A 56029-nucleotide genomic window follows, 5' to 3' on the forward strand; every position below is an offset into this window, starting at 1 on the left:
TGACCGGTGCCGGCCGCGACCGTCACCATCCGGGCGAGCCGCGGCGGCAGCGGCAGCGCCCGCAGGCGCGCGCCGACCGGCGTCAGGCGGCCGTCGGCGTCGAGGGCGCCCAGCTCGCTCAGCAGGGCGTGGGCCTCGGCCAGGGCCGGCGCGGGCGGCGGGTCGAGGAAGGCGAGCGTGCCCGGGTCGGTCACGCCCCAGGCGGCGCAGTCGAGGAGCAGCCCGGCGAGGTCGGCCGACAGGATCTCGGGCCGCGTGAACGGCTCCAGGGCATTGGTGCCGGCCTCGGACCAGAGCCGCCAGCACAGGCCGGGCTCGGTGCGGCCGGCGCGGCCCCGGCGCTGGTCGACCGAGGCGCGGGAGGCGCGGGCCGTGACCAGGCGGGTCAGACCGAGGCCCGGCTCGTAGACCGGGACCCGCGCCAGCCCCGAATCGACTACGATTCGGACGCCCTCGATGGTGAGGGAGGTCTCGGCGATGCTGGTCGCGAGGACGACCTTCCGGGTTCCGGCGGAGGCCGGCGCGACGGCGCGGTCCTGCTCGGCGGGCGTCAGCGCGCCGTAGAGGGGCGCGACCTGCACGTCGGGGCCGACCTTCTCGGCCAGCAGGTCGGCGGTCCGGCGGATCTCAGCCTGCCCGGGCAGGAACACCAGGATCGAGCCCGGATCCGCCCGCAGGGCGCGCAGGGTGACCTCGGCGACCGAGTCCTCGATCCGCCGGTTCGGATCGCGCTCCGCGTAGCGGGTCTCCACCGGGAAGGCGCGGCCCTCGGAGGCCACGACCGGGGCGTCGCCCATCAGCCGCGCGACCCGGGCCCCGTCGAGGGTCGCCGACATGACGAGGATCCGCAGGTCTTCCCGGAGGCCGCCCTGCGCGTCGAGCGCCAGCGCGAGGCCGAGATCGGCGTCGAGGGAGCGCTCGTGGAACTCGTCGAACAGGACGGCGCCGATCCCGGACAGCTCCGGATCGTCCAGGATCATCCGGGTGAAGACACCCTCGGTGACGACCTCGATCCGCGTGCGGCCCGAGATCTTCGAGCCGAGGCGGACCCGCAGGCCGACCGTGCCGCCGACCGGCTCGCCCAGCGTCTGGGCCATCCGCGCGGCGGCGGCCCGGGCCGCGAGGCGGCGCGGCTCCAGCAGGACGATCTTGCGCCCGTCGAGCCAGGGCGCCGCGAGCAGGTCGAGGGGCACGCGGGTCGTCTTGCCGGCGCCGGGGGGCGCCACCAGGACGGCGGCGTTCCGCGCGGCGAGCGCGCGGCGCAGATCGGGGAGCGCCGCCTCGATCGGCAGCACGGGTGCGGGACCGGCCATCGCGGCCGCTGATGGCGCGGTGCGGCGCCGAGCGCAACCGGTCCGGACCCGGGTCCGCGACGCGGCCGGCCTTCCCGTGACGCCGCGCGCGATTCGACACGGGCTTCCCGCCCCGGGCCCTGGTGGCCGCGCGGCGCCGCCGCGATCGTGCGGCGCGACTGCACAGATCCAACGGGAGCGAAACGATGACCCTCCGCCGCCGCGCGCTGACCCTGGCCGCCCTCTCCCTGGCCCTGCCGCTGGCGACCGGCGCGGTGCGGGCGCAGGACCGGCTGCCGACCATCCCGCCCCAGGACTACACGCCCGAGCAGAAGCAGGCGGCCGAGGCCTTCGCGCAGGCGCGCGGCAAGCCGCCCTTCGGGCCGTTCGAGCCGCTCATGTACTCGCCGGAGGTGATGACGCTCGCCCGGTCGATGGGCGACTACCTCCGCTTCAAGCCGAAGATCGGCACCACGCTCTCGGAGCTGGTGATCCTGATGACCGCCCGCCGCTGGACGCAGGACTACGAGTGGTACGTCCACGCGCCCATCGCCGAGAAGGCCGGCATCTCCGCCGACATCATCGCGGCGATCCGCGACGGCCGCCGGCCGGCGAAGATGAGCGACGACGAGACCCTCGTGTACGATTTCACCGCCGAGCTCCAGGACACGAGGCGCGTCTCCGACGCGACCTTCGCGCGCGCCGAGGCCCGGTTCGGCAAGCCCGGCGTCGTCGATCTGGCGGCGATCTCGGGCTACTACACGTTCCTGGCGATGGAGCTGAACGCGGCCCGCTACCCGATTCCCGCCGACGGCAAGCCGCTGCCGCGCATGCCCGAGTGAGCCGGCTTATCCACAGCCGCCCGGCACCGGAAACGGCGTTGTCCACAGGGTTTGGCCGGTCGCGCGCGGCCGGCCCGGCCGCCGTTGACGGAACGTTAACCCTTATGGCTTGTTCTCTTTTCGTTCCCGGACGCGACGAAGGAGAACCCGATGCTGCCCCAGGTCCTGGCCCAGCGCGACGATCACGTATGCCCCGTCGAGGCGATCAGCACCGCGTATCTCGGCTTCGCGGGCGGCGATGCCGGGATTGCCCTGCGCTGCGCGATCGCCGACGCCCTGTCCGACCTGATGGAGGCCGAGCGGCGCACGCGCGAGCGCAGTCGCCTGATCTCCCGCGGCTACATCCGGACCGCCCCCGACACGGAGGCCGGACCGGCAAGCTGAACCGTGGCTGCAGGCCGGCTTCAGCATCGGTGCAGCGCGGGCGCGGCATTGTCCCTCGTGTGATCCGGGGCGCCGCAGGCGCTCCCCGCACCCACCGGAGACAGGTCATGACACGCATCGCTCTGCTCTCGGCCGCCGCGCTGATCGGCGTGGGCACCCTGGCCTCCACCGCCGCCGAGGCCCGCGGCGGCGGCGCCATCGCGGCCGGCATCATCGGCGGCCTCGCGGCCGGCGCCCTCATCGGCGCCGCGACCCAGGCCCACGCGGCGCCCGGCTACGGATACGGATACGGATACGCGGATTACGGCTACGCCCCGGCTCCCGTGGTCGTGCGGCCGGCCCCGGTCTACCGCGTCTACGAGGAGGACGCGCCGGTCTACGCCACCCGCCGGACCGTGACCTACGAGCGGGTCCCGGTCGGCTACGGCCACGCCCGCCACTGGGGCGGGGATTACGAGGGCGGCTACGGCTATCGCGGCTGGTGAGCCGGGGGTTGCGCCCGGCGCCGTGACGGCGCCCGGGCGCGTGGCTTAAGACGGTGGCGGCGCCGACCGAATCCGGTTCTCGGCGCCCCACCGACGGGTCATCGACGGGTCCATGCTGGTCCACGAAGGCGAGACGCGCACCCCGGAGGCCGACAGGGCGCTCGCCCTCTCCCTCGCCGGAGTGGCCGGCGCGCTGAACACCGCCGGCTTCTACGCGGTGGGCCTCTACGCCTCGAACATGACCGGGAACGTCTCGGCCATCTCCGACCGGACCGGCACGGGCGACCTGCTGCTCGCCCTTCAGGCCGGGCTGCTCGTCGTCCTGTTCGTGCTCGGCGCCGCCACCGCGACGCTGCTGATCCGCCGCCGCCGCCGCGGGCACCGTCCGGGCGCCTACGCCTACGGGGTCTGCGCGGAGGCGATCCTCCTCGTCGGCGTCGGCCTGCTCGTGCTGCCGCTCCAAGAGCCGGCGCGGAGCCACGCCCTGGTGCTCGGCCTGAGCTTCGTCCTGGGCCTCCAGAACGCGGCCGTGACCAAGATCTCCGAATCGCGGGTCCGGACCACGCACGTCACCGGCATGATCACCGACATCGGCATCGAGCTCGCGCGCTGGCTGGACCGCGGCCCGTCCGGCGCGGATCCGCTCAAGCCCCACGATCCGGAGCGGCTGCGGCTGTACCTGCTGACCGTCGGCGCCTTCCTGGCGGGCGGTGTGGTGGGGGTCGTGGCCTACCGCCTCGTCGGCGTGGCCCTGCTCTTCGCGGCGGCCGCGATCCTGGCCGGCCTCGCCCTGCCCGCCCTCAGGCGGTGACGTCGAGGAGCTGGCCCATCATGCGGTCGGCGGAGCGCGCCACCGCGGCGTTCAGCGCGAAGGCCGATCGCGACCCGATCAGGTCCAGCGCGGCCCCCGACAGGTCCACCTGCGCGGCCGGCGGCAGGGCCGCGTCGCCGACGGGCGCGCCGCTCGCCGCGACGGTCTCGGCGGCCTTCCCGAGCCGGTCGGTGGCCCGGGTCATGCCGGTCGCGGCGGTCTGAAGGGCGTCGATCATGCCGGAAGCTCCCCGCGGCTGTTCTCGCAGGGACGCGACAAGGGCCGGTTTCGGCGATCGCTCAAATGCGATCCATCCCGCGCGACGGCCGCCGCGACCGCCTCACCCCTTCGGCGCGCACACGGTCACCGGCGAGGCGCCGCCGTAGGGCCGTTCGGCCTCCGCGATCTGCTTCGCGGCGGCCTCGCAGGCCTGCTTGGTGTTGAACTCGACGGATCCGATCGCCGAGCCCGAGCCGGCGAGCATGATGATGAGCACGTAGACCACGCCATATCCTCCGGCATCCCGGTCCGGCGTCGCGATGCGTGCTGGTGCGGACGGCGGGACTCGAACCCGCACGGCCTCGCGGCCGCAAGATTTTAAGTCTCGTGCGTCTACCGGTTCCGCCACGTCCGCATGCGCCCTCGGTAGCGGGGGCGGCGGGTCCGATCAAGCGGGGGGCGTCCAGCCGTACAGCCAGGCGTAGCGGTCGCGCATGCCGTCGGGTCCGAGACGGGCCATCACGGCGTCGCGCACGAACGCCACCACGCCGCCGGCGTGGTAGGTCCGGCCGTTGCTCCGCGCGGCCTTCTGGACCCGTCGCACCCGCGCGGTCCGCGCGCCCGAATACGCCGCGAGCGCGGCCGGCACGTCGGCGTGGTCCGCGAGGGCGCGCGCGAGGACCGCGGCGTCCTCGATCGCCAGGGCGGCCCCTTGGGCGAGGTAGGGCAGCACCGGATGGCCGGCATCGCCGATCAGCGCGAGCCGGTCGCGGGCGAGCGGGCGCGCCACGGCCCGATCGGCGAGCGACCAGACCAGCCAGGAATCCGGCAGGCTCAGGAGGTCGCGCAGCGGCGCGGCGCTGCCGCGCAGGTGCCCGCGCAGCACGGCCGGCTCCCCCAGTCGGCCCCAGCCCTCGTCGCCCACCGCCTCGGGCACCACCGCCACCACGTTCAGGAACTGGCCGTCCCGCACCGGGTAATGCACCACGTGCCGGCCGCGGCCGAGCCACAGGCCGGTAGCGCCGCCGCGCAGGTCCTGCGGGACCGCCTCCATCGGGATGAGCGCGCGCCACGCCGCGGCCTGAGCCGGCCGGAGCGGAGCCGAGTCGAGATCCGCGCGCAGCCGGGACCTCAGCCCGTCCGCGCCGATCGCGACGTCGAAGGCGACCGGCTGGGTCCCGCTCGCGCCCTCGACGGTGAGGACGGCCTCGGAAACGGTCTGGGACACGGCGGTGACGGTGCGCCCCATCAACAGGCGGATCGTCGAGCGGCTCCGGAGCGCGTCGAGCAGCAGTGTCTGCAGGTCGGCGCGGTGGATCACGTAGTAGGGCGCGCCGAAGCGGCTCTGCGCCTGCGCGCCGAGCGCCACGCCGCCGATGCGGCGGCCGCTGTCGAGGGCGCGCACCTCGACGGCGGGGGGCTCGCTCGCCGCCCGTCGCAGCGCCGCCGAGAGCCCGAGGCCGGCCAGAACCCGGCTCGCGTTGGGCGAGATCTGAATCCCCGCCCCGACCTCGCTGAAGCCGGTCCGGCGCTCGATCACCGTGACGGCGTGGCCGGCATCCGACAGCGCCAGCGCCGCCGTCAGGCCGCCGATCCCGGCCCCGACGATCCCGATCCGCAGAGATGGACTGCCAGAAGGCACGGTGGGCGGCGCCTACTCCGCCGCGAGCTTGGCGTCGTCCCGCCACACGCAGGCCTGCGGCTCCGCCTCGTCGGCCTTCAGCCCGGCCCGGTAGCGGTAGAGCGTCGAGCAGTACTGGCAGATGATCTCGCTGTCGGCGCCCATGTCGAGGAACACGTGCGGGTGGTCGAACGGCGGCAGCGCGCCGATGCACATGAACTCCTTCACGCCCACGGTGATGACCGGCACGCCCGGCTCGTTGTGGAAGTGCGGTACCGCCTTGCCTGCCATCCGGCCCTCGCCTGCCCCGCGACTGACCGCGCGGCGAATCTGCCAGCGCGCTCCCGGGCGTCTCGCGGCAGCTTATGCCGCCAGCCCCGCGACCGGCGCAAGCCTCGCCCGACCTACGACCGATGCGGCTTGGACTCCCGGCCCCCGCGCCGTACATAGAGCGAAGCCCGATTGACGCCGCCGCGAAAAAAGTCCCGATCATGCAGCAGGAACAGGCCAGTGCGCAGGGTGCGCGCCGCGCCCCGGAACCGCCGATCCACGGTCCCGAGGGTTTCGAGGGCATGCGCCGGGCGGGTCGGCTCACCGCCGAGGCCCTCGACCTGCTGATGGAGGCGACGCAGCCCGGCGTCACCACCGAGGAACTCGACCGGCTCGCCTACACCTTCGCCATGGACCACGGCGCCTATCCGGCCTCGCTGCTCTATCGCGGCTACCCGAAGTCGATCTGCACCTCGATCAACCACGTGGTCTGCCACGGCATCCCCAACGACAAGCCGCTGCGCGAGGGCGACATCGTCAACCTCGACATCTGCCTGATCCTCGACGGCTGGCACGGTGATTCGAGCCGGATGGCCTATGTCGGCGAGGTGCCGCGCAAGGCCCAGCGCCTGTGCGAGATCACCTACGAGGCGCTGATGCGCGGCGTCGCCGCCGTGAAGCCCGGCGGATCGACCAACGATATCGGCCGGGCGATCCAGTCCTACGCCGAGGGCGAGCGCTGCTCGGTGGTGCGCGACTTCTGCGGCCACGGCCTCGGGCGCACCTATCACGACGCGCCCACGATCCTGCACTACGTCGAGGCCAGCTACGACGTGCCGTTCAAGCCCGGCCAGTTCTTCACGATCGAGCCGATGATCAATCTGGGCCGGCCCGCCGTGAAGGTCCTGGGTGACGGCTGGACCGCCGTGACCCGCGACCGCTCGCTCTCCGCCCAGTTCGAGCACACGGTCGGTGTCACCGAGACCGGCGTCGAGATCTTCACGATCTCGCCGAAGGGGCTGCACCAGCCCGTCAACCCGGCCGCCTGACCGGCCGTGCCCGAGCGGCAGGACGACGGTGAGGCGGGGCTGTTCGCCGACAGCGCCGCCCCGTCGCCGGTCGAGAAGGAGACTCCGCACTACCACGGCCATCGCGACCGCCTGCGGGAGAAGTTCTCCACCGCGGGGCCCGACGCGCTGCCCGATTACGAGCTGCTGGAGCTCGTCCTGTTCCGGGCGATTCCCCGGCGCGACGTGAAGCCCCTCGCCAAGGCGCTGGTCGCCCGGTTCGGCAGCTTCGCCGAGGTGGTCAGCGCCGAGCCGGCGCGGCTCATGGAAGTGGAGGGTGTGAGCGCCGGCGTCGCGTCCGACCTCAAGGTGATCGAGGCCGCGGCTCGGCGGCTGGCCCGGGGCGCGATCCGGGAGCGCGCACTCCTGGGCTCGTGGAGCGCGCTGCACGAGTACCTGCGCGCCACCATGGCGTTCGCGCCGCGGGAGGAGTTCCGCGTCCTGTTCCTGGACAAGCGCAACCATCTCATCGCCGACGAGGTGCAGGGACGCGGCACCGTCGACCACACGCCGGTCTACCCGCGCGAGGTCGCCCGACGGGCGCTCGAACTCTCGGCGACGGCCATCATCCTGGCCCACAACCACCCGTCCGGCGACCCGGCCCCGTCGGCGGCCGACGTGGCGATGACCCGCGAGATCGTGGCCGTCCTGGCGCCGCTCAAGATCGTGGTCCACGACCACGTGATCCTCGGCCGAAACGGTCACGCCAGCCTGAAAGGCCTGAAGTTGATCTGATCCTCCGGCCGCCTTGAGCGTTATCGCCCGCGGATATAGCCATGATCGGGTGGCGCGCCTCTTGCCTCAAGAGCGGGAGCGTACGGGAGGAGCGAGATGGCGGTGACGGCCTTCGACGAGATGAACGGGATCGGCGCGGCCGATCCGGCGGCCGTCCGCGACGCCTACGGCCAGCTCAAGGCCTGGCTCGACTCCACGCCGCCCGAGCATTTCAACACCCGCCGCAGCCAGGCCGAGCTGCTGTTCCGCCGGATCGGCATCACCTTCGCGGTCTACGGCGACAACGAGTCGACCGAGCGGCTGATCCCGTTCGACATCATCCCCCGGGTGATCACCAAGCCGGAATGGGCCTTCCTGGAGCGCGGGCTGACGCAGCGGGTCACCGCCATCAACCTGTTCCTGAAGGACATCTACGGCGCCCAGGAATGCATCAAGGCCGGCATCATCCCGGCCGACCTCGTCTACCGCAACGCCCATTACCGCATGGAGATGCGGTCCTTCCGCGTGCCGCACGACCTTTACGTGCACATCGCCGGCATCGACATCGTCCGGACCGGCGAGAACGACTTCTTCGTGCTGGAGGACAACGCCCGGATCCCGTCGGGCGTCTCCTACATGCTGGAGAACCGGGAGGTGATGCTGCGCCTGTTCCCGGACCTGTTCTCGAAGCACCGGGTCGCGCCGGTGGAGAACTACCCGGACGCCCTGCTCGCCACCCTACGCAGCCTCGCGCCGGGCTCAGCGACCCGGGACCCGACCGTCGTGCTGCTGACCCCCGGGCGCTACAACTCGGCCTTCTACGAGCACTCGTTCCTGGCCGACAAGCTCGGCGTCGAGCTGGTGGAGGCGTCCGACCTCTTCACCAAGGACGACGTCGTCTACATGCGCACCACCGAGGGGCCGCGGAAGGTCGACGTCATCTACCGCCGCCTCGACGACGACTTCCTCGACCCGCTGGTCTTCCGCCCGGACTCGGTTCTCGGCGTGCCCGGCCTGATGAACGCCTACGAGCGCGGCTCGGTCACCCTCGCCAACGCGGTCGGGACCGGCATCTCGGACGACAAGGCGGTCTACAGCTACATGCCGGAGATCGTGAAGTTCTTCACCGGCGAGGAGCCGATCCTGCACAACGTGCCGACCTATCGGTGCCGCGAGAAGGACGCGTTCGCGTACGTGATGGACAACCTGTCCGACCTGGTGGTGAAGGAGGTCAACGGCTCGGGCGGCTACGGGATGCTGGTCGGGCCGCATGCCAGCAAGCGCGAGCTCGACGATTTCGCCAAGAAGCTCAAGCACGCCCCGGACGGGTTCATCGCCCAGCCGACCCTGTCGCTCTCCACCTGCCCGACCTTCGTGGCCTCGGGCGTCGCGCCCCGCCACGTCGACCTGCGGCCCTTCGTGCTGTGCGGGGCCGACAAGATCCGCATCGTTCCGGGCGGCCTGACCCGGGTGGCGCTGAAGGAAGGCTCCCTGGTGGTCAATTCCAGCCAGGGCGGTGGCACCAAGGATACCTGGGTGCTCGACGCCTGAGCTCCGCGATATCCGGACGTTCCGAGGCGCGGACACCGTGGTCCGCACGACTTGGCTGAAGACCGATGCTCTCCAGGACTGCCGACAACCTCTTCTGGCTCTCCCGCTACGTCGAGCGCGCCGACTTCGTCGCCCGCATCCTCGACGCGGCGCACCGATTCGCGTCGCTGCCGACGAGCTACGGCGGCGGCGGGAGCAACGAGTGGGAATCGGCCCTCGCCTCGGCCGGCGACCCCGACGCGTTCAAGACCCATTACAGTGCGATCAACGCCGACACCGTCTGCGACTTCCTGGCGTTCAGCCCGCACAACCCGTCCTCGATCCGCTCCTGCATCGAGGCGGCCCGCGAGAATGCCCGCTCGGTGCGCACGGCGCTCACCACCGAGATGTGGGACGCGATCAACGGCGCGTGGCTGGAGTTGCGCAACTACGCCGGCAAGGACCTCAACCGCGACGAGTTCGGCCGCTTCCTCGACTGGGTGAAGACCGTCTCGCTGACCTTCGACGGCTCGGCCTTCCGGACGATGCTGCGCAACGACGCCTTCTGGTTCACCCGGCTCGGCACGGCGATCGAGCGGGCGGACAATACCGCCCGCATCCTCGACGTGAAGTACCAGATCCTGCTGCCGCACGACGAGACGGTGGGCGGCAGCCTCGACTACTTCCAGTGGACCACGATCCTGCGCGAAGTGTCGGCGTTCAACGCCTACCACTGGGTCTACCGGGAGAGCATCAAGCCGCTGCTGGTGGCCGACCTGCTGATGCTCAACAAGCAGATGCCGCGCTCCTTCGCGAACTGCTACGGCGTGATCGTCGAGTATCTCGACCTGATCGCCGACGCCTACGGCCGCCGGGGGCCGAGCCAGCGCCTCGCCGGAAACATGTTGGCGAAGCTGGAGGGCGAGGATATCGACCGGGTCTTCGCCACCGGGCTGCACGAGTTCGTCGAGGCGTTCATCGCCGAGAACAACAAGGTGGGCGAGGCGATCGCGAAGCAGTATCTGGTCGGCTGAACAGGACGGACAGGACGGCGCATGCGCATCCGCGTGGTTCACGAGACCATCTACACGTACGAGCAGCCGGCCCGCGGGCTCGTGCAGGTCCTGCGGCTGACGCCGCGGGACCATGACGGGCAGTACGTCCGCGGATGGCGGATCGACACCACCGTCGACGGGCGGCTGACCGCCCGCGAGGACGGGTTCGGCAACGTCGTCCACTGGTTCACCCCGGACGAGCCGGCCGACGCCCTGACCATCCGGGTCACCGGCGAGGTCGACACCGACGACACGCACGGCGTCGTCCGCGGCACTGTGGAGCGCCTGCCGGACGAGTTCTACCTGCGCGACACGGACCTGTGCGCCGCGAGCCCGGAGCTGCACGCCTTCGCGGAGGGCGTCGCCGCCGAGGGCGACGGTGCGACCCTGGCCCGACTCCACCGGCTGATGGGGACGGTCCACGAGACTGTGGCCCACGAGCCGGGTCCCGCGAGCGGCGCGGTGCCGGCCGGCAAGGCGTTCGCGGCGGGCCGCGGAATCTGCCAGGATCTCGCCCACGTGCTCATCGCCGCCGCCCGCCACATCGGCATCCCGGCGCGCTACGTCGCCGGCTACCGGGCCCGGGAGGACGGGCAGGCGGATGTCGAGGCGCCCCACGGCTGGGTCGAGGCCCTGGTGCCGGATCTCGGCTGGGTGGCGTTCGACCCGTGCTACGACGTCAGCCCGTCGGACAACTACATCCGCGTCGCCACCGGCCTGGACTATCTCGGGGCGGCGCCGATCCGCGGCAGCCGGACCGGCGGTGGCACCGAGACACTGGACGTGAAGCTCCGGGTCGAGCAAGGCAGGGCCGCCGCTCAATCCTGATCGTTCCGACCCCGGTCCGCCGACCGCACGAGAGCCCGAAGACGATGACCTACTGCGTCGGTGTCCTGGTGGAGGAAGGGCTGGTCATGGTCGCCGATACCCGCACCAATGCGGGGCTCGACGACATCTCGACCTACCGCAAGCTCCACCATTTCAACGTGCCGGGCGAGCGGGTGATGATGCTCGCCTCGGCGGGCAACCTCTCGATCACCCAGTCGGTGCTCAGCCTGCTCCAGGAGGGCGTGCCCGGCGAGGAGGAGGGCGAGCCGCCGCAGAAGCTCGTCGAGGCGCCGACCATGTTCCAGGCGGCGCAACTGATCGGCCGGGCCATCCGGCGGGTCCGCGCCATCGAGAAGGACGGGTTCGAGGCGGCCAATATCCGGTTCTCGCTCTCGCTGCTGTTCGGCGGCCAGATCGGCACCGGCGAGATGCGGCTGTACCTGATCTACTCCGCCGGCAACTTCATCGAGTGCAGCACCGACGCGCCGTTCCTCCAGATCGGCGAGCACAAGTACGGGAAGCCGATCCTCGACCGGGCGGTGAAGTACACGACCGACCTCTACGACGCGCTCAAGGTGAGCCTGGTCTCGATGGATTCGACCATGCGGTCGAATCTGGGCGTCGGCCTGCCGATCGACATCGCGGTCGCCCGCCGGAACGCGCTGACGCTCGAGGTGAACCACCGGATCGAGGCCGGCGAGGGCTACTTCCACGATCTACGCGAGCGCTGGTCGGCGGCGCTGCGCGCGGCGCACCGGGCGATCCCGCGCCCGCCCTACGGACCGCCCAACGCCTAGGGCAGCCGCACCGTCGGCCGTCTTGCTCCGCCGCGCTCGCCGGGACGGGGGCAGATCTCTACGTGGCGGCCGGAGCCGCTGAAGACTCCGCTGCGCCCCAGGCCTCCAGGAGCGCCCGGGTCGCGTCGGCCGGATCCATCGCCCGCATCGGGCCGCCCATGACGGCGAAGCCCGCCGCCCCCGCCGCGCGACAGGCGCCGATCACCTCCGGACAGACACCGCCCAGGGCCACGATCGGCAGGCCTGCCGCGCGTGCGGCGGCGAGGCCCCCCGGTCCGAGAGTTGGTCCGTAACCGGGCTTGCTCATGGTCGGGAAGATGGGGCTGAGGGTCACGTAGTCGGCCCCGGCCCGCGCGGCGGCCGCGGCCTCGCGCGGCGCGTGCGCGGAAACGCCGATCAGCGCGGCCGCGCCCAGGGTGGCCCGCGCCGCCGCGATCGCCTCCGGTCCTGAGCCGCCGCCGAGATGCACGCCGTCGGCACCGAGGGCGCGCGCGAGCGCGACGTCGCCTCCGACCGTGAGGACGCCGTTCTCGGCCCGCACGCGCGCGGCGACGCCCGCGCCGAGGCGCAGGCGGGCATCCGACTCCAGGTCCCTGTCGCGGAACCAGATCCAGCGCCCGCCGCCGTCGAGGACCGCCTGGACGGTCTCGGCGAGGGGCCGCGGATGCCCGTGCCGGTCCGTCACCGCGAGCAGCGGCGACGGCAGCGCCCTCACGAGCCGACGAGGCCGAGTTGCGGGCTCGACGGCTCGGCCCGGCCGCGGCGGGGGATCCGCCCGGCGCGGTGCGCGTCGCGCCCGGCCTCGACGGCCCGGCCCATGGCGCGGGCCATCCGCACCGGATCGTCGGCCTTGGCGACCGCCGTGTTGATCAGGCAGGCGGAGGCGCCGAGTTCCATGGCGATCACCGCGTCCGAGGCGGTGCCGATCCCGGCATCCACGACCACCGGCACCGTCGCCCGGCGGCAGATCAGCTCCAGGTTGGCCGGGTTGGCCACCCCCATCCCGGAGCCGATCAGGGAGCCCATGGGCATCACGGCGGCGCAGCCGAGATCCTCCAGGCGCTGGCACACGATCGGGTCGTCGTTGCAGTAGGGCAGCACCACGAAGCCGTCGTCCACGAGATGGCGACAGGCCTCGATCAACTCCATCACGTCCGGGTAGAGCGTCTCGCGGTCGCCGATCACCTCGACCTTGATCCAGTTGGTGTCGAGCGCCTCGCGGGCGAGCTCGGCGGTCATGATCGCGTCGCGGGCCGTCTCGCAGCCGGCGGTGTTCGGCAGGAAGCGCTTGCCCTTCAGGATCTTGACCGTGTCCGAGCCGTGGCCCTGGAGCGAGACCCGGCGGATCGAGGCCGTGACCACGTCGGCACCGCTCGCCGCGACGGCGTCGCGCATGATCGCCTGCGTCGGGTAGCCGGCCGTGCCGATGAACAGCCGGGACGACAGCGTCACCCCGGCGATGGTCAGGCTGTCGTCCCCACCCTCGGGGCGCGGCGGCGTGTGATTCTGGTCCATGCTCAACCTCCCTGCATGGCGCGGACGATCTCGACCCGGTCGCCCTCCGCGACCGGTGTCTCGCCCCAGTCCCGGCGGCGCAGAACGCGGCCGTTCAGCGCGATGGCGACGCCCTGCGGACTCTCGATACCGCTCTCCTCCGCCTCGAGGCGGAACAGGGCGTCCACCGTCTCGACCGCGCACTCGCGGGGCTCACCGTTGACGAGGAGTTTCATGCCGAGGCCCTCAGCGCTTCCGGATGGCCGAAGCGCGCGCGGGTGAAGGGGCGGGCCACCTCCGGCAGCGCGCCGCGCAGCACCAGCGCGGCGACCGCGTCGGCGGTCACCGGGGCGAGCAGGTAGCCGTTGCGGTGATGCCCGGTGGCGGCGACGAGGCCCGGGGCGATCGCGTCGAGGATTGGGGCGTCGTCGTCCGAGGTCGGACGGTACCCGCTCCACACCGCCTCCACCTCCATCTCCTCGATGCCGGGCAGCACCCGGCGGGCGCCCTCCAGCAGGGCGTAGAGCCCGCCCGCGGTGACGCCGGGCCGGAAGCCGCAATCCTCGACGGTCGCGCCGACGATGAGCTGGCCGTCGCTCTTCGGCGCCATGTGGACCTGCTCGGTCCAGACCATCCGCGCCAGGGTACCGGTCCGGGCGGTGGTGCGCAGGGCCAGGGACTGGCCCTTGAGTGGGCGGACCGGAAGGGCGAGCGCGTCGGGCAGCAGGCCGCCCTCCCCGCTCCAGGCGCCGGAGGCGAGGATGACGGTCTCCGCCGCCACGACGCGGTCGCCGGCGCGGATCCCGGTCACGCGGCCGCCCGACCAGTCGAGGGCGGTGACGGGGGTCCGCTCCGCCAGGATCGCGCCGGCGCGGCGGCAGGCCTCGGTGAGGGCGTCCATGACCAGACGGGGGTCGACCTGATGGTCGCGCGGACAGTGGATCCCGGCGGTGACGGAGGGGCGCAGGCCCGGCTCCAGGCGCCGCACCTCGCTGCCCGGCAGCCATGTGGCCTCGAGCCCCGAGCGGCGCTGCAGGTCGTAGCGGAAGCGCAGGCGCTCGACCTCGTCGCGGCCGACCGCCAGCACCAGGGTGCCGTCGGCGCGGTAGTCGATCGCGCGGCCGGACTCGGCCTCCAGGGCGTCGCGGAACGCGGGCCAGAGCCGCAGCGAGTCCAGGGCGAGCGGCAGCAGCGGGTCGGAGCCCGGCTCGTGCTCGGCGGCCGGGGCCAGCATGCCGGTGGCCGCGAGGCTCGCGCCCGCCCCGATCGTGTCCCGCTCCAGCACAGTCACGGCGCGGCCGGCCCGGGCGAGGCGCCACGCGATCGACAGCCCGATCAGCCCGCCGCCGACCACGGCGACGTCCGTCCGCGCCGGAAGGGTCGCCGGCGCGGCGCTGCCGTCCGGGTTGCGGCGGCGGCCGATCGGTGAGGCGGGTCGGTCGAGGGGCACAATCATCTCCGCGGATTGCCGTCGCGGAGATCGGGCCGTGCGCTTCGGTGAGAAGCTGTGGCCTGCCTTTCGGGCGGCCGCGGTCCAATCCCTACGCCGGTATGAGCCGGATCAGGTTCGAAGGATTTCCGCGCCGCAGGTCCTGACGGACGTGCCAGCGGTTTCTCAGCCCCTTGCCGGGGATCTCCCTGGAACAGACGCAGATGTGGCTCCACGGCCGCTGCCGGTCAACCCCGCGCCGCGACCGTCCGGTCGTTCCCGCGACAATCCGATGATCCCGGTGACGATCTGGACACCAAGCGGAGCGGAATCGGCGCGCGCGCCGCGGCGGCGACCGCGATCGCGCACCATCCCTTCACCGGTCTGGCATCTCATCGCCGGGATTCCGGAACGTCTCCGGTCGCCGGCACTCCACGTCACGGGCGGACTCGCGTGCGCGCAATCCTATTGATCTGCCTGCTCGGCTTCCTCGGCGTCACGGCCGCCCTGAAACTGCGCGACGGCATGCGGCCGGCGCCGGTGGCCCTCGCCGTCACGCCGCCGCCGGAGCCGGTTCCCGCACTCGATGCCGCCGGCGTGGCTCTCCAGGCCGGGCGCAACGGCCACTTCTACGTCAACGCGCTGCTGGACGGCCGCTCGCTGCCGATGATGGTGGATACCGGGGCGAGTGCCTGTGCGTTCTCCGAGGAGGACGCCGCGCGGATCGGGATCCGGGTCGCTCCGGCCGATTTCACCCGCGTCTGGAACACCGCGAACGGCACGGTCCGCGTCGCGCCGATCCGGATCGCCATCGTGCAGATCGGATCGATCACGGTGCGGGACGTCGATGCGGTCGTGATCCCGCGCGGACTCCTGTCGACCAGCCTGCTGGGCATGTCGTTCCTCAGGCGACTGCGCGATTTCGGCATCTCCGGCAGCACGATGACGCTCAGGGGCTGAAGCGGCCGGAGATCGAGGCTGATCTGCCTAGCCGCGGTGCGCCCGTGGGGATCCCCCGGACTTGCACCAAGAAATCGGCTGCGGGGCCAACTCCCGCGCGATGACCTACGGCGTTGGAGCCCCGTGCCAGCCCGATGGCGGGCGGCTCCTGACCCGCTGGATCAGTCTATCGGTCCCACGTATTTGCAGTTATATGACCATGGAAGCGGGTTATTTATATTGAAAGCGCCGATTATCTGGCGCCACGGATATTTAATCCAGATTCTGGCTAAGCATATGTTTGTTTTGTCAGCGCAATCCGGCAATGCTAGGAGCGTTCATGACTGCGCATCCGACACGTGAGCGCACGATGGGACGGCTCCGGCATGAAGAATCGCGGATCGACGATCTGTTTGTCCATGATCGTGAAGGATGAGGCCCAAGTTATCCGGCGTTGCCTCGATTCTGTTCGTCCGGTCATCGATCATTGGATCGTCGTCGATACCGGCTCGACGGACGGAACCCAGGATGTCGTCCGTGCCGCGCTCGCGGATATCCCGGGAGCCCTGGTCGAGCGCCCCTGGGTCGATTTCGCCTTCAATCGGAACGAGGCCCTGAAACTCGCGCGGCGTCACGCGCAGTACGCGTTGATCATCGACGCCGACGATGAGCTGATCATCCCGGCGGACTTCACGATGCCGAAGCTGCGTGCGCCCGGCTATCGGTTCGAGATCATCGACGCGCACACGCGGTACTGGCGCAACCAGCTGGTCAGCACCCGGGAGAACTGGCGCTACCGGGGTGTCCTGCACGAATTCCTCAGCTGCCCCGGCGTGACAGAGACACCGATCCTCCCCCTCGCGATGCGTCGGGGCGACGACGGTGCCCGCCACTGCGACGCGACGGCGGACGCGCGGGATATCGCCGTTCTCGAGAAGGCGCTGGCGGTCGAGACGGACCCCTTCATGATCGCCCGGTACACGATGTATCTCGGCACCACCTTCGACGCCGCCGGCGAGTACCGGAAAGCGCTCGCCTGCTTCCTGAAGCGGTCCGATCTCGGCGGGTGGGACGAGGAGATCTATTTCAACCTGCTGATGGCCGCGGTGAACGCGGAGCGCCTCGACGAGCCGGAGGACAGGGTGCTGCAGCTCTACGAGCGCGCCACCGCAATCCGCCCGGCGCGGGCGGAGGCCCGCCACGGGGCCAGTCGGTTCTGCAGGCTGAGGAAGCGGTTCGCGGAAGGGTATCGCTACGCCGAGGCGGGCTTGGCTCTCGAGCTTCCGAGCGAGGGCATCTCCCTGAACCCGTGGGTCTACGATTACGGTTTGCTCGACGAGTTCGCCCTCAACGCGTACCACAGCGGCCAGTTCAGCGCCTGCGGACATGCCTGCCTGAAGATCCTCGAGCGGCCGCATGTCCCGCGGGAGGTCGCCATACGCGCCGGCGCCCTGGCCCGAGACGTGATGGCGCAGATGATCGATCCGGTCTGGGGTTGCCGGCACACACCCTACGCTCTGCCGTTCGCGCCGACGTGGTGACGCGCAGCGCGCGGATCGGCTGCGGGCCTCAGGTCGCGGCTTATCTCCGCGAGCGCCGCGTGACGTCGGGACCGATCGGAGGGCCGCTCAGCTGGACTTGCGCGGACGCAGGAATTTCGGCCGGAACACCGCCATGGGCTCGTCGAAGCCGTTGAGCCGGTGCTCGCCCAGCGGGATCGGGTCGCCCCAGAGGAAGTCCACGAAGGGCTTCGACATCAGCAGCGGCTCGCCGAGGGCGCGGTTCAGCTGCGCGATGCGGCTCGCGAGGTTGACGTCGCGGCCGATCACCGTGAAGTCGAGGCGTGAGCCGGACCCGACATTGCCGTAGGCTGCCTCACCGTGGTGGAGCGCGATGCCGGCGGCCACCGGCACCGGGAACTGGTGCAGGGCGTTCGCCTCGTCGAGGGCCGCCAGGGCGTGCTGGGCCGCCGTGAGCGCGCCCTTGGCCGCGCCGCCCAGATCGTCGCCGGTTTCCCGGAAGATCGCCAGCAGGCCGTCGCCGAGATACTTCAGGACCTCGCCGCCCTCACGCTCGATCGGCGGCACGAGGCAGTCGAAGAACACGTTGAGCAGGCCCACCGCCTCCTCCGGCGTCATGTCGGCGGTGGTGCGGGTGTAGTCGCGCATGTCGGCGAACAGGATCGCCGAGCGGATCCGGGTCACCTGCCCGCGCCGGATGTCGCCGGCCAGGATCGCCCGGTGCGGCTCGTCGCCGACGTACAGCCGGAGCACGTGGTCGAGCTGCTTGTTGAGGACGCGCATCTCCATCACGGCCGCCAGCGCCGGCATGACGAAGCGGAGGATCGCGATGTCGTCGTCCCGGAACCCCTCGGGGGCCCGCGTGGCGAAGGTGATGCCGTTCTGCGTGCCGTTCGTGAAGAACAGGGGCGCGACGACGTAGTGGGTGTAGCCTCCGGCCTTCAGGTCGGGAACGATCGCGTAGGCGTCGTCCGGGGTCTTCGAGAGGTCGAGGATCAGCCACTCGCCGGTCTCGTGGACCGTGTGGAACGGGCTGTTGAGGTACGCGTCCGTCGAGCGGGCCCCGTGGGGGAACAGCCGCACGGTGGTGCCGCCGTCCCGCGTCCAGATTCGGCCGACGCCGGCATATTCCGAGTGCAGGGTGTCGATCGCCGTGGAGGCCCTGTCCACCGGCACGCCGATCGCGATCAGGCGCTCGGCGAGCCCGGCCAGCATCTCCTCGGCGTTGGGCATCCGCGCGCCCTCGCCGAGCAGCCAGTCGCGGATGCCCACGGAGGGCTGGAGCGCGCCGAAGGGCACGTCGTCGGCCTCCGAGCCGTCCGCGAAGGCCGTCGGGGATCCGGGCGTTGGCGGGCGGCGTTCGAGCATGGCGCCAGACTGGATGCCGCGCGGCGCCGAGGCAACGCGGGCGACGGGGAAGCGCCGCGCGGTCCGCGGCGCGGGCTCAGTTGTCCAAGAAGCTCCTGAGCTTCCGGCTGCGCGAGGGATGTTTCAGCTTCCGCAGCGCCTTCGCCTCGATCTGGCGGATGCGCTCGCGGGTCACCGAGAACTGCTGGCCGACTTCCTCCAGGGTGTGGTCGGTGTTCATGCCGATGCCGAAGCGCATGCGCAGCACGCGCTCCTCGCGGGGCGTGAGCGAGGCGAGCACCCGCGTCGTGGTCTCGCGCAGGTTCGACTGGATCGCCGCGTCGATCGGCAGGACGACGTTCTTGTCCTCGATGAAGTCGCCGAGGTGGCTGTCCTCCTCGTCGCCGATGGGCGTCTCGAGGGAGATCGGCTCCTTGGCGATCTTCAGGACCTTGCGGACCTTCTCCAGCGGCATGGCCAGCTTCTCGGCCAGCTCCTCCGGGGTCGGCTCGCGGCCGATCTCGTGCAACATCTGGCGCGACGTGCGGACGATCTTGTTGATCGTCTCGATCATGTGCACCGGGATGCGGATGGTCCGGGCCTGGTCGGCGATCGAGCGGGTGATCGCCTGCCGGATCCACCACGTGGCGTAGGTCGAGAACTTGTAGCCGCGGCGGTACTCGAACTTATCGACCGCCTTCATCAGGCCGATGTTGCCCTCCTGGATCAGGTCCAGGAACTGCAGGCCGCGGTTCGTGTACTTCTTGGCGATCGAGATCACGAGGCGCAGGTTCGCCTCGATCATCTCCTTCTTCGCCTGACGGGCCTCGCGCTCGCCCTTCTGGACCATGTTGACGATGCGGCGGTACTCGCCAATCTCCAGGCCCGTCTCCGAGGCGAGGTCGAGGATCTGCGCGCGCAGCTCCCCCACCTGCCTCGAGCCGCGCTCGACCAGGTTCTTCCAGCCCTTGCCGCCGAGCGTCCCGACGCGCTCCATCCAGTTCGGGTCGAGCTCGTAGCCCTGGTAGTGGCGCAGGAACTCGTCGCGGGCCACGCCGTGGCTCTCGGCGAAGCGCATCAGCCGGCCCTCGTGGCCGATCAGCTGCTTGTTGATCGAGTAGAGCTGGCCGACCAGCGCCTCGATGCGGTTGTTGTTCAGGGAGAGGGACTTCACGTCGGCGACGACGATGTCCTTCAGCTCGATCTGCTTCTGGTTCTGGGCCGGGGTGTTCTGCTCGCCGGCGGCCTTGCGCTCGGTGCCCTCGATCTGGAACTTGCGCAGCTTGCGGTAGTTCGCGGCGATTGCGTCGAAGGTCTCGAGGACCCGCGGCTTGATCTCCGCCTCCATGGCGGCGAGCGAGACGTTGTTCTCGAGGTCGTCCTCGTCGTCGCCGCCCTCCGGCGGGGCGGGCGGCTCCGCGTCGTCCCCGCCATCCTCGCCCTCGGCGATCTGCGGCGCGTTCTTGCCGTCCGGGCCCGCGTAGGTCGCCTCGAGGTCGATGATGTCGCGCAGGAGGACCTTGCCCTCCACGAGCTCGTCCCGCCAGATGATGATCGCCTGGAAGGTCAGCGGGCTCTCGCAGAGGCCCGCGATCATCGCCTCGCGGCCGGCCTCGATGCGCTTGGCGATGGCGATCTCGCCCTCGCGGGACAGGAGCTCCACCGAGCCCATCTCGCGCAGGTACATGCGCACCGGATCGTCGGTGCGGTCGGTCGGCTCCTTGGTGGTCGTGGCGACCGCGACGGCGCGCGTCGGCGCGACCTCGGCGACCTCGCCGCCCTCGGCCTCCTCCTCCTCGCCGTCCGCGGCCTTCTCGCCCGCGGCCTCGTCGGTCTCCTCGGCCTCGACGACGTTGATGCCCATCTCGGAGAGCTGCGAGAGCACGTCCTCGAGCTGGTCCGGATCGGACTGCCCCTCGGGCAGCACCTCGTTGACCTCCTCGTAGGTCACGTAGCCGCGCTTCTTGGCGAGCTTGACCATCCGCTTGACCGAAGCATCCGTCAGGTCGAGGAGCGGCCCGTCGGTCTGCTGCTCGGGGGCAGCGTCCGTCTCGTCCCGTTCCGTTGCCTTCGTCGCCATGATCAGCCTATTGTTTCGCACGCGGCGCGTAGCGGAGGCCCCGATGAGGCCGGTCCACGCCGTCGGCGCCGCTGTATGAGATCGGCGCCGGATCGCTCCGGTCGCCGTGAGTCGTCGGTTTCCGTATGCAAGCCCGAGGCTTGACCGATTGTTAACTATGGCGGGACACGTCACCCCGCCACCGCCATGACACAGGCATCACACGGCCGTCGAGTCGCTCGACACCGGTGCATCGGCCTCCGCCTCGGCGGCGATGACGGTTTCCAGCCTCGCCTTCACTTCGCAGAGCCATGCCCACCCGGCATCGGTCGGATCGTCCTCAAACGCCTGCCGTGCTTCGCGAAGTTCGCTATGTAGCGCTCCTGCCTGCCGGTGCAAGATCATCGCCTGTCGGAGCGCGTCTGCGCGGTGGGCAGGATCGGCGTGCGGGGCCAGGGTCGTGCGGTCCCGCGAGCGGGCCAGAGCGAGGATCCGGTCGGCCGCCCCTGTGAGTCCGGCGCGATTGGTGCGGTTCTGCAACACCTCGGGCGCCGTGTGCTCGTCCTCGGCCGCGCAGGCCAGCAGGACCGACAGCAGCGCCCGGGCGTCGGGATCGGCGAAGTCGAGCTCGGCCGCCTCCTCGCCGAACTCCGCCATCATCTCGGGATGGGCCAGCAGGGTGCCGACGATCACCGCCTCGCGCACTGGGGCGGCGCCCGTGAAGCCCGCCGAGGCCGTCACCGAGGGACTCGGGCTCCCGGTGATGCGCGGCGAGACCGGCTCGCCGGGCCGGGCGAAGCGCTGGCGCCCGCGCGGGGTCCCGCCGGCGGCGCGGTTGCCGCGGGGCGAGAGGCCGCGCAGGCGCTCCTCGATATCGTCGCGGTAGTAGCGCCGCACGGTCTCGTCGCGGATCGTCGCGACGGTGGTGCGCAGGGTCTGGGTCAGGCCGGCACGGCGCTCCGGCGTGTCGACCGGTCCCGCCTCGAGGGCGCGCCGCCACAGCAACTCCGACAGGGGAAGCGCGGCCGCGAGCACTTGGTCGATCGCCGTCGGGCCGCCGGAGCGCAGCAGGTCATCCGGGTCCTGGCCGCCCGGCAGCAGCGCGATCCGCAGAGAGCGGCCGGGCTCGAGGAGCGGCAGCGCGATGTCGAGGGCCCGGAAGGCCGCCCTCTGGCCGGCCTTGTCGCCGTCGAAGCACAGGATCGGCTCGTCGGCGTGGCGCCAGAGCAGCCCGAGCTGGTCCTCGGTGAGGGCTGTGCCCAGCGGCGCCACGGTCTCGGGATGGCCCGCGAGCGTCATGGCGATGACGTCGACGTAGCCCTCGACCGCGATGATCGAGCCGCGATCGTGGGCGGCCTTGCGGGCGCCGTGCAGGTTGTAGAGCGTCCGGCCCTTGTGGAAGAGCGGCGTCTCCGGCGAGTTGAGGTACTTGGCGCGCACCTCCTTGGCGAGCGCCCGGCCGCCGAAAGCCACGACCCGGCCGCGGGTGTCGGTGATCGGGAACATCACCCGGTCGCGGAAATAGTCGTAGGGGACGGAGACCCCCTCCCCCGCCGCGAGCAGGCCGAGTTCGACCATCAGCGCCTTCTCGACCCCCTGCCCGGCGAGGTGGTCGCGCAGGGCGTAGCGCTCGCCCGGCGCGTAGCCGAGGCGGAAGGCCCGCTGCGTCTCGTCCCGCAACCCGCGCCGCTCGAGATAGGCGCGGGCCTCGCTGCCCTGGCCCGACCGCAGGCGCTCCTCGAACCAGCGCGCGGCCATCTCCATGACCTCGATCGCCCCGGCCCGCTTCTGCTCGCTGGCGCGGTTGTCCTCGGTGGGCGCCGGCAGGCTGACGCCGGCCTCGCCCGCCAGCCGCTCGACCGCCTCGGGGAAGCTGAGGCCCTCCGTCTCCATCAGGAAGGTGAAGATGTCGCCGTGCTTGGAGGACGAGAAGCAGTGGTAGAACTGCTTCTGGTCGTTCACGTAGAAGGACGGCGTCTTCTCGGTGTTGAACGGCGACAGGCCGCGCCACTCGCGTCCGGCCTTCTTCAACTGCACGCGGCGGCCGACCACCGACGAGGCCGGCAGCCGGGAACGGATCTCTTCCAGGATGTGGGGCGGATAGCGCACGGGGCCTGGGACGGGTTGCGTGAACCCGCTCCTATAGCGCGAGAGGCGTGACCGAGTCCCTCACAGCCCCGGAATCCGGTGGAGGATTGCGGGGAGAGGTTCAGCCCTTCGCCGCCAGCGCCGCCTTCACCAGGCCGCTCGCCTTGCCGAAATCCATCCGGCCCGCGAAGGTGCCCTTCAGGGCAGCGATCACCTTGCCCATGTCCTTCGGGCCGGCCGCGCCGGTCTCGAGGATCGCCGCCTCGACCGCCGCCTTCATCTCGGTCTCGTCCATCTGCTTCGGCAGGAAGCTCTCGATGATGGCGATCTCGGCGCGCTCGTTGGCGGCGAGCTCCGGACGCCCGCCCTGCTCATAGACGGCAGCCGATTCGGTGCGCTGCTTGGTCATCTTCTGGAGGAGCGACAGGATCTCCTCGTCGGAGATCGGCTCCTTGCCGTTGCCGCGGGCCTCGATGTCCCGGTCCTTGAGGGCGGCCTGGATCATCCGGACGGTCGCCAGCCGCTCCTTGTCGCCGGCCTTCATGGCCTCCTTCATCTCGGTGGTGAAGCGCGCGCGCAGCATCTCGATGAACCTTCCAACGGTCGAAGCGGGGGGCTGGCCTGCGATTTGCGGGTGTTGAGCCCTGCCGGCAGCGGAGCCACATTGACCCCATCGCGGGCCGCTCGCTAAGAGCGCCGCACACGATCATGCCGCAAGCCGAGAGCGCCGCAACCCGGCGCCCGCCTTCGGCCGGACATAAGCGAGACTCAGCCCATGCTGCAAGACGCCGCCGCGCATGCCCCCGAGCCTCAGGCTCCCGAGCCCTGGGCCGAGCCCGTCGCGACGGCCCTGCTGGTGCTGGCCGATGGCACCATCCTCGAGGGATTCGGCATCGGCCAGACCGGCGTGGCCGACGGCGAGGTCTGCTTCAACACCGCGATGACCGGCTATCAGGAAATCCTGACGGACCCGTCCTATGCCGGCCAGATCGTCACCTTCACCTTCCCGCATATCGGCAACGTCGGCACCAACGACGAGGATCTGGAGAGCCTGGAGGCGGCACCGGCCTCGGGTGTCCGCGGCACCGTCATCGCCTCGGCGGTGACGAACCCGTCGAACTGGCGGTCCTCGTCGCACCTCGACGGGTGGCTCAGGGCGCGCGGCATCGTCGGCATCACGGGGGTCGACACCCGGGCGCTCACGGCCCGCATCCGCGACCAGGGCATGCCCAACGCCGTGATCGCCAACGATCCCCAGGGCAATTTCGACCGCGAGGCCCTCAAGGCCCGCGCGGCGGCCCTGGCTCCGATGGAAGGGCTGGACCTCGTTCCGCCGGTGACGAGCCGCGCGCCGTCGGAATGGTCCGAGACCATCTGGGCGCTCGGCAACGGCTACGGCACGCGCGCACTCGGCGAGGGTCTCAGGGTCGTGGCCATCGATTACGGCGTGAAGCGCAACATCCTGCGCCTCCTCGCCCAGGCCGGCTGCGACGTCACCGTCGTGCCGGCCACCACGACGGCCGAGGAGATCCTGGCGCTGAAGCCGGACGGCGTGTTCCTGTCGAACGGCCCCGGCGACCCGGCCGCCACCGGCGCCTACGCGGTCCCGGTGATTCGCAAGCTCCTGGACGAGAAGGTGCCGACCTTCGGCATCTGTCTCGGCCACCAGCTGATGGGTCTCGCCCTCGGCGGCCGGACCGTGAAGATGGGCCAGGGCCACCACGGTGCGAACCACCCGGTGAAGGACAAGACCACCGGCAAGGTCGAGATCGTGTCGATGAACCACGGCTTCGCGGTGGACCCGGACAGCCTGCCGGAGACGGCCGTGGAGACCCACGTGTCGCTGTTCGACGGCTCGAATTGCGGCCTGACCCTCACCGACCGCCCGGCCTTCTCGGTGCAGCACCACCCGGAGGCCTCTCCCGGCCCGCGCGACAGCCACTACCTCTTCGAGCGCTTCGTGACGCTGATGCGCTCGGGTGAACCCGAGCGCGCCTGACGTATCGTCCTCGCGAGCGCGGCGGAGCCGCGACGCGGCCTTTCAGTCCTGCGTCCCGACCCCAATCGGGCCGCGGCGGGGCCATAAAATCCGCCAGATCGGACGGCTTAAGGGAGCCCACGACGGCCCCTGAACGGCGGCGCATCCGCGCCCGGCGACGGCGGCCCGTCGCAGGGGATTGCCGGATGACCATCGACGAGGCGCGCGACGATTTCTCCCGCCTGCACCGCAGCTTCACCTTCCATCTCGGCGTCGCCGCGGGCCTGTCCTGGCTGACCGCCCTCTACGCCGCCGTCTACGCCCCCTGGGTGCGCAACATCCGGGCGCTGATCGATCCGACCGGCGGCTTCGACCGCGTCGAGAGCACGGTGTCCTACCTCTTCGCCATGCCGGCGGTCCTCGCCCTCGCCTGGGTCTCGGTCTATTTCGGCCGCGAGGCCCTGCGCCGCGCGCAGACGCTCTCGAACGTCGCCGTGGAGTTCGCGGCCGCCGCGTTGGTGGCCTTCGGGGTGTTCTACCTCTCGATCGACCGGGCGGTCGCCGCGCTCCACGCCGGCTTCTGACACGGGTCGGGGCGGCCGGCGCCGCCCCGGCGCGCCTACTGGACCTTCTCGAACAGCGGCTCGAACCGCTTGGCGGCCAGCTTGTTCTGCGGCACCGCCCGGGCCGCCTCCAGATTGTCGGGCTTGTCACCGACCTGGACGAGGCCGACCATCCCCATGATGTAGTGCGGCGAGCACTTGATGCCGTAGAGGCCGGGCTTGTCGAAGGTCACGGCCTCCTCCTTGCCGACCACCGTCTTGAACGGTGCCGCGCCCTCGGGCGCCATCCCCTTGATCAACTCGGCATTGTGACCCTTGTCGGCCGGCACGAACCGGACCGTGTCGCCGGGCTGGATTTTCACGAAGGCCGGGTCGAAGACCATCATCCCGCCCGAACCGCTGTTCAAGGTCTTGATGGCGACCTCCGAAGCGTTTGCGCCCGTCATCGAGCCGATCAGAAAAATCGCGAAGAGTGTCGCTGGCCTGGGCATGTTCAGTCTCGAACGATGATGATGTCGATCGGCGCGCTGGCCGATCCATCGGAGCTTAAGGTCCGGCGCCGATATCCTGCAAGAAATCGATGAATTCTTGTGGGAATTTATAAATCCTCCAAATCGAAGGATCGGTGCCGCATCCATGCGCCGGGCGCGCGGCCAGACTGCGCGCAGACTGCGCGGTTGTCCCGGCCTTCCAATGCGCCCGTCGCCCGTGTAAACGCGGGGCTCAACGACATTCCCGCCACGCGCGTCCGGGAGCAGGGCTCAGTCGAGCCGTGCCCGATCGGGCGCGCTTGGCCTGAGAAGGCCCACGATGCCCAAACGCACCGACATCTCCTCGATCCTGATCATCGGTGCGGGTCCGATCATCATCGGACAGGCCTGCGAGTTCGATTATTCCGGCACCCAGGCCTGCAAGGCGCTCCGCGAGGAGGGCTACCGCATCGTCCTGGTGAACTCGAACCCCGCGACCATCATGACCGACCCGGACATGGCGGACGCGACCTACGTAGAGCCGATCACCCCGGAGATCGTCGCCAAGATCATCGAGAAGGAGCGCCCCGACGCGATCCTGCCCACGATGGGGGGCCAGACGGCGCTCAACTGCGCCCTGTCGCTGCAGAAGATGGGCGTTCTCGCGAAGTACGGCGTGCAGATGATCGGCGCCACCGCCGAGGCCATCGACAAGGCCGAGGACCGGAGCCTGTTCCGCGACGCCATGACCAAGATCGGGCTCGACACCCCGAAATCGGCGCTCGCCAACGCGTCCGCCGCCAAGAAGGCGGACCGTCAGGCCTACCTGGCCGAGATCGCCAGGATCGAGGCGGCGAACAGCGATCCGGCGGCGCGCCAGGCCGCGCTGACAGCCTACGAGAAGAGCTGGGCCGCGGGCGAGACCGAGCGGCGCAAGCGCTACGGTGAGCACGCGATCGGGCAGGCGCTGATCGCGCTGGCCGAGGTCGGCCTGCCGGCGATCATCCGGCCGTCCTTCACCATGGGCGGCACCGGCGGCGGCATCGCCTACAACCGCGAGGAGTTCCTCGACATCGTCGAGCGCGGCATCGACGCGTCGCCGACCAACGAGGTGCTCATCGAGGAGAGCGTGCTCGGCTGGAAGGAGTACGAGATGGAGGTCGTCCGGGACCGGAACGACAACTGCATCATCGTCTGCTCCATCGAGAACATCGATCCGATGGGCGTCCACACGGGCGATTCGATCACCGTCGCGCCGGCGCTGACGCTCACCGACAAGGAATACCAAGTGATGCGCGACGCATCGCTGGCGGTGCTCCGCGAGATCGGCGTCGAGACCGGCGGCTCGAACGTGCAGTTCGCGATCAACCCCGAGAACGGGCGCATGATCGTGATCGAGATGAACCCGCGCGTCTCGCGCTCGTCGGCGCTCGCCTCGAAGGCGACCGGCTTCCCGATCGCCAAGGTCGCCGCCAAGCTCGCCGTCGGCTACACGCTGGACGAGATCGCCAACGACATCACCGGCGGCGCGACCCCGGCCTCGTTCGAGCCGACGATCGACTACGTCGTCACCAAGATCCCGCGCTTCGCCTTCGAGAAGTTCCCGGGCGCCGAGCCGACGCTGACCACCGCCATGAAGTCGGTGGGCGAGGCCATGGCGATCGGCCGCTGCTTCGCCGAATCGCTGCAGAAGGCCCTCCGCTCGCTGGAGACCGGCCTGACCGGCCTCGACGACATCGAGATCGAGGGGCTGGGCAAGGGCGACGACCACAACGCCATCAAGGCGGCCATTGGCACCCCGACCCCGGACCGGCTGCTCAAGGTTGCGCAGGCCCTGCGCCTCGGCGTGAGCCACGAGCAGGTCTACGCCTCTTGCAAGATCGATCCGTGGTTCCTGGAGCAGCTCCAGGCAATCATCGACCTGGAGAACCGCGTGAAGGCCCACGGCCTGCCGAAGACGGCCGGCGCCTTCCGCCAGCTCAAGGCCGCCGGCTTCTCGGATGCCCGCCTCGCGGTGCTGGCCAAAACCGACGAGGCCGCCGTCAGCGCGGCCCGGCGCGCCCTGGCGGTGCGGCCGGTCTACAAGCGGATCGACACCTGCGCGGCCGAGTTCAAGTCGCCCACTGCCTACATGTACTCGACCTACGTGGCGCCGTTCGCGGGCGCGGTCGTGGACGAGGCGGAGCCCTCGGATCGCAAGAAGGTCGTGATCCTCGGCGGCGGCCCGAACCGGATCGGCCAGGGCATCGAGTTCGACTATTGCTGCTGCCACGCCTGCTTCGCGCTGTCGGACGCCGGTTACGAGACCATCATGGTCAACTGCAACCCGGAGACGGTCTCGACCGACTACGACACCTCGGACCGGCTCTACTTCGAGCCGCTGACCGCCGAGGACGTGCTGGAGATCATCGAGACCGAGCGGCAGGCCGGCACCCTGCACGGCGTAATCGTGCAGTTCGGCGGCCAGACCCCGTTGAAGCTCGCCCGCGCCCTCGAGGCCGCCGGCGTGCCGATCCTCGGCACCTCGCCCGACGCGATCGACCTCGCCGAGGACCGGGACCAGTTCAAGCGGCTCCTCGACAAGCTCACGATGAAGCAGCCGAAGAACGGCATCGCCTACTCGGTCGAGCAGAGCCGGCTGGTGGCCGAGACGCTCGGCCTGCCCTTCGTGGTCCGCCCGAGCTACGTGCTCGGCGGCCGCGCCATGGCGATCATCCGCGACGAGACGCAGTTCGCCGATTACCTGCTCGACACGCTGCCGAGCCTGATCCCCTCCGAGGTGAAGGCCCGCTACCCGAACGACAAGACCGGCCAGATCAACACGGTGCTGGGCAAGAACCCGCTCCTGTTCGATCGCTACCTCTCGGACGCGGTCGAGGTCGACGTCGACGCGGTCTGCGACGGCAAGGACGTATTCATCGCCGGCATCATGGAGCACATCGAGGAGGCCGGCATCCATTCCGGCGATTCGGCCTGCTCCCTGCCGCCGCGCTCGCTCTCGGCCGAGATCGTGGACGAGCTGGAGCGGCAGACCAAGTCCATGGCGCTGGCGCTCAACGTCGTCGGTCTGATGAACGTGCAGTACGCCATCAAGGACGGCACGATCTACGTGCTGGAGGTGAACCCCCGCGCCTCGCGCACGGTGCCGTTCGTCGCCAAGGTCATCGGCGAGCCGATCGCCAAGATCGCGGCCCGGATCATGGCGGGCGAGCCGCTCGCGACCTTCGGCCTGAAGCCCAAGACTCTGCCGCACATCGCCGTCAAGGAAGCGGTCTTCCCCTTCGCCCGCTTCCCCGGCGTCGACGTGCTGCTCGGGCCGGAGATGCGCTCCACCGGCGAGGTGATCGGGCTCGACGCCAGCTTCGGCGTGGCCTTCGCCAAGAGCCAGCTCGGCTCGGGCACTCAGGTGCCGAAGGCGGGCGCCGTGTTCGTCTCGGTGCGGGACGCCGACAAGGCCCGCATTTTGCCGACCATGAAGCTCCTGTCCGATCTCGGCTTCACCATCCTGGCGACCGGCGGCACGCAGCGCTACCTCGCGGAGAACGGCGTCCCGGCCGAGCGGATCAACAAGGTTCTGGAGGGCCGACCGCACGTGGTCGACGCGATCAAGAACGGTGGGATCCACCTCGTCCTGAACACCACCGAGGGGGCCGGCGCCCTGTCGGACTCGCGCTCGCTCCGGCGCGCGGCCCTCTTGCATAAGGTGCCGTATTACACCACTCTAGCCGGCGCGATGGCCGCGGCCGAGGGGATCAAGGCCTATCTAGAAGGCGATCTCAAGGTCCGCGCGTTGCAGGAATACTTCGCGGCCTGAACCTCAGGGTTCCGCTGACTTCATTTCATGGCCCGGGGAGAGTGCTGCACTCTCGGCCGGGCCTCTTCATTGTGGCGCGAGACGATGGCGATAGACAAGGTTCCGATCACGGTGCGCGGGCTGGCAGCCCTCGAAGAGGAGCTGAAGCACCGCCAGCAGGTGGAGCGCCAGCGCATCATCCAGGCGATCGCGGAGGCCCGCGCGCTCGGCGACCTGTCGGAGAACGCCGAGTACCACGCCGCCAAGGAGGCGCAGTCCCACAACGAGGGCCGCGTCCTCGAACTGGAGAGCATGATCGCGCGGGCCGAAGTGATCGACGTCACGAAGCTCTCGGGTGACAGGATCAAGTTCGGCGCCACCGTGAAGCTCGTCGACGAGGACACGGAGGAGGAGAAGACCTACCAGATCGTGGGAGAGCCGGAGGCCGACGTGCGCTCGGGCCGCGTCTCGATCACCTCGCCGATCGCCCGCGCGCTGATCGGCAAGGGCGTCGGCGACACGGTCGAGGTCACCACGCCCGGGGGCGGCAAGTCCTACGAGGTCGTCGCCGTCCAGTACGGCGGCTGAGCCGATGCGCCCGCGTTCGTGGGGCCGGCTCGCCGGCCTGCTCCTCGGTGTCGTCGCGGGATCCGCGGCGGCGAGCGATTTCCCGCCGACCCCGGTCTTCTCCGACGTCCGGGTCGACGTGCGGCCGCTCCTGAACAAGGGCGTGGGGCTGCAGGCCGAGGCGCTGGCCGGCGACCTGACCGACGCCCTGCGGAAGAACTTCGCCGGTCGGATCGGGGGCCGCGGGCCGCGTCTCGTGGTGGTCGTGACGAGCCTGTCGCTGCGGCCCTATGTCGGCAGCGGTTCCCTGCGCGGCCTGGGCGGCAACTTCGAGACCGACTACATGGAGGGCGAGGCGCTGCTCGTCGGGCCCAAGGGGCAGGTGCTCGGGCGCTACCCGCAGATGACCGCGACGCCGTCGAGCTACGGCGGCGCGTGGTACGATCCGCAATTCGAGCAGCGCCGGCTCGCCGCCATCGCCGACATCTACGCCCAGTGGCTCGCCCGCGACCTGCCGCGGGACTAGAAGACGGCCGCCGGCCCCGGTCGGCGGCGTGGGGCGTATCCGGTGAGGAGCATGGCAAGCATCGACGTGTCGGAGGCGCAGAGCGCGCCGGTCAGCAATCCGGACCCGCGGCGCGAGCGCCTGCCCGAGCTCGCCCGCGCCCGCGCCTGGATCGTTACGGACGGCAAGGCCGGCGACGAGAACCAGTGCGTCGGCATCGCCGAGACCCTGGGTCTCGACTTCGAGATCCGGAAGGTGCCGGCCTCAGGGCCGTTCGGCTGGATGGCGCCCTGGGGGCCGATCGACCCGCGCGAGGGTCCGCGCCGCCGCGCCGGAGCCCTGTCGGGCCCCTACCCCGACATCCTGATCGCCTCCGGCCGCCGGTCGGTCCCGTACCTGCGGACCGTGCGGCGCGCGACCGGCGGCCGGACGTTCACGGCCTTCCTGAAGGATCCGCGGACCGGCGCCGACAGCGCCGACTTCATCTGGGTGCCGGATTACGACGATCTGCGCGGTCCCAACGTCTTCACCACGCTCACGGCGCCGCACCTCGTAACCGCGGCGCGCCTGGCCGCGGCCCGGGCCCGGCCGGACCCGCGGCTCGCGCGCCTCGACGGCCCGCGGGTGGCGGTGCTGGTCGGCGGCGACAGCCGTCACCTGAGCTACCGCAAGACCGACATGAACCGCCTCGTGGAGGATCTGCGCGGACTGGCCGCGCAGGGCTGCCGGCTGATGGTGACGATCTCCCGCCGGACGCCGAACCCGCTCCGCGACGCCGTGAAGGTGCTCGCCGCCGAGACCGGCGGGTTCCTCTGGGACGGGAGCGGCGACAACCCCTACGTGGCCATGCTGGCGCTCGCCGAGGCGATCGTCGTGACCTCCGACTCGGCCAACATGGTGAGCGAGGCGGTGTCCACCGGCGCGCCGGTCCTGCTGTTCGACCTGCCGCGTACCTATATCCGGCATCGGCGCATGTTCGCCGGGCTGGCGATCGCCGGGGCGCTGCGACCGTTCACCGGTCAGTTGGCGGATCTGACGTACAAGCCGATCGACGCGACTCCGGTGATCGCCCGGGCGCTCGCCGACGCCTATGCCGCGCGCCGCGCGGCCGGACCGGCCTGAGGAGACCGAGACAGATGGCCCACACCCACGCCAAGCTCGTCATCATCGGCTCGGGACCCGCCGGCTACACGGCGGCGATCTACGCCGCCCGCGCCATGGTCGAGCCGCTGCTGATCTCCGGCTTCCAGCCGGGCGGCCAGCTCATGATCACCACGGATGTCGAGAACTACCCGGGCTTCGCCGAGGCCATCCAGGGCCCGTGGCTGATGGAGCAGATGCGCCTCCAGGCCGAGCACGTCGGCACCCGGATCGTCTCGGAATACATCACGACGGTCGATCTCAAGCAGCGGCCGTTCCGCCTCGAGGCCGATTCCGGCGAGACCTACTCGTGCGACGCCCTGGTCATCGCCACCGGGGCGCAGGCCAAGTGGCTCGGCATCCCGTCCGAGGCGGCGTTCCAGGGCGGCGGCGTCTCGGCCTGCGCGACCTGCGACGGGTTCTTCTTCCGCGGCAAGGAGGTCGTGGTGGTCGGCGGCGGCAACACCGCGGTCGAGGAGGCCCTGTACCTCGCCAACATCGCCAGCAAGGTGACGGTGGTCCACCGCCGCGACAGCTTCCGCGCCGAGCGGATCCTTCAGGAGCGCCTGTTCAAGCACCCGAACGTCGAGGTGCTGTGGCACCGCGAGATCGCCGAGATCTGCGGCGTGCAGAAGCCGGCACCGAACGTGACGCACGTCCGTCTCAAGGATCCGCGCTCGGGCGAGATCAGCGAGGTGAAGGCCGACGGCGTGTTCGTGGCGATCGGCCATCAGCCGGCGACCGCCATCTTCGAGGGGCAGCTGCCGTTGCGCCACGGTGGCTATCTCACCGTGAAGCCCGGCACGACCGAGACCGAGATCCCGGGCGTGTTCGCCGCCGGCGACGTCACGGACGACGTCTACCGCCAGGCGATCACCGCCGCCGGCATGGGCTGCATGGCGGCGCTGGAGGCCGAGAAATTCCTGGCCAATCTCGAGATCGGCGAGAGCCCGGTCCAGGCCGCCGCGGCGGAATGACGGCCGGACGGGCTTCCGCACCACTCACGCAAAGCCGTCGGGCCCGGCATTTCAACAAGTTCACGCTGCTTGTGCTTGCGCAGGACCATGCACCGTGTGCATAGGAGTGCTGACTGCGCCGGGATGCACCGATTGCATGCCCGCGCGGTGTCGGGAGAGGCCAGCCGCGCGCGGCACCGCGCAGTTCGCCCGGTGATCTGCCCGCCGCTTCGCGCCCCTTCTCCACCCCGGGCGCGACCCGCGGGCGCGTGCTGGTAGGGGTTCTCGCCTTGGACTGGGACAAGATCCGGATCTTCCTCAACGTCGCGGAGGCGGGGAGCTTCACCAAGGCGGGTGACGATATCGGGCTCAGCCAGTCGGCGGTGAGCCGCCAGATCAGCGCCCTGGAGCGCGAGCTCAAGGCGCCGCTCTTCCACCGTCACGCCCGCGGGCTGCTGCTCACCGAGCAGGGCGACCTGCTGTTCCGCGCCGCACGTGACATGAAGCTGCGCCTCGAGAATACCCGGGCGCGCCTCGTCGAGACCTCCGAGCGGCCGACCGGCGACCTCAAGGTCACCACCACCGTGGGCCTCGGCACGTCCTGGCTGTCGCAGCGGGTGGGCGAATTCCTCGACCTCTACCCGGACGTGCGCATCGAGCTGATCCTCACCAACGAGGAGCTCGATCTCGCCATGCGGGAGGCCGATGTGGCGATCCGCATGCGGCGCCCCGCGCAGCCGGACCTGATCCAGCGGCGGCTGTTCACCGTGCACTACCACGCCTTCGCGAGCCCGGATTACGTCAAGCGCTTCGGCGAGCCTAAGACCATCGAGGAGCTCGACGATCACCGCCTCGTCTCCTTCGGCGGCAACGAGCCCTCGTACCTGCTTGCCGCTCACTGGCTCGCCGACGCGGGCCGCGAGGGCCGCGAGCGGCGCCAGGTCCACCTGACGGTGAACAATATCGGCGCCCTGCAGCGCGCGATGGAGGCCGGAGCGGGCATCGGCATCCTGCCCGACTACGCGGTGGATGGCGGCCAGCAACTCGTGCAGGTGCTGCGCGAGACCGAGATGCCGAGCCTGGAGAGCTACCTCGTCTACGCCGAGGAGATGCGCTCGGTCGCCCGCGTGCAGGCGTTCCGCGACTTCCTTGTCTCGAAGGCGCAGCGCTGGACCTACTGAGCATCCGATGGTTGGATCCGGACTCTCACGGAGACGATTCGATGCGCGCTGCTCTCTACGCTCTGATCCTCGTCGCTGGATCCACCGGCGCGATGGCGGATGACTGCGCGGAAGCTTGGTACCAGCGCAACCTGATCTACAAGCAGGCCGGCTACTGCTTCACCACGCCACGCGCGATCCGAACCTTCGGCAACGCCGATTGCCGGTACGACGCCATGGATCGCGTGCCGCTCTCGCGCCAGGAGCAGGCGACGGTGGCGGATCTGCAGGCCTTCGAGCGTGCACATGCCTGTCCGCGCTAGGCCGCGGACCGTCGACCGCGTCGGCCGGGCAGCGTAGGGGCCGCGTCGTCCGGGCGGGAGCCGCGCCAGCGTGAGCGCGGCTCCGGCGGCCCGCCCTCACACGAACAGGCGCTCGCCCTCGAGGCCCTTGTAGAGGCCGGCGACCTGCTCGCCGTAGCCGTTGTAGATCAGCGTCGGCACGCGCTGGTCGGTGCCGAGGACGCGCTCGGTCGCCTGGCTCCAGCGCGGGTGCGGCACGGCCGGGTTCACGTTGGCCCAGAACCCGTACTCCGAGGCCTGCAGACCCTCCCAGAAGGTCTTCGGCCGGTCGGCGGTGAACGAGATCTTCACCAAAGACTTGGCCGACTTGAACCCGTACTTCCACGGCACCGCGACGCGGATCGGCGCCCCGAACTGGTTGGGCAGCGGCTTGCCGTAGATCCCCGTGACCATGAAGGCGAGGTCGTTGCCGGCCTCCGCCAGGGTCAGGCCCTCCGTGTAGGGCCAGGGATAGAAGAACGCCCGCTGGCCGGGCGCCATCGCCTTGTCCATGAAGGTCTCGAAGCGGATGTACTTCGCGCCCGAGGTGGGCTTGGCCAGCGCCACGAGCTTCGCCAGCGGGAAGCCGGTCCAGGGCACCGCCATCGACCACGCCTCGACGCAGCGGTGACGGTAGAGCCGCTCCTCCAGGCCGACCTTCCGGATCAGGTCATCGACGCCGATCTCGAACGGTTTCTCCACGAGCCCGTCGATCTTCAGGGTCCAGGGCTGCGTCTTGAGGGCGTTGGCCGCCGGCAGCACCGTCTTCGACGTGCCGAACTCGTAGAAGTTGTTGTAGTCGGCGCTGAAGCGCTCCGGGGTCAGCGGGCGGTCGAGCGTGTAGGCGGGGTTCTGCGGCGCCGGGTAGAGCGGCTGGTCGCCCGCCGCCGCGAGGGCCGCGCGTCCGCCCAGGAGCGAGCCGGCCGCGAGCCCGGCCGCGCCGCCGATCAGGGCCCGTCGATTGAGGAACACGGCTTCCGGCGTCGCCAGATGCTCCGGCATCTCCCAACCGCGCCTGCGCTTGATCAACATGGCCGTCTCCTCGGATCTCCTGCCTGCACAACCCACAGATCGGCCGCGGCCGACAGGGGCGCAAGCGCCGCAGCCTCACCTTTCGGCGAACGGCGCGCAGGGGTTACGCCGCCCGTGAGCGGCACCGGGACGCAGGCCATCTTCCGCCGCGCGGACGACGCTCAGACCGGCGGCGTCTCGTCGCGCAGCATTCGCCGCAGCACCTTGCCGACATTGGTCTTCGGCAGGGTCTCGTGGAGCACCACGCGGCGGGGCACCTTGTAGCCGGTGAGCTGGGTGCGGGCATGGGCCCGCAGGATATCGGTGGAGACCGACGGGTCCTTCAGGACCACGTGGGCCACCACCATCTCGCCCGTCTCCTCGCTCGGCGCGCCGACCACCGCGCATTCGAGCACGGCCGGGTGGGCCGCCAGCACGTCCTCGACCTCGTTCGGATAGACGTTGAAGCCGGAGACGAGGATCATGTCCTTCATCCGGTCGACGATCCGGACCTGACCGTCCTCCTGCAGGATCGCGACGTCGCCCGTCCGGAAGAACCCGTCCGCGGTCATCGCCCGCGCGGTCTCCTCCGGCCGGTTCCAGTAGCCGCGCATCACCTGCGGGCCGCGCACGCAGATCTCGCCCGGCTGCCCGGCCGGGAGGGGCTCGCCGGAGACGGCGCGGATCGAGACCTCCGTGGAGGGCAGCGGGTAGCCGATCGTGCCGGAGAAGTCGCGCATGCCCCGCGGGTTGACGCACACGACCGGCGAGGTCTCCGACAGGCCGTAGCCCTCGATGATCGTGTTGCCGGTCAGGGCCTTCCAGCGCTCGGCCACCGCCCGCTGGACGGCCGTGCCACCGCCGACCACGAAATCGAGGTGGGCGAAATCCACCGTGCCGATCTTCGGATGGTTGATCAGGACGTTGAACAGCGTGTTCACGCCCATCAGGTGGGTGAAGCGCGTGCGGCTCAGGGTCTTGACCATGCCGTCGCAGTCGCGCGGATTGGGGATCAGCAGGCAGGAGCCGCCGCTGCGCATGAACTGGAAGAAGCACGCGGTGAGCGCGAAGATGTGGTAGAGCGGCAGCGCCGTGACCACGCAGCGCGCGACGCTCGGATCCTTCGAGTTGAACCAGAGCTGCGACTGCTCGACGTTCGCCATGATGTTGCGGTGGCTCAGCATCGCCGCCTTGGCGATGCCGGTGGTGCCGCCAGTATATTGCAGGAAGGCGAGATCCTCGGGGTCGACCGCCGCGGACGCGCGCGGCATCGTCCGGCCCTGGCGGAGCACGGTGGCGAACGGGATCGCCAGCCTCTCCGGCAGGCGGAACGGCGGCACCGCCTTGCGGACGTGCCGGCTCGCGAGGTTGATCACCCGCCCCTTCAGCCCCAGCCCGTCGCCCGGCCCCACGAGGACGACCCGCTCCAGGGCCACGTCCGGCAGCGCCGCCGCGATGGTGGCGCCGAAATTCTCCAGGACGATCAGGATCCGCGCGCCGGAATCGTTGATCTGCTGCACGCATTCCCGGGGCGTGTAGAGCGGGTTGGTGTTGACCACCGTTCCCCCCGCCAGGAGGACGCCGAAGATCGCCACGGCGTAGGCGGGGACGTTCGGCAGCATGATCGCCACGCGGTCGCCCTTCGCCAGACCCTGTCCGCGCAGCCAGGCCGCGAGGTCGCGCGCCTGCTGGCCGAGGGTCGCGTAGGTCATGGTCGAGCCGAAGCACAGCATCGCCGGCCGGCTTGCGAAGGCGGTCACGCTGGTTTCGAACAGGTCGACCAAGGTCCCGAGGCCCGCGACGTCGATCTCCGCCGGGACGCCGGGCGGATAGAAGGGCAGCCAGGGCCGGTCGGAGGCCCCGTGGCCCGGCATCGCTCCGGCCGTGGCGGCTCGAGCGCCGTGCTCCATCACGTTCGCCTCATGCATCGCGATGCCTCCCGCGGGCCCGACTCTCGGGGGCCGAGTCCCGCAACGCCTGTCGCGCGGACTCTGCGGGAACGGAGGCCGGCCCGCAAGGCAGGGGGGTCAGAGGGCTGGACGATGCCGGCGCAATGTCGCCAGCACGGTGTGGGGCAGGGCCGCCGCGATCAGCAGGCCGGCGGCGAGCGCGGCCTCCTCCGGCCGCATGGCCCGCCGGGGCCAGGGGCCGACGCCCAGGCCGCCGGCGAGGCCGATCAGGATCGCGCCGAGCCACAGGGTCAGGAAGGCGAGCGCGCCGTAGCCGACCCGGCGCAGCCGCGGCCGCAGGGGCCGGTTGGCCGCGATCGCGAACAGGCCGAGGACGCCGCCGAACGTCAGCGCGCCCACGGCGGCGCCGAGCCCGTAGGCCAGCCACAGGGGCTGGTGGGTGAGGAAGGCCATGCCCCCGGTGGCGAAGGCGCCGCGCAGGACGAGCCCGCCGAAGGTCGGGTAGAGCCCGGCGGCGAGGAGCGCGGCCGCGCCCGCCAGTCCGAACACAATCCGGCGCGGCGCGGAGCCCGGGCCCGGGCCCGTCACCACCCGCGCGAGGTGGCCGAGCCCGTAGACCAGCGCGAAGGCGAAGAGCGGGTAGCGGGCGATGAAGTAGCCGAAGATCCAGGGCTCGAGGGCCTCCGGCACGGCGTCGCGCTGGCTCAGGCCGGTCGCCGCGACGAGAGCCAGGGCGGCCAGCATGCCGAGGATCGGCCCCGCCGCTGCCAGAAGGCCGCCGGCGCGGCCTCCGGACGTCCCGGCGCCCGGGGGGCCGACCCGGTCGAGCGCGGCGTTGGCGTGTGCGGCCATGTTGGGATCACCCGGAGAGGCGCGCGGGGTCGGGACCGCCGCGGCAGCCTCAGCGGGCCTCGTAATGGTCGCGGATCAGCCGGTCGAGGAGGCGCACGCCCCAGCCCGCGCCCCAGCTGCGGTTGATCTCGCTGGCATTCGACGACATCGCGACGCCGGCGATGTCGAGATGCGCCCACGGCACGTCCTCGACGTAGCGCTTGATGAACGAGGCCGCGGTGGCGGCGCCGCCGTGCCGGCCGCCGGTGTTCTTCATGTCGGCGAACTTGGAGTCGATCGCCTTGTCGTAGGCGGGGATCAGCGGCATCCGCCACACCTTCTCGCCGGTCGCCTCGCCGGCGGCGTGGATGTTGCCCGCCAGCGTGTCGTCGTTCGAGAACATGCCGGCGATGTCCTGGCCCAGCGCCACGATGATGGCGCCGGTCAGCGTCGCGAGGTCGACGATCGCCTTGGGCTTGGTGCTGCGGATGACGTGGGTGATCACGTCGGCCAGCACCAGCCGGCCCTCGGCGTCGGTGTTGATCACCTCGATGGTCTGGCCCGACATGGAGGTCAGGATGTCGGACGGGCGGTACGAGCCGCCGTCCGGCATGTTCTCCACGATGCCGATGGCGCCGACCACGTTGCAGCGGGCCTTGCGGGCGGCGAGCGCGTGGAGCGCCCCGACCACGGCGGCGGCGCCGCCCATGTCGCCCTTCATGTCCTCCATGCCGCCGCCCGGCTTGATCGAGACGCCGCCGGAATCGAACACGACGCCCTTGCCGATGAGCGCCACGGGCGCGTCGGCCGCGGGGCCGCCGTTCCAGCGCATGATCACGATCCGCGGCTCGCGGGCCGAGCCCTGCGCCACCGCGAGCAGCGCGCCCATGCCGAGTTCCCGCATCCGGGCCGGCTCCAGCACCTCGATCTCGACGCCGAGCTTGGCGAGCTCCGAGGCGCGGCGGGCGAACTCAGCCGGGAAAAGCACGTTCGGCGGCTCGTTCACGAGGTCGCGGGCCAGGACCACGCTGTCGGACAGGCTCTTGGCGCCCTCGCCCTCGCGGGCGGCCGCGCCGTGATCGGCGAGCAGCAGGGTCAGCGCGGTGACGGTCTTGTCGTCGGCGTCGGGCTTCTTCTTGGTCTTGTAGCGGTCGAACGCGTAGGTCCGCAGGCGCGCGCCGAGAGCGAACTCGCCGGCCTGCGCCGCCGTGACCGTCGCGCCCGGCCAGTCGAGCACCACGCGGGCGGTCCGTCCCGCCACCTTGCCGGCGGTGAAGCCGCCGAGCGCCGGCCAGTCGGTCTTGGCCCGGTCCTTCTCCGAGCCCAGGCCCACGACCACGAGGCGGTCGGCACCGACGCCCGCCGGGGCCGGCAGGGACAGGGCGCTGAGCGAGCGGCCCTTGAACTTCTCGGAGGCCGCGGCGCGGGCCACGAGATCCGCCCCGGAGGCGCCGAGCGCCTCGCGGGCGGCCGACCCGAGCGACAGGTCGTCGCCGACGAAGACCACGAGATCGCCGGATCCGCCGGGGCCCTGGCCGCTCTGCTCCAGGGGACCGAAACCGACCTCGATACCGTCCGCCATACCCGTCGCCCTGCCCGTTATTCCGGAGCCGTACTACGCACCCGCGCGCCGAGGCGCGGGCGATCCGCCCTGTGTAGCCGCTGAGACGGAGAACGCAACGCGGCGTGACAGCCCTGGAATCGCCCCTTTTGTCGGGTCCCTGCCGCCTCGAGGGCGCGAGAGGACAAGCGGGACTGCCGGGCCGATGAGGCAGATCGAGCGCTACATCTTTCGGATCGCCCTGGGCGCCACCCTCGCCTGCCTGATCGGGCTGACGGGCACCATCTGGCTGACCCAGGCCCTGCGCGAGCTCGATCTCGTGACCGCCAAGGGCCAGACGCTGCTGGTCTTCCTCTTCGTCACCGGCCTGTCGCTGCCGACCCTCGTCGTCGTCATCGCTCCCGTGGCGCTGTTCATCGGCACGATCTACGCGCTCAACAAGCTGAACGGCGATTCCGAGCTGATCGTCATGTCGGCGGCCGGGATGCCGCCGCGCTCGCTGCTGCGGCCCTTCCTCACCCTGGCGCTGTTCGTCAGCTTCCTGGTGGGATTCCTGGTCGTGGTGGTCATGCCCGCGAGCTTCCAGGAGCTGCGCGACGTGATCACCCGGGTGCGCGGCGATTTCATCGCGAACGTCGTCAAGGAAGGGCAGTTCACCCAGCTCGACAACGGCATCACCTTCCACTTCCGCGAGCGCGGGCCGGGCGGCACCCTCAAGGGGCTGTTCATCCAGGACCGGCGCGAGGCCGGGAAGACCAAGGTCTACCTCGCCGAGCGCGGCAACGCGGTCGACGTCGACGGCCAGAGCTACCTGATCCTGGAGAACGGCAGCGTCCACCAGCAGCAGAAGGACTCCCGCGATTCCTCGATCCTGACCTTCGAGCGCTACACGATCGACCTCGCGGCCTTCGCGCCCCCGGATTCCGACACGATCTACAAGCCGCGCGAGCGCTCGACGGCGCAGCTCCTGTTCCCCGACACGACGGAGGGCTACTACAAGCTGCAGAAGGGCCGGTTCCGGGCCGAGCTGCACGACCGGCTCTCCGCCTGCCTCTACCCGCTGGCCCTGGTCTTCATCGCCTTCGCGGCTCTGGGCGATCCCCGCACGACCCGGCAGGGGCGCGGCGTCGCGATCGCCGGCGCGATCGTCGCCGTCGTGGCGCTGCGCATCGGCGGCTTCGCGGCGGTCAGCGCCGCCGCGCGCAGCCCCGCGGCGGTCCTGGCAGTCTACGGCGTGCCGCTGCTCGCGATCCTTCTGTCGAGCTTTCTCATCTTCTACGGACCCCGGGTGCGCGCCTTCAACGCCGCCCTGGCCCGCGCCGTCCGCGGCCGGTTCCGCGGCCCGCGCCTCGCGCCGGCGGCCTGAACCCGATGATGCTGATCGGTCCCACCCTCGGGCGGTACTTCGCCGCCCGGTTCCTCCGCACGGTACTCGGCGTCTTCATCACCGTGTTCGCGCTGGTCTACACGCTCGACTTCGTCGAGCTGCTCCGCCGCGCCGGCGAGGCCCAGGGCGCGTCCGCCGGCCTGATGGCGCAGCTCTCGCTCTACCGCACCCCCGCGGTGGCGGAGGGCGTCCTGCCCTTCGCGGTCCTGTTCGGCTCCATGGCGGCCCTGCTCCAGCTCTCGCGCAAGCTGGAGCTGGTGGTCGCCCGCGCGGCCGGGATCTCGGCCTGGCAGTTCCTGCAGCCCGGCTTCTTCGTGGCCCTCGCCCTCGGCGCTCTGGCGGTCGGCGTCTACAACCCGGTCTCGGCGATGCTGAAGCAGCGCTCCACCGAGATCGAGGCCAAGATCTTCGCCAAATCCACCAAGGCGAGTTCGGGCAAGGACCTCTGGATCCGCCAGAAGGGCCTCGACGGCGAGGCGATCCTGCGCGCCGAGACCGCCATCGAGGGCACGACCACCCTGGCGGGGGTGTCGGTCTTCACCTTCGACGACGCCGGCAAGTTCGCCGAGCAGCTCGTCGCGGCCCGCGCGACGTTCCACGACGGTTACTGGGAGCTCTCCGATGTGCGCGTTCTCACACCGGACGCGCCGCCTGAGTCGTTCGACACCTACCTGATCGCCTCGAACCTCGACCCCGGGCAGGTGCGGCAACGGTTCACCCCCCCGGAATCTGTGCCTTTCTGGCAACTTCCCACAACGATCGCGCGGACCGAGCGGGCCGGTTTGGACGCCACGCGCTACCGTCTCCAGTACGATGTCCTGTGGGCGCGGCCGGTGCTGTTCGTCGCCATGGTCATCGTCGCCGCAACCGTTTCCTTACGGTTCTTCCGCTTTGGTGGGGTCGGCAAACTCGTCCTCGGTGGCGTCGCGGCCGGCTTCGCCCTCTACGTGGTCCGACAGGTCATGGAGGGGCTCGGAGCATCCGGACTCGTCGCCGCACCGGTGGCGGCCTGGTTCCCGGCCGTGGTAGGCAGTCTTCTCGGTACGCTCACGCTTCTGTACCAGGAAGACGGCTGACTTCCGCGATCCTTCGCGGCACGGGAGACGGGTGTTGGGGTTGGTGGCGGCAGACGTCACAGGGGTTGGGACGCGCGTTGCGTAAGGTCGCCGACATCCTGCGGAAGGCTGGTTTCCGGGCCGTGCTGGCGCTCGCCGCGCCGCTGGCCGGTGGCCTGACCGCCCATGCCCAGGGCCTGCCCGCCGTCGCGGCCGGCAAGCCGGGCGACAAGCTCCTCGTCGAGGCCGACGAGCTGATCTACGACAACGACAACGGCACCGTGACGGCGCGGGGCAACGCCGAGCTGCATTACGGCCCGCGGACCCTCCAGGCCGATCGCGTGCGCTACGACCGGAATTCCGGCCGGGTCTTCGCCGAGGGCAACGTCCGCCTGACCGAGGCCGACGGCGGCGTCGTGACCGGCGCGCGCATGGAACTGACCGACGACTTCAAGACCGGCTTCGTCGACGCCTTCCGCGGCCAGCAGACGGTGCAGCGCAAGTTCGAGACCGTGCGCACCCGGTTCTCCGCGCCGCGGGCCGAGCGCCTGAACGGCGAGCAGACCAGCTTCGAGTCGGGCAGCTACACGGCCTGCGAGCCGTGCAAGGACAACCCTGAGACGCCGCCGCTGTGGCAGATCAAGGCGAAGAAGATCATCCACGACAACGAGACCCACACGGTCTACTTCGACGAGTCGACGCTCGAGATCGCCGGCATCCCGGTGGCCTACCTGCCGTATTTCGAGGCGCCGGACCCGACGGTGAAGCGCAAGACCGGCTTCCTGACGCCGCGCTTCGTCACGACGACCGCGCTCGGCAACGGCGTGTCGCTCCCGTACTTCATCAACCTCGCCCCGAACTACGACCTGACGCTGACGCCGACCCTGCTGAGCCGGCAGGGCCTGCTCGCGCAGGGCGAGTTCCGCCAGCGGATCGACAACGGCTTCTACAACATCCGCCTGTCGGGCATCTCGCAGACGACGCCCTCCGCCTTCCTGCCGAGCCCACTCGGCGCCGGCGAGCGCGACTTCCGCGGCTCGGTCGAGTCGCAGGGCCGGTTCTACATCAACCCGCGGTGGCGCACGGGCTGGGACCTCGTCGGCGTCACCGACAAGTGGTTCCTCGACAATTACCGGATCCGCAACCAGAACATCACCACGGACTATTTCCGCGAGGCGACCTCCACCGCGTTCCTGATCGGCCAGGGCGACCGCTCGTGGTTCGAGGCCCGGGGCTACTACTTCAAGGGCCTGTCGAGCTTCGACTGGCAGAAGCAGCAGCCGATCGTCGCGCCGGTGATCGACTACGACAAGCGCGTCAACGGGCCCTCGGAGATCGGCGGCGAGGTGCGCTTCCAGGCGAACATCACCAGCCTGACCCGCGAGACCACGCAGTACCAGGGCCTGCCGCGGACCTCGAGCTACCTGTTCTCGCCGAGCGTCAACGGCGTCAGCTTCCCGCTCTACCAGACCTGCACGGTCTTCCAGCGCGGCCTGTGCGCCATCGACGGGCTCGCCGGCACCAACACCCGCGCCTCCGCGGAGCTGTCCTGGCGCCGCAGCTTCATCGACGATCTGGGCCAGAAATTCACGCCCTTCGCGTATCTGCGCACGGACGCGTTCTTCAACAGCACGAGCTTCTCGGGCTACCAGAACGACCTCGTCCCGCAGGTCGCCCACGTCGACCAGGGCTTTGCCGGGCGGGTCATGCCGGCGATCGGCCTCGACTACCGCTACCCGTTCGTCGCCAATTTCGGCGCGCTCGGCGTCCACACCCTCGAGCCGATCGGCCAGATCATCGCGCGCCCGTCCGAGACCCGGATCGGCCGCCTGCCGAACGAGGACGCGCAGAGCCTCGTCTTCGACGACACCTCGCTGTTCGAGTGGGACAAGTTCTCGGGCTACGACCGGGTCGAGGGCGGCGTGCGCACCAATCTCGGCGGCCAGTACTCCGTCGTGACCCCGTCCGGCTGGTACGCGAACGTCCTGTTCGGCGAGTCCATCCAGCTCGCGGGCGTCAACTCGTTCCGCCGCGGCGACATCGCCAATACCGGCCTCGATTCCGGCCTCGAGACGCAGCGCTCGGACTTCGTCGGCCGTTTCCAAGTCTCGCCGAACCAGAACATCACGTTCATCAGCCGGGCCCGGTTCAACCAGTCCGACTTCCACGTGGCGCGATTCGAGACCGGCGCGACGGCGCGGTTCGCGCCGTTCCTGCCGCTCACCGTCTCGGCCTTCTACTCGTACTACGAGGCGCAGCCGCTCCTGGGCTACAGCCACTATCGCGAGGGCATCACCGCCAGCGCGACCTACAACATCACGCCGAACTGGTTCGTGTCGGGCTCGCTGCTCGTCGACCTGACCCACTACCTCGACGTGCGCAACACCTACACGGACGCGCTGAGCTCCTACCTGGCGAACCCGATCGGGACCGTGCCGATCTACCAGAACCCGGGCCGCTTCTACCTGTCGGGCGCGAGCTTCGGCGGCGGCTACCAGGACGAGTGCACCACCGTCTCGCTGAACTACATCAACTCGCCGATCGCCACCGCGACGGGCGTCCGCGAGCGCAACCAGACGGTGCTGCTGCGGGTCGAGTTGAAGACCCTGGGCGAGGCCGACCTGCGCCAGAACGTCGGCACCGCCACCACCGCCGACGGCATCGCCTCGATCCGCTGAGGAACCGGGACCGGCGGCGCGCCGGTCCGGCGCGTCGTCCGCCGCGATCCCGCCGCTCGGTCTGAGCCGCCGAGGATGCGCCCGCGCCGCGCGGGCGCTATAGAGCGCCCATGCCGCCCCTCGCCCTCACCCTCGGAGATCCCGCCGGCATCGGCCCGGAGCTGGCGCTCAGCGCGTGGCTCGGGCGCGGCGGGGCGGATCCGTTGCCGCCGTTCTTCCTGGTGGCCGATCCCGACTTCGTCGAGCGCCTCGCCCACCGCCTCGACCGTCCCGTCCCGGTGGCGGAGGTCGATCCGGAGACGGCAGCCGAGGTGTTCCCGCGCGCGCTCCCCGTGGTGCCCTTGCCGAGCGGCGCCCGCGTCGCCGCCGATCCCGGCGTCCCCGATTCCGGCAATGCCGGCGCGACCATCGAGTCGATCACCGCGGCGGTGGAGTTCGTGAAGGCCGGGCGCGCGAGCGCGGTGGTGACCAACCCGATCGCCAAGTTCGTGCTGACCCGGACGGGCTTCGCCCATCCCGGGCACACCGAGTTCCTGGCCGCCCTCGCGGTGCCGCCCGGCGTGACGCCGCCCCGGCCGGTGATGATGATCTGGAGCGCCGGCCTCTCGGTCGTGCCGGTGACGATCCACGTGCCGCTGAGGGACGTGCCGGACCTGCTCACCCAGGAACTCGTCGAGGAGACCGCCGCGATCGTCGCCCGGGACCTGCGGGAGCGGTTCGGCCTGCCCGAGCCGCGCCTCGTCCTCGCCGGCCTGAACCCGCACGCGGGCGAGGCCGGAACGATCGGCCGCGAGGACCGCGACGTCCTCGCCCCCGCCGTGGCGCGCCTGCGGGCGCGGGGCATCGACATCCGCGGGCCGCTCCCCGCCGACACCCTGTTCCACGCCCGCGCCCGCGAGACCTACGACGTCGCCCTCGCGCCCACGCACGATCAGGCCCTGATCCCGATCAAGACGATCGCGTTCGACGACGGCGTGAACGTCACCCTCGGCCTGCCCTTCGTGCGCACCTCGCCGGACCACGGCACGGCCTTCGACATCGCCGGCCAGGGCGTCGCCCGGCCGGACAGCCTCGTGGCGGCCCTGCGCCTCGCCGACCGGCTGGCCGCCAACGCGGCGGCACGGAGCGAGGCCCCCGCCGGGGCCGAGATCATCCCGTTCAGCGTTTATGCCGGCCGTCCCCGGCCCGTCGGCGCCCGCCACTTCGATCCCGAGGACGAGCTGTGAGGCAGCCAGCATGAGCGCCGGGGACGGTCTTCCCCCGCTGCGCGAGGTCGTCGCCCGCCACGGCCTGGAGCCGAAGAAGGCGCTCGGCCAGAACTTCCTCTACGATCTCAACCTGACCGGTCGGATCGCCCGGGCGGCCGGTCCGCTCGCGGGGGTGACCGTGGTGGAGGTCGGGCCGGGCCCGGGGGGGCTGACGCGCGCGCTCCTCGCCGAGGGCGCCGCCCGCGTCGTGGCGATCGAGCGCGACCCGCGCGCCCTGCCGGCCCTCGCCGAGATCGCCGCCCACTATCCCGGCCGGCTCGAGGTGGTCGACGCCGACGCCCTCGCCTTCGACCCGCGGCCGCTGGTGGGCGAGGCCCCGGCGCGGATCGTCGCCAACCTGCCCTACAATGTCGGGACCGCCCTGCTCACCGGCTGGCTCGACGGAGAAGCCTGGCCGCCCTGGTGGGACCAGGCCGTGCTGATGTTCCAGCGAGAGGTCGCCGAGCGGATCGTCGCCGGCCCGGAGGAGCGGGCCGATTACGGCCGGCTCGGCGTCCTGTGCGGCTGGCGCACCGAGGCCGAGATCCTGTTCGACGTCAGCCCCTCGGCCTTCGTGCCGCCGCCCAAGGTGACCTCGAGCGTGGTCCGGCTGGTTCCGCGCGCCCAGCCCCTGCCCTGCCGCGCCGGCGCGCTCGAAGCCGTCACCCGGGCGGCCTTCGGCCAGCGGCGGAAGATGCTGCGCCAGAGCCTCAAGGCCTTGACGCCCGAGGCCGGCGCCCTGCTGGCCGCCGCCGGCCTGTCCGAGACCGCGCGCGCCGAGGAGATCCCGGTGTCCGGGTTCGTCGATCTCGCCAATCGGTGGGACGCGCACAGAAAGGCCGGCGCCCCGGTGGGGACGCCGGCCTGACGGAGAGCCGTGGCTCCGGCCCGGAGGCCGGAGCGCTGCCGGGTCAGCGGGTCTGCTGGATCGCCGAGAGCACCCAGCCGCGACCGGGCTGGCGCAGGAACGTCCAGAGCTCCGTCGCCTCGGACGAGTCCGTGGAGACGACGCGGCCGCTCGACCGCTCGATCATCACGTCCTTGAGGGCGTAGCGCATGGCCACGGTCGCGTAGTCGGTGCGGTCCTCGCCCCAGGCCTCCGCGAGGTCGCCCTGCAGCAGCTTCACGTCCGAGATCTTGTTCACCACGCCGCGGGAGGCGTTGCCGCGCAGCTCCTCGTCGAAGTAGCTGACCATCTCGGGCGTCGACAGGTTGCCCAGGGTCACCCGATCCTCGCGCGAGTAGGCGTCCTGGATGTCGCCGAGCAGGCGCTCGAAGGCTTGGTAATCGGCCGGGCCGATCTGCACCGGGCGCGTCTGCGGCGGGCGCTGCCCACCGCCGAACATGCCGCCGGGAGCCGGGCCGCCCGGAACGCCGCCCGGAGCGCCACCCATCGGGCCGCGGGCGCCCGGCTGATCGTCGAGCGACGAGCGGGCGTAGGGCGCGCCGGCGCCGGCCGGCTCGTTCCGGCGGCGGAAGAACCGCAGGGCCAGCATCACCACGAGCACGACGAGACCGACCTGGAACAGCAGGCCGATCATCGAGGCGAGGCCGCCGAGGCCGCCGAAGAAGCCGCCGCCGAGCAGCGCGCCGATCAGGCCGGCGCCGAGCAGGCCCGCGAAGAAGCCGCCGCCGAAGCGGCGACCGGGCGCGGCCGGGGCCTGCATGCCGGGGCTGCCCATGCCGGGCGAAGGCGCGGTCTGCGAGCGCTGCATCGTCGTGCCGCCGCCGGGGGCGGTCGGCGTGGCGGAGGGCGCCGTGTAGGTGCGCGAGCCGCGGGACCCGACGGACCCGCCGCCGCCCGGACGGGCTTCCACGACGGGTGCCGCGACGGTCAGCGCAGCGGCCAGCGCCAGGAGGGCGGCCACACGCCGGCGGCGCGAAATCTCAGTGAACATGTACACGCCTCAGAGGACGAGAACCGGGTGGCGCGGAGCGCCAGTGACGATATGGGAACGGTCGGGCAGCGGTTTTAGTCCTGCCCGCCGTCGTCCGGACGACGTTTTCCACCGGATCGCCGGGCGCATCTCTCACCCGCTCGTCGCGCCCATCGCTTGGACGGCACGGATCTAGTGGAGCGTGCGCTCCGGGGCGGCCGGGAAGGAGAGGCGCACCTGCGTCCCCTCCCCGCTGCGGCTGTCGAGGGTGATGGTCCCGTTCTGCCGCTTCATGAGGCCGTGCACGATCGCGAGGCCCGCGCCGCGCCCGGCCTCGTGGCTGGTCTGGAACGGCGCCAGGGCCCGGGCGAGCATCTCGGGCGACATGCCCTGCCCGGTGTCGCCGACCGCGATCCCGACGCTCCCCTGGCCCGGCTGCTGCAGGGAGCGGTCGCCGGGATCCACCCGGTAGGTCGACAGGGTCAGCGTCCCGCCCGAGGGCATCGCCTCGCAGGCATTGGCGACGAGATGCCGCAGGGCGAACTCGATCTGCGTGGGATTGCTGATCGCCCGCGGCAGGCCCGGCGTCGCCGCCACGGTGAGGCGGATCCCGGGCGGCAGGTCGGGCTCGAGGCGGGCGGCGAGGTCGGCCACGATGGCGTCGAGGTCGACCGACCGGACGTCCGGCGCGATGCGGCGCGAATAGGCGAGCAGGTGCCGGGTCAGGATCGCCGCGCGCTCGGTGGCGTCGGCCGAGCGGGCGATCGCCCGCTGGACGAACGGCTCCTGCCGGTCCCCGAGCCGCCGCTTGAGGCCGTCGATGTAGCCGATCAGGATCTGCAGGAAGTTGTTGAACTCGTGGGCGACGCTGTTGGTGAGGAGCCCCAGCGCCTCGCGCTGGCGGGAGAGCGCGAGCGCGCCCTCGGCCTCGCGCCGGGCCGTCTCGTCGCGGATCTGGCCGATGCGGAACGGGGTTCCGGGCAGGGGTGCCGTCTCCAGGCGGGCCCAGAAGCTCGTCCCGTCCGCGCGGCTGGCCAGGAATTCCTGAGGCTCGGTGCCGGCGGGGTCGAGGGGCGCCGTGCGCTGCGCCAGGATCAGGTCGAGTCCCTGCGCGACGAGCCGCTCCGCCGGGTAGCCGGTGATCCGCTCCAGGGCGGGATTGGCGTGGCGGACACGGCCCTGCGGATCGAGCACGAGGCTGGGCGTCGGCAGCGCGTCGAGGAGCCTGCGGGCCTCGTCCGCCAGCGACCCGCCTTCGGCCGCGCTGTGATCCGTCCCGGGCTGCGCCATGCTGCGTTCGCGCTCAGCGGATGCGGAAGGTCCGCGACGGGCCAGCGATAGCGATGAACGGCCTCACGGCCAAGCGTGGATCCACGGGTGGACCCACGCGTGGATCCGCGCGTCGAGCGGCGTGCCGACCCGTCCGGGCACCGCCTACTGGCGCACCCACATCACCCGGGCCATCCAGGCCACCTCGCCGAGATTGAGGACCCGGTCCTCGTGCTCGGGGTTCAGGGAGGCCAGTTCCACGGTCCGGGCGGTGCGCCGCCGCAGCTCCTTGGCCAGGACCTCGCCGCCGTGCAGGCGGACCACGACGCGGTCGCCCTTGCGCACGCTGGCCGTCGGCGACACGATCAGGACGTCGCCGTCCCGGAACAGCGGCAGCATGGAATCGCCCTGGATCTCCAGCGCGAAGGCGCGCTCCTCGCCGAGATCCGGAAACTCGATCTCCTCCCAGCCGGCACCCCCGGTGGGCATGCCCTCGTCGGTGAACAGGCGGCCGGCCCCGGCCTGGGTCAGGCCGATCAGCGGCACCATCGTGCGGGCGGGGATCTCGCGGGCCTCGATGAGCCGCAGGAACTCGTCGAGGCTCGAGCCGGTGGCGGCCAGGACCTTCGACACGGATTCGGTGGACGGCCAGCGCTTGCGGCCGTCGGCGCCCACGCGCTTCGACCGGTTGAAGCTGGTCGCGTCGAGGCCGGCGCGGCGGGCGAGGCCCGAGGCCGAGTAGCCGTGGCGCTCGGCGAGCCGGTCGATGGCGTTCCAGATCTGCTCGTGCGACAGCATAGCGGGCTCGGAAGCTCAGCCTGAGCGGGCCGGCACCCCCGTCTCACCAGCCGGGATCCGGCTGCCTCGGAGGCACGGAGACGGTTCGCCCGCCGGGTCCGTTCGACACCCGCCGGGTACGCGCGGAGATACTTGACAATCTGCTTTCCGGATCCGCTCTGCCGGTCCGGACGGGGCTGTGTGACGTCCAGCCTAGTCGTAGGAAAGTAGAACTACGGGCGGCAGATTGCAATCGCTCCTCGAATCGGGCGGGGCGCGGCGCGGTTGCCGCCGCGGCCCGGCGCCTCTATCGCAGCGTCGTCTCCGGGGAGCTTCGATGCCGCTCATCTACAAGATCTGTCCGCGCCCTCTGTGGCGCGAGGCCGAGGCCGCGGGCCGGTTCACGGGCGCCCCGATCGATCATCAGGACGGCTTCATCCACTTCTCGACGGCCGCACAGGTCGCCGAGACGGCCGCTAGGCACTTCGCCGGGCAGGACGACCTGCTCCTCGTCACGGTCGAGGCCGACGCCCTCGGCGACGGCCTGCGCTACGAGCCCTCTCGCGGCGGCGACCTGTTCCCGCACCTCTACGGCCCGCTGCCGCTGTCCGCCGTGGTCGCGGTGGACGATATGCCGCTGGGCGCCGACGGCCGGCACGCCTTCCCGGCCGGGATCCTGCCGGCATGATCGCGGCCGCCTTCCCCCTCGTCCGACCGCTGCTGCACCGCCTCGACGCGGAGCGCGCGCACGACCTGACCCTCGCCGCCCTGGCGCTCCTGCCCGCGGGCCCGCGGCCGGCGGATGACCCGCGCCTCGCCGTCGACCTGCTCGGCCGCCGCTTTCCCAACCCGGTCGGCCTCGCGGCCGGCTTCGACAAGGGCGCGCGCGTTCCCGACGCGCTGCTGGGCCTCGGCTTCGGCTTCGTCGAGGTCGGCGGGGTCGTGCCGCGGCCCCAGCCCGGCAACCCGCGGCCGCGGGTGTTCCGCCTCCCCGACGACCGCGCCGTGATCAACCGCTTCGGCCTCAACAGCGAGGGGCTGGAGGTGGTGGCCGACCGCCTGCGCGCCCGGAGGGGGCGACCCGGCATCGTCGGCGTCAACATCGGCGCGAACAAGGAATCCGCCGACCGCCTCGCCGACTACGCCGCCTGCACCGCAGCCCTCGCGCCGCTCGTCGACTTCGTCACGGTCAACGTCTCCTCGCCCAACACGCCGGGCCTGCGCGACCTCCAGGGTGAGGCCTTCCTCGACGAGCTGCTCGCCCGCACGGTCGAGGCCCGGGACGCGGCGGGCGCCGGCGCGGCGATCCTCCTCAAGATCGCCCCCGACATGGCGCTGGACGCCCTCGACGCGGTCTGCGCGACGGCGCAGCGGCGCGGGGTCCAGGCGCTCGTCGTGTCCAACACCACGGTGGCCCGCCCGGCGAGCCTGCGCGAGCGGGGTCTCGCGCGGGAGACCGGCGGCCTCTCGGGGCGGCCGCTCTTCGGCCCGGCGACGCGCATGCTCGCCCAGACGCGCCTGCGCGTCGGGGACGCGCTGCCGCTCATCGGGGTCGGCGGCGTGGATTCGGCCGAGGCGGCCTGGACCAAGATCCGGGCCGGGGCGAGCCTCGTGCAGCTCTACTCGGCGCTGATCTACGAGGGGCCGGGCCTCGTCGGGCGCATCAAGGACGGGCTCCTGCGGCGCATGAGCGAGGCCGGCATCGCCTCGCTCCGGCAGGTCGTCGGGCGCGACGCCGCCGACCTCGCCCGCGGGGACTGAGCCGGCGCGGGCGAGCCGGTCGCGGCGCCGCGCCGGGCAATTTTTTTGCGGTCGCAGTTTAGAAAGGCTTTGCACAGCGGGAGCTTAGCCTGTGCCCCGCGCATGAGGGGCCTGCGCCGGCACGCCATTGTGAGGGCGCCGGAGAGGCGCTTATCTCGCGGTTGCGAGACACATCGCGTCAGCCAATCCAGGACGGTTCATGGCCCAGTCTGAAGGGTCCACCAAGCGCTCCTCCGCCGCCGGCGGCTGGGGTGCTCTGAAGAGCTGCGGCAAGCACCTGCTCGGCAGCCGCGCACCCCTCACCGGCGCCCGCGCGCTGCTGAAGGCGAACCAGCCCGACGGGTTCGACTGCCCCGGCTGCGCCTGGGGCGACCCGGAGCACGGCTCGTCCTTCGAGTTCTGCGAGAACGGCGTGAAGGCGGTCTCCTGGGAGGCGACCGACAAGCGCACGAAGCCGTCCTTCTTCGCCAAGCACACCCTGACCGAGCTGCGCGGCTGGAGCGACTACGCCCTGGAGGGCCAGGGCCGCCTGACGCATCCGATGCGCTACGACGCGGCGAGCGACCGCTACCTGCCGGTGAGCTGGGACGAGGCGTTCGCCGAGATCGGCGCGACCCTGCGCGGGCTCGACCATCCGGACCAGGCCGAGTTCTACACCTCGGGCCGCGCCTCCAACGAGGCGGCGTACCTGTACCAGCTCTTCGCCCGCGCCTACGGGACCAACAACTTCCCCGACTGCTCGAACATGTGCCACGAGGCGAGCGGCGTCGCCCTGATCGACGCGATCGGCATCGGCAAGGGCACGGTCCTGCTGGAGGATTTCGAGAAGGCGGACGCGATCTTCTGCGTCGGCCAGAATCCCGGCACCAACCACCCGCGCATGCTCGGCGACCTGCGCCGGGCGGCGGAGCGCGGCGCCAAGGTCGTGGTGCTGAACCCGGTCCGCGAGCGCGGCCTGGAGCGCTTCGCCGACCCGCAGAACACCGTCGAGATGCTCCGCGGTGCCAGCCGCCCCATCGCCAGCCACTACCTGCAGCCGCGCTCGGGCGGCGACATGGCGGCCTTCCGGGGCATCGCCAAGGTCGTGTTCGCCCGCGACGCCGAGGCGCTGGCGGCCGGCCGGCCCTCGCTCCTCGATCGCGCCTTCCTCGAGCACCACACCGCCGGGCTCGAGGCCTACCGTGCCGCCGTCGAGGCGACGTCCTGGGACGCGATCCTCGACCAGTCGGGCCTGACCATGGACGAGATCGCCGCGATGGCGGACGTCTATCTGGGCGCCCAGCGGGTCATCGCGACCTGGGCCATGGGCGTGACCCAGCACCGCCACTCGGTGGCGACGATCCGGGAGATCGCCAACCTGCTCTTCCTGCGCGGCCATATCGGCCGGGCCGGCGCGGGCCTCTGCCCGGTGCGCGGCCACTCGAACGTGCAGGGCGACCGCACCGTCGGCATCAACGAGCGCCCGTCCGCCGCCTTCCTGGATTCGCTGGAGCAGCATTTCGGCCTCGCCATGCCGCGCCGGCACGGCCACAACGTCCTGGCGGCGATCCGGGCCATGCGCGACGGCACGGCGAAAGCCTTCATCGGGCTCGGCGGCAACTTCCTGCGGGCAACGCCCGACACGCCAGTCGTGGCGCAGGCGCTGGCCTCGTGCCGGCTCACCGTGCACATCGCCACCAAGCTCAACCACGCCCACCTCGTGCCCGGCGCGGTCGGCTACCTGCTGCCCTGCCTCGGCCGCACCGAGATCGACCGGGGCGCCGCGGGCAAGATCCAGATCGTGACCGTCGAGGATTCGATGAGCATGGTCCACGGGTCGGGCGGCATCAACAAGCCGGCCTCGAAGGAGCTGCGCTCCGAGATCGCCATCATCGCCGGCATGGCGCAGGCCACCGTCGGCTCCGCCGCCGTCGACTGGGCCGGCTTCGCCGCGGATTACGACCGGATCCGCGAGGCGATCGCCGCCACGATCCCGGGCTTCACCGGCTACAACACCCGGGTGCGCAAGCCGCGCGGCTTCATGCTGCGCAACCTCGCCGCCGAGCGGGTGTTCGAGACGGCAACGGGCCGGGCCACCTTCTCGGCCGACGCCCTGCCGGCCGAGACCGAGCACCAGGCCGCGCGGAAGACCCGCGACACGTTCGTGCTGCAGACCTTCCGCAGCCACGACCAGTACAACACGACGATCTACGGCCTGGATGACCGCTACCGCGGCGTCTACGGCGAGCGCCGCGTGATCTTCGCCCATCCCGACGACCTCGCGGAGATCCGCAACCGGCTCGGCGACCGGGTCGACGTCGTCGGCATGCACGACGACGGCATCACCCGCCGGGCGGAGGATTTCCGCCTCGTGCCCTTCGACATGCCGCGGGGCGCGCTGGCCGGCTACTATCCGGAGCTGAACGTGCTCGTGCCGCTCTCGACCTATGGCGAGAAGAGCGACACGCCGACCTCCAAGTCGGTGCTGGTCACCCTGCAGGCGCGCGCGGCCGCGTGAGCGCGGAGCCCGACGAGGCGGCGTTCGTCGCCGCCCTCGACCGGGTTTCGGCCGCCCACCCGGATCTCGACCCGCTGGCGGCGGGCGTCCTGGCGGCGCTGGACCTCGGCCTGCCGGGCGACAGCCGCGCCTTCGCCCGCACCTTCGGGGTCGAGCACGCCCTCGTGCTGCGCGCCCTCTCGGGCCTGGAAGAGGCGGGCCTCGTCGCCGTCACGGCCCGCGACGGGCGCACCCAGCGGACGCGCTACACGACCGCCGATTCGGGGTCGTCGGTGCCGTCATCACGAGCGTAGCGAAGTGACCCAGGGCGCGCGACAGACTCGGGCGTGGCGCTGCCCTGGATCGCTCCGCTCCGCTCGCGAGGACGGACGCGCCGACACCGGACGGAGCCGCGCTCAGAATCCCTTCGCCTTGATCGCCTCGGCCCAGGTGACCGCCCGGCGGTTCACGCCGAGATGCTGCCGCTCGTAGAGCCGGCCCTCCAGCTTGATCGCGCCGCGCTTGGCGTATTCCGGGCGCTCGAACGCCTCGATCACCAGCTTGGCCCGGCGCACCTCCTCCTCGGTGGGGGCGAAGGACGTGTTGGCCGGCTCCAGCTGCGTCGGGTGGATCAGCGTCTTGCCGTCGAAGCCCAGGTCGCGGGCCTGCCGGCACTCGTCGCGGCAGCCCTCTGTGTCGGCGATGTCGTTGTAGACGCCGTCGAGGATCGCGAGCCCCTCCGCCCGCGCGGCGGCCAGCGCCATCATCATCCAGGGCAGCATCGGCACGCGGCCGGGCACGATCTTGGCCCAGGTGTCCTTGGCGAGGTCGTTGGTGCCGAGCACGAGGCAGGTCAGGCGGTTGCGCGGGTCGCGCTTCGCCCGGGCGATCTCCTGGATGTTGAGGATCGAGGCCGGGGTCTCGATCATCGCCCAGATCGCGATGCCGTCCGGCGCGTCGAGGGATTCGAGCCGGTCGGCGATGCTCTCCAGCACGGCCGGGGACGAGACCTTCGGCATCAGGATCGCGTCGGGCTCGGCCTCGATAGCGGCGTGGAGATCCGCCTCGCCCCACGGGGTCTGCGGGGCGTTGACCCGGATGACCAGCTCGCGGCTGCCGTAGGCGCCGCTCTTCACCGCGGCGCAGACCTGATCGCGGGCGAGCTCCTTCTCCTCCGGGCCGACGGCGTCCTCGAGGTCGAGGATGATGCTGTCCACCGGCAGGGTCTTGGCCTTGTCGAGCGCCCGCTGGTTCGAGCCGGGCATGTAGAGCACGCTGCGGCGCAGGCGCAGATCGGTGGTCGTGGCCATCGGCTTCTCCCTCCTGGGCCGTCGCGCGGCCTCCCGTCGTTGCGCTGCACCCTAAAGCACGAACCCGGCCGCGCCACACCCTAAAGGTCGGGGCGGGTGAGTCCCCGCGCGGTTTGATACCGCGCCGTCTCTCCGCAGATCGAAGCCGCGGTTTGGTCATGTTCCGCCGCTTAAAGGCCCGACGAAACCAATTCTCGAAGTCCGGGATCTCTACGATGCGCAAAGTCTTGGTCACCCTCGCCTTGCTCGGGACATTGGCGGCACCTGAGGCGGCCCGGGCCCAGAGCCGGACCACCCTCGGCGTCGGCTCCGGCGCAGTCGCGGGGGCGCTGGTCGGCGGCCCGATCGGCGCCGTCGCGGGGGCCGTGGTCGGCGGCTTCGTGGGGAACTCGTCGGAGCGCGGGCGCCGGCACGTCCGCCGGGGACGCCGCTACGGCTACGCGGCCCCGCGCCGGTCCTATCCGCGGCGGGCTGAGGCGGCCGTGCCGCGGACCACCGGCTCCGTGGCCCGCGCCGCGCCGCCGGCCCAGCCCACCACCTGGAAAGACCCGCGCTAGCACGCCTCCGGCCGCGCTGGGCTGCCGCTAGGCCGCGGTTTCGAGGGCGGCCGCCGCC

General features: G+C 71.3%; 53 protein-coding genes, 1 tRNA gene, 1 pseudogene and 1 riboswitch (1 of these 56 cut by a window edge). Of the genes and pseudogenes, 31 read left to right on the top strand and 24 right to left on the bottom strand.

Annotation, left to right across the window (positions count from 1 at the left end):
* Positions 1–1313: ATP-dependent helicase HrpB (gene hrpB / locus ACLBYE_RS00735; RefSeq protein ID WP_447692638.1), on the bottom strand; the 1313-nt coding region annotated here is incomplete at its 3' end.
* A 185-nt stretch (positions 1314–1498) separates the two neighbouring features.
* Between hrpB and ACLBYE_RS00740 the strand changes: the two genes are divergently transcribed.
* From ACLBYE_RS00740 to ACLBYE_RS00755, 4 genes are all read left to right on the top strand, one after another.
* Positions 1499–2134 (top strand): carboxymuconolactone decarboxylase family protein, encoded by a 636-nt coding sequence (locus ACLBYE_RS00740; protein ID WP_447692639.1) that lies wholly within the window; start codon positions 1499–1501, stop codon positions 2132–2134.
* Positions 2135–2284: 150 nt separating this feature from the next.
* Complete coding sequence (locus ACLBYE_RS00745) at positions 2285–2518, top strand: hypothetical protein (protein WP_447692640.1); 234 nt, start codon at positions 2285–2287, stop codon at positions 2516–2518.
* 107 nt (positions 2519–2625) lie between these two features.
* On the top strand, positions 2626–3003 hold the full coding sequence (locus tag ACLBYE_RS00750; protein ID WP_447692641.1) for a hypothetical protein: 378 nt from the start codon (positions 2626–2628) through the stop codon (positions 3001–3003).
* A gap of 112 nt (positions 3004–3115) precedes the next feature.
* Positions 3116–3814 carry a YoaK family protein gene (locus tag ACLBYE_RS00755; protein WP_447692642.1) on the top strand — a complete coding sequence of 233 codons (699 nt, stop codon included), beginning with the start codon at positions 3116–3118 and terminating at the stop codon, positions 3812–3814.
* Here the strand turns inward: ACLBYE_RS00755 and ACLBYE_RS00760 are convergent.
* From ACLBYE_RS00760 to ACLBYE_RS00780, 5 genes are all read right to left on the bottom strand, one after another.
* Complete coding sequence (locus tag ACLBYE_RS00760) at positions 3804–4052, bottom strand: flagellar protein (RefSeq protein ID WP_447692643.1); 249 nt, start codon at positions 4050–4052, stop codon at positions 3804–3806. The two genes, ACLBYE_RS00755 and ACLBYE_RS00760, sit on opposite strands and share 11 nt — an antisense overlap.
* Before the next feature lie 102 nt (positions 4053–4154).
* On the bottom strand, positions 4155–4319 hold the full coding sequence (locus ACLBYE_RS00765) for a hypothetical protein (RefSeq protein WP_173009215.1): 165 nt from the start codon (positions 4317–4319) through the stop codon (positions 4155–4157).
* Positions 4320–4361: 42 nt separating this feature from the next.
* Positions 4362–4448 (bottom strand) — tRNA-Leu (locus tag ACLBYE_RS00770).
* Positions 4449–4481: 33 nt separating this feature from the next.
* A complete protein-coding gene (locus ACLBYE_RS00775; protein ID WP_447692644.1) occupies positions 4482–5675 on the bottom strand; it encodes an FAD-dependent monooxygenase in 1194 nt (397 codons plus the stop codon).
* A 12-nt stretch (positions 5676–5687) separates the two neighbouring features.
* Complete coding sequence (locus ACLBYE_RS00780; protein ID WP_091779433.1) at positions 5688–5945, bottom strand: zinc-finger domain-containing protein; 258 nt, start codon at positions 5943–5945, stop codon at positions 5688–5690.
* A 200-nt stretch (positions 5946–6145) separates the two neighbouring features.
* Between ACLBYE_RS00780 and map the strand changes: the two genes are divergently transcribed.
* The 6 genes from map to ACLBYE_RS00810 all read left to right on the top strand — a co-directional run bounded on the left by map (position 6146) and on the right by ACLBYE_RS00810 (position 11915).
* Positions 6146–6973: a type I methionyl aminopeptidase gene (map, locus tag ACLBYE_RS00785; protein WP_056522448.1), complete on the top strand. Its 828-nt coding sequence runs from the start codon at positions 6146–6148 to the stop codon at positions 6971–6973.
* 6 nt (positions 6974–6979) lie between these two features.
* Entirely contained in the window at positions 6980–7726 is a 747-nt protein-coding gene (radC, locus tag ACLBYE_RS00790; protein ID WP_447692645.1) for a RadC family protein, read from the top strand.
* 96 nt (positions 7727–7822) lie between these two features.
* Positions 7823–9256, top strand: coding sequence for a circularly permuted type 2 ATP-grasp protein (locus tag ACLBYE_RS00795; protein ID WP_020093520.1), 1434 nt, complete (start codon positions 7823–7825; stop codon positions 9254–9256).
* A gap of 65 nt (positions 9257–9321) precedes the next feature.
* Positions 9322–10269 (top strand): alpha-E domain-containing protein, encoded by a 948-nt coding sequence (locus ACLBYE_RS00800; RefSeq protein WP_020093521.1) that lies wholly within the window; start codon positions 9322–9324, stop codon positions 10267–10269.
* Between the two features lie 21 nt (positions 10270–10290).
* Positions 10291–11118: a transglutaminase family protein gene (locus tag ACLBYE_RS00805; protein WP_447692646.1), complete on the top strand. Its 828-nt coding sequence runs from the start codon at positions 10291–10293 to the stop codon at positions 11116–11118.
* 44 nt (positions 11119–11162) lie between these two features.
* Positions 11163–11915, top strand: coding sequence for a peptidase (locus ACLBYE_RS00810; protein ID WP_447692647.1), 753 nt, complete (start codon positions 11163–11165; stop codon positions 11913–11915).
* A gap of 58 nt (positions 11916–11973) precedes the next feature.
* On the opposite strand, the gene ACLBYE_RS00815 is transcribed toward ACLBYE_RS00810, so the two are convergent.
* From ACLBYE_RS00815 to thiO, 4 genes are read right to left on the bottom strand one after another with little or no spacing between them, the layout of a single operon-like run.
* On the bottom strand, positions 11974–12630 hold the full coding sequence (locus ACLBYE_RS00815) for a thiamine phosphate synthase (RefSeq protein WP_447692648.1): 657 nt from the start codon (positions 12628–12630) through the stop codon (positions 11974–11976).
* On the bottom strand, positions 12627–13430 hold the full coding sequence (thiG, locus tag ACLBYE_RS00820; protein WP_447692649.1) for a thiazole synthase: 804 nt from the start codon (positions 13428–13430) through the stop codon (positions 12627–12629). The genes ACLBYE_RS00815 and thiG overlap by 4 nt, the downstream gene beginning before the upstream one ends.
* Positions 13431–13432: 2 nt before the next feature.
* Positions 13433–13645 carry a sulfur carrier protein ThiS gene (gene thiS, locus ACLBYE_RS00825; protein ID WP_020093526.1) on the bottom strand — a complete coding sequence of 71 codons (213 nt, stop codon included), beginning with the start codon at positions 13643–13645 and terminating at the stop codon, positions 13433–13435.
* Positions 13642–14865: a glycine oxidase ThiO gene (gene thiO / locus ACLBYE_RS00830; RefSeq protein WP_447692650.1), complete on the bottom strand. Its 1224-nt coding sequence runs from the start codon at positions 14863–14865 to the stop codon at positions 13642–13644. Before thiO ends, thiS begins: the two co-directional genes overlap by 4 nt.
* A gap of 64 nt (positions 14866–14929) precedes the next feature.
* Positions 14930–15058, bottom strand: a riboswitch (TPP riboswitch).
* A gap of 233 nt (positions 15059–15291) precedes the next feature.
* Here thiO and ACLBYE_RS00835 point away from each other — a divergent pair.
* Positions 15292–15798 (top strand): retropepsin-like aspartic protease family protein, encoded by a 507-nt coding sequence (locus tag ACLBYE_RS00835; protein ID WP_447692651.1) that lies wholly within the window; start codon positions 15292–15294, stop codon positions 15796–15798.
* Positions 15799–16196: 398 nt separating this feature from the next.
* On the top strand, positions 16197–17318 hold the full coding sequence (locus tag ACLBYE_RS00840; RefSeq protein ID WP_447692652.1) for a glycosyltransferase: 1122 nt from the start codon (positions 16197–16199) through the stop codon (positions 17316–17318).
* Positions 17319–17405: 87 nt separating this feature from the next.
* Here ACLBYE_RS00840 and ACLBYE_RS00845 read toward each other — a convergent pair whose 3' ends face one another.
* The 4 genes from ACLBYE_RS00845 to ACLBYE_RS00860 all read right to left on the bottom strand — a co-directional run bounded on the left by ACLBYE_RS00845 (position 17406) and on the right by ACLBYE_RS00860 (position 23374).
* The gene (locus tag ACLBYE_RS00845) at positions 17406–18665 is read right to left on the bottom strand and encodes an adenylate/guanylate cyclase domain-containing protein (protein WP_447692653.1); all 1260 of its coding nucleotides are present in this window, start codon (positions 18663–18665) and stop codon (positions 17406–17408) included.
* Between the two features lie 76 nt (positions 18666–18741).
* Entirely contained in the window at positions 18742–20724 is a 1983-nt protein-coding gene (gene rpoD / locus ACLBYE_RS00850) for an RNA polymerase sigma factor RpoD (protein WP_447692654.1), read from the bottom strand.
* Between the two features lie 198 nt (positions 20725–20922).
* Positions 20923–22812, bottom strand: coding sequence for a DNA primase (dnaG, locus tag ACLBYE_RS00855; protein ID WP_447692655.1), 1890 nt, complete (start codon positions 22810–22812; stop codon positions 20923–20925).
* Positions 22813–22912: 100 nt separating this feature from the next.
* The gene (locus tag ACLBYE_RS00860; protein WP_447692656.1) at positions 22913–23374 is read right to left on the bottom strand and encodes a GatB/YqeY domain-containing protein; all 462 of its coding nucleotides are present in this window, start codon (positions 23372–23374) and stop codon (positions 22913–22915) included.
* Between the two features lie 192 nt (positions 23375–23566).
* On the opposite strand from ACLBYE_RS00860, the gene carA reads away from it, so the two are divergent.
* Both carA and ACLBYE_RS00870 read left to right on the top strand, forming a co-directional pair.
* A complete protein-coding gene (gene carA, locus ACLBYE_RS00865) occupies positions 23567–24790 on the top strand; it encodes a glutamine-hydrolyzing carbamoyl-phosphate synthase small subunit (RefSeq protein ID WP_447692657.1) in 1224 nt (407 codons plus the stop codon).
* 185 nt (positions 24791–24975) lie between these two features.
* Positions 24976–25353 (top strand): hypothetical protein, encoded by a 378-nt coding sequence (locus ACLBYE_RS00870; RefSeq protein WP_020093535.1) that lies wholly within the window; start codon positions 24976–24978, stop codon positions 25351–25353.
* A 35-nt stretch (positions 25354–25388) separates the two neighbouring features.
* On the opposite strand, the gene ACLBYE_RS00875 is transcribed toward ACLBYE_RS00870, so the two are convergent.
* Complete coding sequence (locus tag ACLBYE_RS00875; protein WP_447692658.1) at positions 25389–25778, bottom strand: pseudoazurin; 390 nt, start codon at positions 25776–25778, stop codon at positions 25389–25391.
* Positions 25779–26142: 364 nt separating this feature from the next.
* Between ACLBYE_RS00875 and carB the strand changes: the two genes are divergently transcribed.
* The 7 genes from carB to ACLBYE_RS00910 all read left to right on the top strand — a co-directional run bounded on the left by carB (position 26143) and on the right by ACLBYE_RS00910 (position 34246).
* Positions 26143–29616, top strand: coding sequence for a carbamoyl-phosphate synthase large subunit (carB, locus tag ACLBYE_RS00880; RefSeq protein ID WP_447692659.1), 3474 nt, complete (start codon positions 26143–26145; stop codon positions 29614–29616).
* Between the two features lie 90 nt (positions 29617–29706).
* Positions 29707–30183 (top strand): transcription elongation factor GreA, encoded by a 477-nt coding sequence (gene greA, locus ACLBYE_RS00885; protein ID WP_170855149.1) that lies wholly within the window; start codon positions 29707–29709, stop codon positions 30181–30183.
* A 4-nt stretch (positions 30184–30187) separates the two neighbouring features.
* Entirely contained in the window at positions 30188–30688 is a 501-nt protein-coding gene (locus ACLBYE_RS00890; protein ID WP_447692660.1) for a hypothetical protein, read from the top strand.
* Between the two features lie 51 nt (positions 30689–30739).
* On the top strand, positions 30740–31789 hold the full coding sequence (locus ACLBYE_RS00895) for a mitochondrial fission ELM1 family protein (protein WP_447692661.1): 1050 nt from the start codon (positions 30740–30742) through the stop codon (positions 31787–31789).
* Positions 31790–31803: 14 nt separating this feature from the next.
* On the top strand, positions 31804–32784 hold the full coding sequence (gene trxB / locus ACLBYE_RS00900; RefSeq protein ID WP_447692662.1) for a thioredoxin-disulfide reductase: 981 nt from the start codon (positions 31804–31806) through the stop codon (positions 32782–32784).
* A 269-nt stretch (positions 32785–33053) separates the two neighbouring features.
* Entirely contained in the window at positions 33054–33944 is an 891-nt protein-coding gene (locus tag ACLBYE_RS00905) for a LysR family transcriptional regulator (RefSeq protein ID WP_012317569.1), read from the top strand.
* Between the two features lie 41 nt (positions 33945–33985).
* Entirely contained in the window at positions 33986–34246 is a 261-nt protein-coding gene (locus tag ACLBYE_RS00910) for a YARHG domain-containing protein (protein WP_132366935.1), read from the top strand.
* 96 nt (positions 34247–34342) lie between these two features.
* Here ACLBYE_RS00910 and msrP read toward each other — a convergent pair whose 3' ends face one another.
* The 4 genes from msrP to ACLBYE_RS00930 all read right to left on the bottom strand — a co-directional run bounded on the left by msrP (position 34343) and on the right by ACLBYE_RS00930 (position 39598).
* On the bottom strand, positions 34343–35296 hold the full coding sequence (gene msrP / locus ACLBYE_RS00915; protein WP_447692663.1) for a protein-methionine-sulfoxide reductase catalytic subunit MsrP: 954 nt from the start codon (positions 35294–35296) through the stop codon (positions 34343–34345).
* A 161-nt stretch (positions 35297–35457) separates the two neighbouring features.
* The gene (locus ACLBYE_RS00920; RefSeq protein ID WP_447692664.1) at positions 35458–37203 is read right to left on the bottom strand and encodes an AMP-binding protein; all 1746 of its coding nucleotides are present in this window, start codon (positions 37201–37203) and stop codon (positions 35458–35460) included.
* A 99-nt stretch (positions 37204–37302) separates the two neighbouring features.
* Entirely contained in the window at positions 37303–38037 is a 735-nt protein-coding gene (locus tag ACLBYE_RS00925; protein ID WP_447692665.1) for a hypothetical protein, read from the bottom strand.
* 49 nt (positions 38038–38086) lie between these two features.
* The gene (locus ACLBYE_RS00930; RefSeq protein ID WP_447692666.1) at positions 38087–39598 is read right to left on the bottom strand and encodes a leucyl aminopeptidase; all 1512 of its coding nucleotides are present in this window, start codon (positions 39596–39598) and stop codon (positions 38087–38089) included.
* A 184-nt stretch (positions 39599–39782) separates the two neighbouring features.
* Between ACLBYE_RS00930 and lptF the strand changes: the two genes are divergently transcribed.
* The 5 genes from lptF to rsmA all read left to right on the top strand — a co-directional run bounded on the left by lptF (position 39783) and on the right by rsmA (position 46812).
* Entirely contained in the window at positions 39783–40943 is a 1161-nt protein-coding gene (lptF, locus tag ACLBYE_RS00935) for an LPS export ABC transporter permease LptF (RefSeq protein ID WP_447692667.1), read from the top strand.
* A gap of 8 nt (positions 40944–40951) precedes the next feature.
* The gene (gene lptG, locus ACLBYE_RS00940; RefSeq protein ID WP_447692726.1) at positions 40952–42040 is read left to right on the top strand and encodes an LPS export ABC transporter permease LptG; all 1089 of its coding nucleotides are present in this window, start codon (positions 40952–40954) and stop codon (positions 42038–42040) included.
* 77 nt (positions 42041–42117) lie between these two features.
* Positions 42118–44697 carry an LPS-assembly protein LptD gene (locus tag ACLBYE_RS00945; RefSeq protein WP_447692668.1) on the top strand — a complete coding sequence of 860 codons (2580 nt, stop codon included), beginning with the start codon at positions 42118–42120 and terminating at the stop codon, positions 44695–44697.
* Positions 44698–44807: 110 nt separating this feature from the next.
* The gene (gene pdxA, locus ACLBYE_RS00950; RefSeq protein WP_091680149.1) at positions 44808–45923 is read left to right on the top strand and encodes a 4-hydroxythreonine-4-phosphate dehydrogenase PdxA; all 1116 of its coding nucleotides are present in this window, start codon (positions 44808–44810) and stop codon (positions 45921–45923) included.
* A gap of 10 nt (positions 45924–45933) precedes the next feature.
* The gene (gene rsmA, locus ACLBYE_RS00955; RefSeq protein ID WP_447692669.1) at positions 45934–46812 is read left to right on the top strand and encodes a 16S rRNA (adenine(1518)-N(6)/adenine(1519)-N(6))-dimethyltransferase RsmA; all 879 of its coding nucleotides are present in this window, start codon (positions 45934–45936) and stop codon (positions 46810–46812) included.
* Between the two features lie 43 nt (positions 46813–46855).
* Here the strand turns inward: rsmA and ACLBYE_RS00960 are convergent, their stop codons facing one another.
* The 3 genes from ACLBYE_RS00960 to ACLBYE_RS00970 all read right to left on the bottom strand — a co-directional run bounded on the left by ACLBYE_RS00960 (position 46856) and on the right by ACLBYE_RS00970 (position 49888).
* A complete protein-coding gene (locus ACLBYE_RS00960; RefSeq protein ID WP_447692670.1) occupies positions 46856–47842 on the bottom strand; it encodes a TIM44-like domain-containing protein in 987 nt (328 codons plus the stop codon).
* A 171-nt stretch (positions 47843–48013) separates the two neighbouring features.
* Positions 48014–49111, bottom strand: coding sequence for a two-component system sensor histidine kinase NtrB (locus tag ACLBYE_RS00965; RefSeq protein ID WP_447692671.1), 1098 nt, complete (start codon positions 49109–49111; stop codon positions 48014–48016).
* A gap of 144 nt (positions 49112–49255) precedes the next feature.
* Positions 49256–49888 (bottom strand): S24 family peptidase, encoded by a 633-nt coding sequence (locus ACLBYE_RS00970; protein WP_012317556.1) that lies wholly within the window; start codon positions 49886–49888, stop codon positions 49256–49258.
* 316 nt (positions 49889–50204) lie between these two features.
* Here ACLBYE_RS00970 and ACLBYE_RS00975 point away from each other — a divergent pair, with 316 nt between their 5' ends.
* From ACLBYE_RS00975 to ACLBYE_RS00990, 4 genes are all read left to right on the top strand, one after another.
* Positions 50205–50555 (top strand): DUF952 domain-containing protein, encoded by a 351-nt coding sequence (locus ACLBYE_RS00975; protein WP_447692672.1) that lies wholly within the window; start codon positions 50205–50207, stop codon positions 50553–50555.
* On the top strand, positions 50552–51628 hold the full coding sequence (locus ACLBYE_RS00980; protein WP_447692673.1) for a quinone-dependent dihydroorotate dehydrogenase: 1077 nt from the start codon (positions 50552–50554) through the stop codon (positions 51626–51628). The genes ACLBYE_RS00975 and ACLBYE_RS00980 overlap by 4 nt, the downstream gene beginning before the upstream one ends.
* 199 nt (positions 51629–51827) lie before the next feature.
* Complete coding sequence (locus ACLBYE_RS00985) at positions 51828–54125, top strand: FdhF/YdeP family oxidoreductase (protein ID WP_447692674.1); 2298 nt, start codon at positions 51828–51830, stop codon at positions 54123–54125.
* Entirely contained in the window at positions 54122–54418 is a 297-nt protein-coding gene (locus tag ACLBYE_RS00990) for a MarR family transcriptional regulator (RefSeq protein WP_447692675.1), read from the top strand. The genes ACLBYE_RS00985 and ACLBYE_RS00990 overlap by 4 nt, the downstream gene beginning before the upstream one ends.
* Positions 54419–54520: 102 nt before the next feature.
* Here the strand turns inward: ACLBYE_RS00990 and ACLBYE_RS00995 are convergent, their stop codons facing one another.
* A complete protein-coding gene (locus tag ACLBYE_RS00995; RefSeq protein ID WP_447692676.1) occupies positions 54521–55414 on the bottom strand; it encodes an HpcH/HpaI aldolase/citrate lyase family protein in 894 nt (297 codons plus the stop codon).
* A 215-nt stretch (positions 55415–55629) separates the two neighbouring features.
* Here ACLBYE_RS00995 and ACLBYE_RS01000 point away from each other — a divergent pair, with 215 nt between their 5' ends.
* Complete coding sequence (locus ACLBYE_RS01000) at positions 55630–55971, top strand: YMGG-like glycine zipper-containing protein (RefSeq protein ID WP_026604994.1); 342 nt, start codon at positions 55630–55632, stop codon at positions 55969–55971.
* Between the two features lie 27 nt (positions 55972–55998).
* Here the strand turns inward: ACLBYE_RS01000 and ACLBYE_RS01005 are convergent.
* A pseudogene (locus tag ACLBYE_RS01005) lies at positions 55999–56029 on the bottom strand (MATE family efflux transporter); it runs 1335 nt beyond the window's last position.

The organism is Methylobacterium sp. A52T (assembly GCF_053346095.1).

Bases quoted from the DNA above. Each gene is read 5' to 3' on its own strand.
- ACLBYE_RS00740 (WP_447692639.1), top strand. From the start codon at position 1,499: ATGACCCTCCGCCGCCGCGCGCTGACCCTGGCCGCCCTCTCCCTGGCC.
- ACLBYE_RS00745 (WP_447692640.1), top strand. From the start codon at position 2,285: ATGCTGCCCCAGGTCCTGGCCCAGCGCGACGATCACGTATGCCCCGTC.
- ACLBYE_RS00750 (WP_447692641.1), top strand. From the start codon at position 2,626: ATGACACGCATCGCTCTGCTCTCGGCCGCCGCGCTGATCGGCGTGGGC.
- ACLBYE_RS00755 (WP_447692642.1), top strand. From the start codon at position 3,116: ATGCTGGTCCACGAAGGCGAGACGCGCACCCCGGAGGCCGACAGGGCG.
- ACLBYE_RS00760 (WP_447692643.1), bottom strand. From the start codon at position 4,052: ATGATCGACGCCCTTCAGACCGCCGCGACCGGCATGACCCGGGCCACC.
- ACLBYE_RS00780 (WP_091779433.1), bottom strand. From the start codon at position 5,945: ATGGCAGGCAAGGCGGTACCGCACTTCCACAACGAGCCGGGCGTGCCG.
- map (WP_056522448.1), top strand. From the start codon at position 6,146: ATGCAGCAGGAACAGGCCAGTGCGCAGGGTGCGCGCCGCGCCCCGGAA.
- ACLBYE_RS00795 (WP_020093520.1), top strand. From the start codon at position 7,823: ATGGCGGTGACGGCCTTCGACGAGATGAACGGGATCGGCGCGGCCGAT.
- ACLBYE_RS00800 (WP_020093521.1), top strand. From the start codon at position 9,322: ATGCTCTCCAGGACTGCCGACAACCTCTTCTGGCTCTCCCGCTACGTC.
- ACLBYE_RS00805 (WP_447692646.1), top strand. From the start codon at position 10,291: ATGCGCATCCGCGTGGTTCACGAGACCATCTACACGTACGAGCAGCCG.
- ACLBYE_RS00810 (WP_447692647.1), top strand. From the start codon at position 11,163: ATGACCTACTGCGTCGGTGTCCTGGTGGAGGAAGGGCTGGTCATGGTC.
- thiG (WP_447692649.1), bottom strand. From the start codon at position 13,430: ATGGACCAGAATCACACGCCGCCGCGCCCCGAGGGTGGGGACGACAGC.
- thiS (WP_020093526.1), bottom strand. From the start codon at position 13,645: ATGAAACTCCTCGTCAACGGTGAGCCCCGCGAGTGCGCGGTCGAGACG.
- thiO (WP_447692650.1), bottom strand. From the start codon at position 14,865: ATGATTGTGCCCCTCGACCGACCCGCCTCACCGATCGGCCGCCGCCGC.
- ACLBYE_RS00840 (WP_447692652.1), top strand. From the start codon at position 16,197: ATGATCGTGAAGGATGAGGCCCAAGTTATCCGGCGTTGCCTCGATTCT.
- ACLBYE_RS00845 (WP_447692653.1), bottom strand. From the start codon at position 18,665: ATGCTCGAACGCCGCCCGCCAACGCCCGGATCCCCGACGGCCTTCGCG.
- rpoD (WP_447692654.1), bottom strand. From the start codon at position 20,724: ATGGCGACGAAGGCAACGGAACGGGACGAGACGGACGCTGCCCCCGAG.
- ACLBYE_RS00860 (WP_447692656.1), bottom strand. From the start codon at position 23,374: ATGCTGCGCGCGCGCTTCACCACCGAGATGAAGGAGGCCATGAAGGCC.
- carA (WP_447692657.1), top strand. From the start codon at position 23,567: ATGCTGCAAGACGCCGCCGCGCATGCCCCCGAGCCTCAGGCTCCCGAG.
- ACLBYE_RS00870 (WP_020093535.1), top strand. From the start codon at position 24,976: ATGACCATCGACGAGGCGCGCGACGATTTCTCCCGCCTGCACCGCAGC.
- ACLBYE_RS00875 (WP_447692658.1), bottom strand. From the start codon at position 25,778: ATGACGGGCGCAAACGCTTCGGAGGTCGCCATCAAGACCTTGAACAGC.
- carB (WP_447692659.1), top strand. From the start codon at position 26,143: ATGCCCAAACGCACCGACATCTCCTCGATCCTGATCATCGGTGCGGGT.
- ACLBYE_RS00890 (WP_447692660.1), top strand. From the start codon at position 30,188: ATGCGCCCGCGTTCGTGGGGCCGGCTCGCCGGCCTGCTCCTCGGTGTC.
- ACLBYE_RS00895 (WP_447692661.1), top strand. From the start codon at position 30,740: ATGGCAAGCATCGACGTGTCGGAGGCGCAGAGCGCGCCGGTCAGCAAT.
- trxB (WP_447692662.1), top strand. From the start codon at position 31,804: ATGGCCCACACCCACGCCAAGCTCGTCATCATCGGCTCGGGACCCGCC.
- ACLBYE_RS00910 (WP_132366935.1), top strand. From the start codon at position 33,986: ATGCGCGCTGCTCTCTACGCTCTGATCCTCGTCGCTGGATCCACCGGC.
- msrP (WP_447692663.1), bottom strand. From the start codon at position 35,296: ATGTTGATCAAGCGCAGGCGCGGTTGGGAGATGCCGGAGCATCTGGCG.
- ACLBYE_RS00920 (WP_447692664.1), bottom strand. From the start codon at position 37,203: ATGCATGAGGCGAACGTGATGGAGCACGGCGCTCGAGCCGCCACGGCC.
- ACLBYE_RS00925 (WP_447692665.1), bottom strand. From the start codon at position 38,037: ATGGCCGCACACGCCAACGCCGCGCTCGACCGGGTCGGCCCCCCGGGC.
- ACLBYE_RS00930 (WP_447692666.1), bottom strand. From the start codon at position 39,598: ATGGCGGACGGTATCGAGGTCGGTTTCGGTCCCCTGGAGCAGAGCGGC.
- lptF (WP_447692667.1), top strand. From the start codon at position 39,783: ATGAGGCAGATCGAGCGCTACATCTTTCGGATCGCCCTGGGCGCCACC.
- lptG (WP_447692726.1), top strand. From the start codon at position 40,952: ATGCTGATCGGTCCCACCCTCGGGCGGTACTTCGCCGCCCGGTTCCTC.
- pdxA (WP_091680149.1), top strand. From the start codon at position 44,808: ATGCCGCCCCTCGCCCTCACCCTCGGAGATCCCGCCGGCATCGGCCCG.
- rsmA (WP_447692669.1), top strand. From the start codon at position 45,934: ATGAGCGCCGGGGACGGTCTTCCCCCGCTGCGCGAGGTCGTCGCCCGC.
- ACLBYE_RS00960 (WP_447692670.1), bottom strand. From the start codon at position 47,842: ATGTTCACTGAGATTTCGCGCCGCCGGCGTGTGGCCGCCCTCCTGGCG.
- ACLBYE_RS00965 (WP_447692671.1), bottom strand. From the start codon at position 49,111: ATGGCGCAGCCCGGGACGGATCACAGCGCGGCCGAAGGCGGGTCGCTG.
- ACLBYE_RS00970 (WP_012317556.1), bottom strand. From the start codon at position 49,888: ATGCTGTCGCACGAGCAGATCTGGAACGCCATCGACCGGCTCGCCGAG.
- ACLBYE_RS00975 (WP_447692672.1), top strand. From the start codon at position 50,205: ATGCCGCTCATCTACAAGATCTGTCCGCGCCCTCTGTGGCGCGAGGCC.
- ACLBYE_RS00980 (WP_447692673.1), top strand. From the start codon at position 50,552: ATGATCGCGGCCGCCTTCCCCCTCGTCCGACCGCTGCTGCACCGCCTC.
- ACLBYE_RS00985 (WP_447692674.1), top strand. From the start codon at position 51,828: ATGGCCCAGTCTGAAGGGTCCACCAAGCGCTCCTCCGCCGCCGGCGGC.
- ACLBYE_RS00995 (WP_447692676.1), bottom strand. From the start codon at position 55,414: ATGGCCACGACCACCGATCTGCGCCTGCGCCGCAGCGTGCTCTACATG.
- ACLBYE_RS01000 (WP_026604994.1), top strand. From the start codon at position 55,630: ATGCGCAAAGTCTTGGTCACCCTCGCCTTGCTCGGGACATTGGCGGCA.